This is a genomic window from Erythrobacter sp. RANMB8 (assembly GCF_056848235.1).
On sequence record NZ_JBREHG010000002.1, the window covers coordinates 613,062 to 659,690 of the forward strand.

General features: G+C 65.5%; 47 protein-coding genes and 1 pseudogene (1 of these 48 cut by a window edge). 14 read left to right on the plus strand and 34 right to left on the minus strand.

From position 1 onward, the window contains the following. From ACU0AG_RS06005 to ACU0AG_RS06055, 11 genes and pseudogenes are all read right to left on the minus strand, one after another. Nucleotides 1-380, minus strand: a pseudogene (locus ACU0AG_RS06005) (acetyl-CoA carboxylase biotin carboxylase subunit) (its annotated part extends 561 nt beyond the left edge of the window); the annotation flags it as partial. A 59-nt stretch (nucleotides 381-439) separates the two neighbouring features. Continuing rightward, nucleotides 440-856 carry a lysozyme inhibitor LprI family protein gene (locus ACU0AG_RS06010; RefSeq protein WP_482781342.1) on the minus strand — a complete coding sequence of 139 codons (417 nt, stop codon included), beginning with the start codon at nucleotides 854-856 and terminating at the stop codon, nucleotides 440-442. Beyond that, complete coding sequence (locus ACU0AG_RS06015; RefSeq protein WP_482781343.1) at nucleotides 853-1,644, minus strand: heme-dependent oxidative N-demethylase family protein; 792 nt, start codon at nucleotides 1,642-1,644, stop codon at nucleotides 853-855. The genes ACU0AG_RS06010 and ACU0AG_RS06015 overlap by 4 nt, the downstream gene beginning before the upstream one ends. A 1-nt stretch (nucleotide 1,645) precedes the next feature. Beyond that, nucleotides 1,646-2,476: an alpha/beta hydrolase gene (locus ACU0AG_RS06020; protein ID WP_482781344.1), complete on the minus strand. Its 831-nt coding sequence runs from the start codon at nucleotides 2,474-2,476 to the stop codon at nucleotides 1,646-1,648. Then, on the minus strand, nucleotides 2,473-3,477 hold the full coding sequence (gene bioB, locus ACU0AG_RS06025) for a biotin synthase BioB (RefSeq protein ID WP_482781345.1): 1,005 nt from the start codon (nucleotides 3,475-3,477) through the stop codon (nucleotides 2,473-2,475). The genes ACU0AG_RS06020 and bioB overlap by 4 nt, the downstream gene beginning before the upstream one ends. After that, nucleotides 3,474-3,710, minus strand: coding sequence for a hypothetical protein (locus ACU0AG_RS06030; RefSeq protein WP_482781346.1), 237 nt, complete (start codon nucleotides 3,708-3,710; stop codon nucleotides 3,474-3,476). Before ACU0AG_RS06030 ends, bioB begins: the two co-directional genes overlap by 4 nt. 168 nt (nucleotides 3,711-3,878) lie before the next feature. After that, nucleotides 3,879-6,032 carry a methylmalonyl-CoA mutase gene (gene scpA, locus ACU0AG_RS06035; RefSeq protein ID WP_482781347.1) on the minus strand — a complete coding sequence of 718 codons (2,154 nt, stop codon included), beginning with the start codon at nucleotides 6,030-6,032 and terminating at the stop codon, nucleotides 3,879-3,881. A gap of 91 nt (nucleotides 6,033-6,123) precedes the next feature. After that, nucleotides 6,124-6,909 (minus strand): enoyl-CoA hydratase-related protein, encoded by a 786-nt coding sequence (locus ACU0AG_RS06040; protein WP_482781348.1) that lies wholly within the window; start codon nucleotides 6,907-6,909, stop codon nucleotides 6,124-6,126. Between the two features lie 86 nt (nucleotides 6,910-6,995). Next, complete coding sequence (gene mce / locus ACU0AG_RS06045) at nucleotides 6,996-7,448, minus strand: methylmalonyl-CoA epimerase (protein ID WP_482781349.1); 453 nt, start codon at nucleotides 7,446-7,448, stop codon at nucleotides 6,996-6,998. After that, nucleotides 7,445-7,837 carry a Rap1a/Tai family immunity protein gene (locus ACU0AG_RS06050; RefSeq protein ID WP_482781350.1) on the minus strand — a complete coding sequence of 131 codons (393 nt, stop codon included), beginning with the start codon at nucleotides 7,835-7,837 and terminating at the stop codon, nucleotides 7,445-7,447. Before ACU0AG_RS06050 ends, mce begins: the two co-directional genes overlap by 4 nt. Next, complete coding sequence (locus tag ACU0AG_RS06055) at nucleotides 7,818-9,350, minus strand: acyl-CoA carboxylase subunit beta (RefSeq protein WP_482781351.1); 1,533 nt, start codon at nucleotides 9,348-9,350, stop codon at nucleotides 7,818-7,820. Before ACU0AG_RS06055 ends, ACU0AG_RS06050 begins: the two co-directional genes overlap by 20 nt. Before the next feature lie 104 nt (nucleotides 9,351-9,454). Between ACU0AG_RS06055 and ACU0AG_RS06060 the strand changes: the two genes are divergently transcribed. Then, the gene (locus ACU0AG_RS06060) at nucleotides 9,455-10,558 is read left to right on the plus strand and encodes an NAD(P)/FAD-dependent oxidoreductase (RefSeq protein ID WP_482781352.1); all 1,104 of its coding nucleotides are present in this window, start codon (nucleotides 9,455-9,457) and stop codon (nucleotides 10,556-10,558) included. A 3-nt stretch (nucleotides 10,559-10,561) separates the two neighbouring features. Here ACU0AG_RS06060 and gorA read toward each other — a convergent pair whose 3' ends face one another. The 4 genes from gorA to pgi all read right to left on the minus strand — a co-directional run bounded on the left by gorA (nucleotide 10,562) and on the right by pgi (nucleotide 16,009). Then, complete coding sequence (gene gorA, locus ACU0AG_RS06065) at nucleotides 10,562-11,914, minus strand: glutathione-disulfide reductase (RefSeq protein WP_482781353.1); 1,353 nt, start codon at nucleotides 11,912-11,914, stop codon at nucleotides 10,562-10,564. Nucleotides 11,915-12,028: 114 nt separating this feature from the next. Next, a complete protein-coding gene (locus ACU0AG_RS06070) occupies nucleotides 12,029-13,555 on the minus strand; it encodes a DEAD/DEAH box helicase (RefSeq protein WP_482781354.1) in 1,527 nt (508 codons plus the stop codon). Between the two features lie 245 nt (nucleotides 13,556-13,800). After that, nucleotides 13,801-14,205 carry a hypothetical protein gene (locus ACU0AG_RS06075; protein ID WP_482781355.1) on the minus strand — a complete coding sequence of 135 codons (405 nt, stop codon included), beginning with the start codon at nucleotides 14,203-14,205 and terminating at the stop codon, nucleotides 13,801-13,803. A gap of 247 nt (nucleotides 14,206-14,452) precedes the next feature. Continuing rightward, nucleotides 14,453-16,009, minus strand: coding sequence for a glucose-6-phosphate isomerase (gene pgi / locus ACU0AG_RS06080; protein ID WP_482781356.1), 1,557 nt, complete (start codon nucleotides 16,007-16,009; stop codon nucleotides 14,453-14,455). Between the two features lie 49 nt (nucleotides 16,010-16,058). Between pgi and lepB the strand changes: the two genes are divergently transcribed. The 3 genes from lepB to era all read left to right on the plus strand — a co-directional run bounded on the left by lepB (nucleotide 16,059) and on the right by era (nucleotide 18,654). Further along, the gene (lepB, locus tag ACU0AG_RS06085) at nucleotides 16,059-16,901 is read left to right on the plus strand and encodes a signal peptidase I (RefSeq protein WP_482781357.1); all 843 of its coding nucleotides are present in this window, start codon (nucleotides 16,059-16,061) and stop codon (nucleotides 16,899-16,901) included. A gap of 2 nt (nucleotides 16,902-16,903) precedes the next feature. Then, the gene (gene rnc / locus ACU0AG_RS06090; protein WP_482781405.1) at nucleotides 16,904-17,584 is read left to right on the plus strand and encodes a ribonuclease III; all 681 of its coding nucleotides are present in this window, start codon (nucleotides 16,904-16,906) and stop codon (nucleotides 17,582-17,584) included. Nucleotides 17,585-17,736: 152 nt separating this feature from the next. Further along, nucleotides 17,737-18,654 carry a GTPase Era gene (era, locus tag ACU0AG_RS06095; RefSeq protein ID WP_482781358.1) on the plus strand — a complete coding sequence of 306 codons (918 nt, stop codon included), beginning with the start codon at nucleotides 17,737-17,739 and terminating at the stop codon, nucleotides 18,652-18,654. A gap of 256 nt (nucleotides 18,655-18,910) precedes the next feature. Here era and ACU0AG_RS06100 read toward each other — a convergent pair whose 3' ends face one another. The 7 genes from ACU0AG_RS06100 to plsY form a co-directional block, all read right to left on the minus strand. Then, complete coding sequence (locus ACU0AG_RS06100) at nucleotides 18,911-19,558, minus strand: response regulator (RefSeq protein WP_482781359.1); 648 nt, start codon at nucleotides 19,556-19,558, stop codon at nucleotides 18,911-18,913. 2 nt (nucleotides 19,559-19,560) lie between these two features. Beyond that, nucleotides 19,561-19,860 (minus strand): hypothetical protein, encoded by a 300-nt coding sequence (locus tag ACU0AG_RS06105; RefSeq protein ID WP_482781360.1) that lies wholly within the window; start codon nucleotides 19,858-19,860, stop codon nucleotides 19,561-19,563. 102 nt (nucleotides 19,861-19,962) lie between these two features. Further along, complete coding sequence (gene topA / locus ACU0AG_RS06110) at nucleotides 19,963-22,539, minus strand: type I DNA topoisomerase (RefSeq protein ID WP_482781361.1); 2,577 nt, start codon at nucleotides 22,537-22,539, stop codon at nucleotides 19,963-19,965. 117 nt (nucleotides 22,540-22,656) lie between these two features. Further along, nucleotides 22,657-23,319, minus strand: coding sequence for a hypothetical protein (locus ACU0AG_RS06115; protein ID WP_482781362.1), 663 nt, complete (start codon nucleotides 23,317-23,319; stop codon nucleotides 22,657-22,659). After that, nucleotides 23,316-23,957, minus strand: coding sequence for a hypothetical protein (locus tag ACU0AG_RS06120; protein WP_482781363.1), 642 nt, complete (start codon nucleotides 23,955-23,957; stop codon nucleotides 23,316-23,318). Before ACU0AG_RS06120 ends, ACU0AG_RS06115 begins: the two co-directional genes overlap by 4 nt. A gap of 14 nt (nucleotides 23,958-23,971) precedes the next feature. After that, nucleotides 23,972-25,114 carry a DNA-processing protein DprA gene (gene dprA, locus ACU0AG_RS06125; RefSeq protein ID WP_482781364.1) on the minus strand — a complete coding sequence of 381 codons (1,143 nt, stop codon included), beginning with the start codon at nucleotides 25,112-25,114 and terminating at the stop codon, nucleotides 23,972-23,974. Nucleotides 25,115-25,130: 16 nt separating this feature from the next. After that, nucleotides 25,131-25,733: a glycerol-3-phosphate 1-O-acyltransferase PlsY gene (gene plsY, locus ACU0AG_RS06130; RefSeq protein WP_482781365.1), complete on the minus strand. Its 603-nt coding sequence runs from the start codon at nucleotides 25,731-25,733 to the stop codon at nucleotides 25,131-25,133. 139 nt (nucleotides 25,734-25,872) lie between these two features. On the opposite strand from plsY, the gene murI reads away from it, so the two are divergent. From murI to ACU0AG_RS06145, 3 genes are all read left to right on the plus strand, one after another. Beyond that, nucleotides 25,873-26,643, plus strand: a complete 771-nt coding sequence (gene murI, locus ACU0AG_RS06135; RefSeq protein WP_482781406.1) for a glutamate racemase — start codon at nucleotides 25,873-25,875, stop codon at nucleotides 26,641-26,643. A gap of 432 nt (nucleotides 26,644-27,075) precedes the next feature. Continuing rightward, entirely contained in the window at nucleotides 27,076-28,296 is a 1,221-nt protein-coding gene (hemA, locus tag ACU0AG_RS06140; protein ID WP_482781366.1) for a 5-aminolevulinate synthase, read from the plus strand. Nucleotides 28,297-28,380: 84 nt separating this feature from the next. Next, the gene (locus tag ACU0AG_RS06145) at nucleotides 28,381-29,073 is read left to right on the plus strand and encodes a nitroreductase (RefSeq protein WP_482781367.1); all 693 of its coding nucleotides are present in this window, start codon (nucleotides 28,381-28,383) and stop codon (nucleotides 29,071-29,073) included. 3 nt (nucleotides 29,074-29,076) lie between these two features. On the opposite strand, the gene ACU0AG_RS06150 is transcribed toward ACU0AG_RS06145, so the two are convergent. From ACU0AG_RS06150 to ACU0AG_RS06160, 3 genes are read right to left on the minus strand one after another with little or no spacing between them, the layout of a single operon-like run. After that, a complete protein-coding gene (locus ACU0AG_RS06150; RefSeq protein ID WP_482781368.1) occupies nucleotides 29,077-30,090 on the minus strand; it encodes a formylglycine-generating enzyme family protein in 1,014 nt (337 codons plus the stop codon). A gap of 2 nt (nucleotides 30,091-30,092) precedes the next feature. Further along, on the minus strand, nucleotides 30,093-31,127 hold the full coding sequence (locus tag ACU0AG_RS06155) for a sugar kinase (protein WP_482781369.1): 1,035 nt from the start codon (nucleotides 31,125-31,127) through the stop codon (nucleotides 30,093-30,095). A gap of 26 nt (nucleotides 31,128-31,153) precedes the next feature. After that, nucleotides 31,154-32,053: an SMP-30/gluconolactonase/LRE family protein gene (locus ACU0AG_RS06160; protein ID WP_482781370.1), complete on the minus strand. Its 900-nt coding sequence runs from the start codon at nucleotides 32,051-32,053 to the stop codon at nucleotides 31,154-31,156. A 130-nt stretch (nucleotides 32,054-32,183) separates the two neighbouring features. Between ACU0AG_RS06160 and ACU0AG_RS06165 the strand changes: the two genes are divergently transcribed. Then, nucleotides 32,184-32,810: a 2-dehydro-3-deoxy-6-phosphogalactonate aldolase gene (locus ACU0AG_RS06165; RefSeq protein ID WP_482781371.1), complete on the plus strand. Its 627-nt coding sequence runs from the start codon at nucleotides 32,184-32,186 to the stop codon at nucleotides 32,808-32,810. Here ACU0AG_RS06165 and ACU0AG_RS06170 read toward each other — a convergent pair. The 5 genes from ACU0AG_RS06170 to ACU0AG_RS06190 form a co-directional block, all read right to left on the minus strand. Next, nucleotides 32,807-33,517 (minus strand): FadR/GntR family transcriptional regulator, encoded by a 711-nt coding sequence (locus ACU0AG_RS06170; RefSeq protein ID WP_482781372.1) that lies wholly within the window; start codon nucleotides 33,515-33,517, stop codon nucleotides 32,807-32,809. The two genes, ACU0AG_RS06165 and ACU0AG_RS06170, sit on opposite strands and share 4 nt — an antisense overlap. Continuing rightward, nucleotides 33,517-34,287 carry an SDR family NAD(P)-dependent oxidoreductase gene (locus ACU0AG_RS06175; RefSeq protein WP_482781373.1) on the minus strand — a complete coding sequence of 257 codons (771 nt, stop codon included), beginning with the start codon at nucleotides 34,285-34,287 and terminating at the stop codon, nucleotides 33,517-33,519. Before ACU0AG_RS06175 ends, ACU0AG_RS06170 begins: the two co-directional genes overlap by 1 nt. Next, nucleotides 34,287-36,011 carry an IlvD/Edd family dehydratase gene (locus ACU0AG_RS06180; protein ID WP_482781374.1) on the minus strand — a complete coding sequence of 575 codons (1,725 nt, stop codon included), beginning with the start codon at nucleotides 36,009-36,011 and terminating at the stop codon, nucleotides 34,287-34,289. The genes ACU0AG_RS06175 and ACU0AG_RS06180 overlap by 1 nt, the downstream gene beginning before the upstream one ends. Nucleotides 36,012-36,235: 224 nt before the next feature. Beyond that, the gene (locus ACU0AG_RS06185) at nucleotides 36,236-37,441 is read right to left on the minus strand and encodes a type III PLP-dependent enzyme (RefSeq protein WP_482781375.1); all 1,206 of its coding nucleotides are present in this window, start codon (nucleotides 37,439-37,441) and stop codon (nucleotides 36,236-36,238) included. 222 nt (nucleotides 37,442-37,663) lie between these two features. Further along, on the minus strand, nucleotides 37,664-38,212 hold the full coding sequence (locus ACU0AG_RS06190; protein WP_482781376.1) for a LemA family protein: 549 nt from the start codon (nucleotides 38,210-38,212) through the stop codon (nucleotides 37,664-37,666). Nucleotides 38,213-38,287: 75 nt separating this feature from the next. On the opposite strand from ACU0AG_RS06190, the gene ACU0AG_RS06195 reads away from it, so the two are divergent. Beyond that, nucleotides 38,288-39,271 (plus strand): DUF3137 domain-containing protein, encoded by a 984-nt coding sequence (locus tag ACU0AG_RS06195; protein ID WP_482781377.1) that lies wholly within the window; start codon nucleotides 38,288-38,290, stop codon nucleotides 39,269-39,271. 16 nt (nucleotides 39,272-39,287) lie between these two features. Here the strand turns inward: ACU0AG_RS06195 and ACU0AG_RS06200 are convergent, their stop codons facing one another. Genes ACU0AG_RS06200 through ACU0AG_RS06215 form a run of 4 tightly spaced genes read right to left on the minus strand, consistent with a single transcriptional unit; the run spans nucleotide 39,288 to nucleotide 42,629 of the window. Continuing rightward, a complete protein-coding gene (locus ACU0AG_RS06200) occupies nucleotides 39,288-39,818 on the minus strand; it encodes a type III secretion system chaperone family protein (protein WP_482781378.1) in 531 nt (176 codons plus the stop codon). A 38-nt stretch (nucleotides 39,819-39,856) separates the two neighbouring features. Then, nucleotides 39,857-41,050, minus strand: coding sequence for a carboxynorspermidine decarboxylase (locus tag ACU0AG_RS06205; RefSeq protein ID WP_482781379.1), 1,194 nt, complete (start codon nucleotides 41,048-41,050; stop codon nucleotides 39,857-39,859). Beyond that, complete coding sequence (locus ACU0AG_RS06210; protein ID WP_482781380.1) at nucleotides 41,050-41,370, minus strand: DMT family protein; 321 nt, start codon at nucleotides 41,368-41,370, stop codon at nucleotides 41,050-41,052. The genes ACU0AG_RS06205 and ACU0AG_RS06210 overlap by 1 nt, the downstream gene beginning before the upstream one ends. Before the next feature lie 32 nt (nucleotides 41,371-41,402). Beyond that, the gene (locus ACU0AG_RS06215) at nucleotides 41,403-42,629 is read right to left on the minus strand and encodes a saccharopine dehydrogenase family protein (RefSeq protein WP_482781381.1); all 1,227 of its coding nucleotides are present in this window, start codon (nucleotides 42,627-42,629) and stop codon (nucleotides 41,403-41,405) included. Nucleotides 42,630-42,692: 63 nt separating this feature from the next. Here ACU0AG_RS06215 and ACU0AG_RS06220 point away from each other — a divergent pair, with 63 nt between their 5' ends. The 5 genes from ACU0AG_RS06220 to ACU0AG_RS06240 all read left to right on the plus strand — a co-directional run bounded on the left by ACU0AG_RS06220 (nucleotide 42,693) and on the right by ACU0AG_RS06240 (nucleotide 46,567). After that, nucleotides 42,693-43,655: a threonine ammonia-lyase gene (locus ACU0AG_RS06220; protein ID WP_482781382.1), complete on the plus strand. Its 963-nt coding sequence runs from the start codon at nucleotides 42,693-42,695 to the stop codon at nucleotides 43,653-43,655. A 74-nt stretch (nucleotides 43,656-43,729) separates the two neighbouring features. Further along, on the plus strand, nucleotides 43,730-44,944 hold the full coding sequence (locus ACU0AG_RS06225) for a BtaA family protein (protein ID WP_482781383.1): 1,215 nt from the start codon (nucleotides 43,730-43,732) through the stop codon (nucleotides 44,942-44,944). Continuing rightward, nucleotides 44,944-45,579 (plus strand): class I SAM-dependent methyltransferase, encoded by a 636-nt coding sequence (locus tag ACU0AG_RS06230; RefSeq protein ID WP_482781384.1) that lies wholly within the window; start codon nucleotides 44,944-44,946, stop codon nucleotides 45,577-45,579. Before ACU0AG_RS06225 ends, ACU0AG_RS06230 begins: the two co-directional genes overlap by 1 nt. Nucleotides 45,580-45,672: 93 nt before the next feature. Then, complete coding sequence (locus tag ACU0AG_RS06235) at nucleotides 45,673-46,128, plus strand: MAPEG family protein (RefSeq protein WP_482781385.1); 456 nt, start codon at nucleotides 45,673-45,675, stop codon at nucleotides 46,126-46,128. A gap of 10 nt (nucleotides 46,129-46,138) precedes the next feature. Then, on the plus strand, nucleotides 46,139-46,567 hold the full coding sequence (locus ACU0AG_RS06240; RefSeq protein ID WP_482781386.1) for an MAPEG family protein: 429 nt from the start codon (nucleotides 46,139-46,141) through the stop codon (nucleotides 46,565-46,567). Nucleotides 46,568-46,629 lie beyond the last annotated feature (62 nt).

Genomic DNA, 46,629 nt, shown 5'->3' on the forward strand with positions numbered 1-46,629 from the left:
GACTCGATCTTGTCCCCCATTGCGGCAATCGCGCCCACGGGAGGCCCGATGAAGGCGATGCCTTCCTTCGCCAGCGCTTCGGCGAAGGAGGTGCGTTCGGAGAGGAAACCGTAGCCGGGGTGAACAGCCTCCGCCCCGGTCTGCTTGCAGGCGGCGATAATCTTGTCGGCGATCAGATAGGATTCCGCCGCGGGCGAAGGCCCGATATGCACCGCCTCGTCAGCCATCGCGACAAAGGGCGCGCGCGCGTCGGCATCGGAATAGACCGCGACGGTCTTGATCCCCATCTTGCGCGCGGTGGTAATAACCCGGCAGGCGATCTCGCCGCGATTGGCAATCAGGATTTTCGAGAACAAGCGCGTAACCTCTCTCAGGTGCAATATTCGCGGCTGGCTATGCCGAGGGAAAGGCCGCCAAGCAAGCTAGCGGATTTGGTGCTTCAGTAAGGAACCTCGGCAAGGTCTTTCAATTGCTGCGTGCGCTGGCGGGTCAAGTGCGCCTTGCAGAAGGATGCCAGCATCGGCTCCATGCTCCCGCCGCGGGCAATGTAGCCATCGACCCGACAGTGGGCATCGCGGTAGACAAGCCATGCGCGCTGGGCTTCCAACAGGCTGTCGAAAAAGCCGGGGCGGCTGTCCATCGCGACACCATAGGTCGCCCATTCGGCATCCTGCTGCTTCATCGCGGCCGCAGTGATTTTCCATTGCGCGTTGAGTTCGGCGTCGGCGACCGCGAAATCTCTGCCGGCGCATTGGTTCATCGCCTGCTGGATGCCAATGTCGGCTTCCTTCTGGTCGCATTCCGGCAAAGGCTCGGCGGCTTGTGCAAGCAGCGGGAGGATGAGCGTGGCGATCATGCGGCGTTCCTTTCCGCAAAGGCGATCAGACTGTCGGCATAGGCTGGAGCTCCGCGCCGGTCCCCCTCTCCGCTGACGAGGGTTTGCACGGCCTTGCCCAGCATCGCGATATTCGCGGGGGAGAGCTTGCCCAGCGGTTCAACGTAAATGCCGATGGTGAACAGGATCGCGCCTGTTTGCGGGAGCCGCCGGAGCGTCTGGCGTTCGGAGCGCACGAACAAGGTCTCGCCTGCATTGTCCGGGGTGACATGGGCGAAGGCTTCCTGCGGGGGCCGGTCAGGGAGCCAGCGACGGTTCCCGGTCGCGGCAATGAACCAGTTGCAACGGGCGTAGATGGGGCCGGGACGCAGGGTCTCCATGAAGCGGTCGACCCCGGTGGCGAGTTGTTCTTCATAGCCTGCAATCGGCGCGTGGAGAGCACGGAGGGGGAGACCGATTTTCTCGGCGGGGTGCCAATCGGAGGGCCATGCCACCGCTGCACCGATCAGGCGATAGACCTCCTCGCCCTCGGCTTTCGTGAGGAGGCAAAGGTCTTCATGCACCGCCAGCGCCGCTTCCGGGAGCGCGCCTCTGGTGCCCAGCATCGCCGCCAGTTCACGCCCCGGCACGTCGACCTCAGGCGTCAGTTGCACCCCCTCGGGCCACTCGGCAAACCCCGCGGCCCGCGCCGCCAGATCGGGCGCAGGCTGGAGCCACTGATGCTCCTCCAGCTTGACCAGCCCCATGCGCAATTGCCCGCCCCCGCGGGCTTTGGGGAGCAGCGTATCGACGGAGAAACCGAGGCCCACCCTAGCCCCCGCCCCGCTTTTCGCACCGCAGAACCATGCCATATTCCTCCAGCCAATCGGCCTTGGTGGGCATCAGATATTGCAGCGCTTCGGGCAAGAGGCCGTGGAGCGCGGTGGCATGGCGCAGTTGCTTGCGGCGGTCGGAGAAGCAATAAGGTTGGCTTGGCGGGAGGCTTTCCAGAAGCCGCGCCATGCCGCTTTCGGTTGCCCCGCCCTCGTCGGCGAGGCTGAGGTAGAGCGGCGGGCGCAGGCCCTCGCCCAAGGGTTTGCGGCTCAGAGCCTCGAAATCCCATTGCAGGCTGGGCGAGATCGCCGCGTAGCCGCTGAAAAGTCCGGGCGCTTCGGCCCACGTCTCGACCACAAAATGCCCTGCCGCGCTTTCGCCGACAAGGAAGGCGCGGCCATCGGTGCGGTAGCGGGCCTCGACGATAGGTTTGACGATATCGGCCAGCCAAGCCCGGAAGGCGGCACTTTCGCCTGCGGTGGGGTATTTCGCGCGCTCGGCGGCGTCACCGGTCGGTGGGAGCAATTCGCGCTGGCGGTCCTTCGTTTCGGTACCGACAATGATCGCATCCCCGCTGCGCCCCCACAGCGCGCCCCAGCGCATCAGGCCTGCTCCCATCATCAGGTCTTGGCCCATACCGCCGTCGATCTGGTAGATCACTGGCCAGCGCTTTTCGGGGTCCTCGGCGTAATCGGGCGGGAAGACGATGTTGACCTCCCGCACTGCGCCGAGCACTTCGAGGGTGAACGTCTCGCCGATGGTCAGCGGCCGGGGTTCGGGCGCGGGTTGCGCCGTCGCCAGAGCCGCTGCGGCGAGAAAGGCGATCACGCCGCCGCAGCCTTGCAGGCCCGCGCCGGCTCCTCGCCCTTCAATGCGGTGAGGCCGAGCTTGGCAAACAGCGCGCCGTCCTTGTCGTCACCAGCATTGGGCGCGGTCAGCAGCTTGTCGCCGGTAAAGATCGAATTGGCGCCCGCGAGGAAGCACAGCGCCTGCGTGGCTTCGGACATGGACTCGCGCCCCGCCGACAGCCGCACCATCGAGCGCGGCATGGTGATGCGCGCGACCGCGACCGTGCGGACGAACTCGATATCGTCGATCTTGGCCAGCGGCGTGTCGGCCAGCATGTTGCCCAGCACCGTGCCCTTGACCGGCACCAGCGCGTTGACCGGCACGCTCTCAGGGTGCTGCGGCAAGGTGGCAAGGGTGTGGACGAAGCCCACCCGATCCTCGCGCGTCTCACCCATGCCGACAATCCCGCCGGAGCACACGTTGATCCCCGCCTTGCGCACGTGATCGAGCGTATCGAGCCGGCACTGGAAATCGCGGGTGGAGATGACGCGCTCGTAATACTCGGGCGAGCTGTCGATATTGTGGTTGTAATAGTCGAGCCCCGCCTCGGCGAGCATGGCCGCCTGATGCGGCTCAAGCATGCCCAGCGTCATGCAGGTTTCGAGGCCCATGGCGGAGACGCCCTTCACGATCTCCACGATCGCGGGCATATCGCGGTCCTTGGGGTTGCGCCACGCCGCGCCCATGCAGAACCGCTGGCTGCCCGCATCCTTGGCCTGCGCCGCGCGCTGGAGCACAGCCTGCACGTCCATCAGCTTGGTCGCTTCCACGCCCGAGTCCGCGTGCACCGACTGCGAGCAATAGCCGCAATCCTCGGGGCACCCGCCGGTCTTGATGCTGAGCAGGGTGCACAGCTGCACCTGCGTGGGCGGGTGATATTCGCGGTGGACGCTGGCGGCCTGGAACAGCAGCTCGGTGAAGGGGAGGTCGAAGAGGGCCGCGATTTCGGTGCGGGTCCAGTCGTTGCGGGGGTGGGTCAATCTTTGTCTCGCATGAAAAACTTGGTGAGCAGAAGTCCGCCGATGAAAAAGCCGATAGGTATTCCGTAAAACATCAGCGCGCGGTCAAACTCCGTGGGGCAGTCGTTGCCGATTGGGCAATCGCCCATCGCGCCGCTAATTGCGAAGCCCGCCGAAAAATACCCGGCTATCAGCGCATAGAGGCCGCAGCCCAACTTCTGAGCAGGCGATAGCCCTCGCTCGCTAAAGCTCACGATAGCATCTCCTTCGTCATTGCGAGGAGCCGAAGGCGACGCGGCAATCCACAGGATCACAATAACCGTTCGGGCTGAGCTTGTCGAAGCCCTGCACTTTCTTTTCTCGCGTGGTGGCAACGAAGGGCGGCCCTTCGACAAGCTCAGGGCGAACGGAGATGGAGCGACCTACTCCGCAGCCTCGTCCAGCCCCTCGCCCAAAGGCGGCATGTTGTGGCCGAGCAGCACGAGGATATCCGCCGCGCACTCGACAACATTGCTTCCCGGACCGTAGATCCCCTGCACCCCCGCTTCGCGCAGGAAGTCGTAGTCCTGCGGGGGGATCACGCCGCCTGCCGTCACCTTGATGTCGCCGCGGCCCGCTTCGCGCAGGAGGCGGATCAGTTCGGGGATCAGGGTCTTGTGGCCTGCCGCAAGGCTCGACGCGCCGACCACGTCGACATCGTGTTCGAGCGCCATTGCGGCCGATTCCTGCGGGGTCTGGAACAGCGGGCCGGAGACCACCTCGAAGCCCATGTCGCCGAAAGCGCTGGCGATCACGTTCGCACCGCGGTCATGGCCGTCCTGGCCCATCTTGGCGATCATGATCTTGGGCTTGCGGCCCAAGCGGCGACCCACGGCTTCCACGCCGTCCGTCACCTGCGCCCAGCGGCGGTCGAATTCGTAGGCGGTCTTGTAGACGCCCGTGACTGGCGCAGGGGTGGCGTCGTGGCGGCCGAAGACCTCCTCCATCGCCGAGGAGATTTCCCCGAGCGTCGCATCGTGGCGCGCGGCTTCCACCGCCAGCGCCAGCAGGTTCGCGCCGCTCTTGCAGCCCTCGGTCAGCGCCGCGAGCGCCGCACGGCAAGCAGCCTCGTTCCGGCCTTCGCGCACCTTGGCGAGACGGGCGATCTGGCCGGCGCGGACTTTCTGGTTGTCGACTTCCAGCGTCTCGAGCGCGTCTTCCTGTTCCTTGCGGTACTTGTTGACGCCGACGATCACCGTCTCGGCTTTATCAACCTTGGTCTGCTTTTCCGCCGCCGCGCGTTCAATCGCGGCCTTGGGCGCGCCGGTGGCGACGAAGGCGGTCATGCCGCCTGCCGCGTCGACCTGCTCGATCAGCTTCCACGCTTCGTCGACAAGGGTGGCGGTCAAAGCCTCGATATAATGCGAGCCGCCGAGCGGATCGACGACGCTCGTGATCCCGCTCTCCTCCTGTAACACCAGCTGGGTGTTGCGGGCGATGCGCGCCGAAAAGTCGGTGGGCAGCGCAATCGCCTCATCCAGCGCATTGGTGTGCAGCGACTGCGTGCCGCCGAGCACCGCCGCCATCGCCTCGATGGTGGTGCGGATGACGTTGTTGTAGGGGTCCTGCTCCTGCAAGCTGACGCCGCTCGTCTGGCAATGGGTGCGCAGCATCTTGGAGCGTTCGTCCTTCGCGCCCAGCCCGTCCATCACCCGCCACCACAGCGTGCGCGCGGCGCGCAGCTTGGCGATCTCCATGAAGAAGTTCATGCCGATGCCGAAGAAGAACGACAGACGACCCGCGAAGGCGTCGATGTCGAGGCCCGCAGCCATGGCGCGCTGCGCATATTCCTTGCCGTCGGCGATGGTGAAGGCGAGCTCCTGCACTGCGGTCGCCCCGGCCTCGTGCATGTGGTAGCCGCTGATCGAAATCGAGTTGAATTTCGGCATGTTGGCCGAGGTGTATGCGATGATGTCCGAGATGATCCGCATGCTCGGCTCGGGCGGGTAGATATAGGTGTTGCGGACCATGAACTCCTTGAGGATGTCGTTCTGGATGGTGCCGTCGAGCTTGTCCTGCGACACGCCCTGACGTTCCGCGGCGACGATGAAGAAGGCCAGCACCGGGATCACCGCGCCGTTCATCGTCATCGAGACGGACATGGAATCGAGCGGGATCTGGTCGAACAGAATCTCCATGTCCGCGACCGTGTCGATCGCCACACCGGCCTTGCCGACATCGCCGACGACGCGCGGGTGATCGGAATCGTAGCCGCGGTGGGTCGCAAGGTCGAAGGCCACCGACAGCCCCTTCTGCCCCATGGCGAGGTTGCGGCGGTAGAAGGCGTTCGATTCCTCGGCGGTGGAGAAGCCAGCATATTGCCGGATCGTCCACGGGCGCCCCGCGTACATGCTCGCCTTCACCCCGCGCGTGAAGGGCGCGAAGCCGGGCAAGCCGGGGTCGAACCCTGCGTGATCTTCCGCCGTGTAGAGCGGCTTGATCGCGAAGCCCTCGGGCGTGTGCCAAGTCAGGTCGCGGCCCTTCACTTCCTTGGCGGCAAGGGCGTTCCAGTCTTCGAGCGTGGGTTTGTCGGTCATGTCTTTTCCAAAGCAAATTCGTCATGCCAGCGGACGCTGGCATCTCTTGCCGCCATAGGCCCCAGCTTGCGCCGGGGTGACGAAAGGGGCGTTACTCCCCCTTGAATTCAGCCTTGCGCTTCTGGAGGAAGGCCATGCCGCCCTCCATCGCGTCCTTGGTCGCGCCGGCGATGCGCTGGCCCTCGGCCTCGGCGAGCAGCACCATCTGGAGGTTCTGGTCGAGCGCGGTGGCGATGTTGCGCTTCATCGTGGCGTAGGCGATGGTCGGGCCGTTCGCCAGCTTCTCGGCCAGAGCGCGGGCTTCGGTCATCAGGTCGGTATCCTCGACGCACTTGTAGACGAGGCCCCATTCCTCGGCTTGCTCGCCCGAAATCTTTTCGCCCAGCATCATCATCCGCGTGGCGCGCGCGCGGCCGATGGCGCGGGTGAGCAGCCAGGTGGAGCCGCCATCGGGTACGAGGCCGATATTGACGAAGGCTTGCAGGAAGTAGGCGCTTTTGGCGGCAATGGTGAAGTCCGCCGCCAGCGCAAGGCTGCAGCCTACGCCCGCCGCCGGGCCATTGACCGCGCAGATCACCGGCACGCTCGCGCGGATCAGCTGGCTGATTGCGGGGTTGTAGTGGTTGATCAGCGCCTCGTGGCTGCCGCCCTTCCCGCCCAGCGCCGAGCCGGAGCCGCGCGCCGCAAGGTCCGCGCCCGAGCAGAAGCCCTTGCCCTCGCCGGTGATCAGCACCGCGCGCGCATCGCCGAGGTCGTAGAACGCCTGCCCCAACTCGTCCGCCATCTGCGGCGGCATGGCGTTGAGGCGCTCGGGTCGGTTCAGGGTGATGGTGAGCAGCGGGCCGTCACGTTCGACGCGGATGGTTTCGTAGGACATTCTTCTCTCCATTTCGTCGTCCCGGACTTTATCCGGGACCGCTTGCCGCAAGCGACCCCGGCTCGAGGCCAGGGTGACGGATTAGACTAATTCGACCAGTGCGCGTCCTCGCGCGGGGTCTCCATGATCTCGGTAAGCATGCCGCCCATGTCCTTGGGATGGACGAAAAAGATAGGGGTGCCGTGCGCGCCGATGCGGGTGGGGCCGAGGATGCGCTTGCCGAGCGCCTCGAATTCCGAGCGCGCCTCGGCAATGTCGGGCACCTCGAAGCACAGGTGATGCTGCCCGCCCAAGGGGTTCTTGGCGAGGAAGCCTGCGAGCGTGGAGTTTGCCCCCAGTGGCTCGATCAGCTCGATCTGGGTGCCGTTCATCGCCCCGTCCGCGCCGGGAGTGTCGACGAAGCAGACCTTCACGCCCTGCTCCTCAAGGTCGAAGGGCGTGTGGATCTTGGTCGCGCCCATCACGTCGCGGTAGAAGGCGATGCTATCGGCGATAGAGGGCGTGGCGACCCCGATGTGGTTCAAGCGGCCGAGTTTCATGGTTTTCCTGCCTTACATGGGTAGCTCAACTGAAGGACGGCAATCACCACTGTTGCTGCCGGCAAGTCCATCGCGTCCGGACGTTGCTCAACAAACTGAAGAAACTGAAGTCTCATCGCATCAGAACTGACCTGTTCAGATAGACAAATTGTTTGTTTGCCTGTGAGGACAGCGTTGAGGGTCATGGCCGCATCGGCAATCCCGGTGATTGCTCCAAGACAATAGCCGATCATAAGCCGCCCGTCTTCGGTTGCCTCGGATGCTGCGCACCGTTCATGCAAAGTAGCTGTCGACAGAATCCTGTCAGCCCGCACATCCTCTTGTGCTTGGACGGGTGCGACGAGCAGTAACGCGGCGCTTAGCAGCGCACTACAGCGGAATATTGTCATGCTTCTTCCAAGGGTTCTCCAACTGCTTCGTCCGCAGCTTCCTTAGCCCCAGCGCGATCCGGCGGCGGGTCGAGTGCGGATGGATCACCTCGTCGATATAGCCGCGTTGGGCCGCGACGAAGGGATTGGCGAAGCGGTCTTCGTATTCCTTGGTCCGCTCGGCGATCTTGGCGGGGTCGTCCTTTTCCTGCCGGAAGATGATCTCCACCGCGCCCTTGGCGCCCATCACCGCGATCTCGGCGGTGGGCCAGGCGTAGTTGAGGTCGCCGCGCAGGTGCTTGGAGGCCATCACGTCATAGGCCCCGCCGTATGCCTTGCGGGTGATGACGGTGATCTTGGGCACGGTCGCCTCGGCATAGGCGAAGAGCAGCTTCGCGCCGTGCTTGATGATCCCGCCCAGCTCCTGCGCGGTGCCGGGGAGGAAGCCGGGCACGTCGACGAAGGTGATGATCGGGATCTCGAAGGCATCGCAGAAGCGCACGAAGCGCGCGGCCTTCTTCGAGGAATTGATGTCGAGCACGCCTGCCAGCACCATCGGCTGGTTCGCCACCACGCCCACGGTGCGGCCCTCGACGCGGCCGAAACCGCAGATGATGTTGCCTGCGTGGGCCGGCTGGATCTCGAAGAAATCGCCCTCGTCCAGCACCTTGGTGATGACCTCGTGCATGTCGTAGGGCTGGTTGGCGTTGTCGGGGATCAGCGTGTCGAGGCTGTTGTCGAGCCGGTCCCACGCATCGCCGGTGGGGAGGACGGGGGCCTCGTCGCGGTTCGACAGCGGCAGGAAGTCGAAGAAGCGGCGGGTCGCCAGCAGCGCCTCGACATCGTTCTCGTAGGCGAGATCGGCCACGGAGGTCTTGGTGGTGTGGGTGATCGCCCCGCCCAGTTCCTCCTGCGTCACCACCTCGTTGGTGACGGTCTTCACCACATCGGGGCCGGTGACGAACATGTAGCTCGAGTCCTTCACCATGAAGATGAAGTCGGTCATCGCCGGGCTGTAGACCGCCCCGCCCGCGCACGGCCCCATGATGAGGCTGATCTGCGGCACCACGCCGCTCGCCAGCACGTTGCGCTGGAACACCTCGGCATAGCCGCCAAGGCTCGCCACGCCCTCCTGGATGCGCGCGCCGCCCGAATCGTTGAGGCCGATGACAGGCGCGCCGACCTTCATGGCGGTGTCCATCACCTTGCAGATCTTTTCCGCATGGCGTTTGGAGAGGCTTCCGCCGAACACGGTGAAATCCTGCGAGAAGACATAGACCAGCCGGCCATTGATCGTGCCGGAACCCGTCACCACCCCGTCACCGGGAATGCGCTGGGTCTCCATGCCGAAGTCCATGCAGTCATGTTCAACGTAGGTGTCGATCTCTTCGAAGCTGCCTTCGTCGAGCAGCACGTCGAGCCGCTCGCGCGCGGTCAGCTTGCCCTTGGCGTGCTGGGCTTCGATGCGCTTGGCCCCGCCGCCCATGCGGGCAGCTTCGCGGCGACGTTCCATTTCGGCGATGTTGGCGGACAAGGGTCTTCCTCTCTCGTCAGGTCTCTTGCGCCAACGCGTTGCCTTAGGCACGCCCAAGCGTCAACGTGGCAAAAGTGGCGGGACGGACGCGGAGGCTCGGACGGATGCACCAATTCGATATGCTGGTGATCGGCGGCGGGATTGCCGGATTGTCGCTGGCAGCGCGGCTGGCGGCGCATGGCAGCGTTGCGGTGCTGGAGGGGGAGAGCGCGCCCGGCTATCACGCCTCGGGCCGTTCGGTCGCCTTTGCGCATTATGGCCTCGGCAATGTGCCGGTGCGCGATCTGACCGCGCTGAGCATGGCGGAACTGGCAGAACACGGCATGCTCCATCCGGCGCTGCATATCGCCAGCGCGGGCGAGATCGCGGCGCTCGATGCGCTTGAGGCGGTGCACCGGCATTATGGCTGCAACTATGCGCGGGTCGGAGCCGAACAGGCGCAGGTGCTGGTTCCGGCGCTGAAGCCCGAAGCCTGTGCAGCCGCGCTGGTCGATCACGGGTCGCTCAAGCTTGATACCCACGCGATGCTGCAAGCCCATGCCGCGAGCCTCAAGGCTGCGGGCGGCGTGCTGGTAACAGGCGCGAGGGTCAGCGCGATTGCGCGGGATAGCGGATGCTGGCGGGTCGAAACCGCAGGTGAGGTTTACGCAGCCCCGATCCTCGTGAACGCGGCAGGCGCTTGGGCGGATGAGGTGGCTCGCATGGCAGGCGCCCGCCCCATCGGGACCGAGCCGCGCCGCCGCACGGTGATCAGCTTTGCCGCTCCGCAGGGGACCGATGTCAGCCGCTGGCCCTTCACCAAGACTGTCGGCGAAGGTTTCTACCTGCTGCCGGAAGGGCGCGGGCAATTGCTGGCTTCGTCGATGGACCAGACCCCGTCAGCTCCCTGCGATGCCGCGCCCGAGGAACTGGACATCGCCATCGCCGCTGACCGGGTGGAGCAAGCCACCACCCTGTCGATCAGCCGCATTGCCCACAGCTGGGCAGGCCTGAGAAGCTTTGCCGGTGACGAACTGCCGGTGATCGGCGAGGCAGAGGGCGCGCGAGGCTTTTTCTGGTGTGCAGGGCAAGGCGGCGCGGGCTTCCAGACCGCACCTGCCCTTTCGCGCATCGCCGCCAGCATGGTGCTGGGCCTGCCTTTTCCCGATGATTGCGCGGCGGCTGGGCTGTCGGCCGCGATCTTCAGCCCCGCGCGGTTCGGCGCCTGACGCCTATTTGAACAGCACCAGCTCTTCGGCCATGGTCGGGTGGATCGCGACCGTTGCGTCGAAATCGGCCTTGGTCAGCCCTGCCTTCACCGCGATGGCGGCGGCCTGCATGATCTCGGGCGCTTCCGGCCCGATCATGTGGATGCCGACAATCCGGTCGTTCGCCGCATCGACGATCATCTTGTAAAGGCAGCGTTCGTTCCGGCCCGCGACGACATGCTTCATCGGGCGGAAATCGGCCTGATAGACCTTGATATTGCCGAGCATGTTGCGCGCCTCGCCCTCGGTCATGCCGACAGCGGCGATGGGCGGATGGCTGAACACCGCGCTGGGCACGCAGGAATGATCGACCGCATAGGGCTGCCCCTTGCCGAACACGGAATCGGCAAAGGCCTGCCCTTCGCGGATCGCCACCGGCGTCAGCTGGACGCGATCGGTTACATCGCCCACGGCATAGACGTAAGGCACATTGGTGCGGCTGAAGCCATCGACCACGATCTCGCCGCGCTTGCCGGTCTCGACCCCGATGGTCTCCAGCCCCAGCCCTTCGATGTTCGGCACGCGCCCCGTGGCGACCATCACCGCGTCATATTCGCACGGCTCCTGCCCGGTCAGCTTGACCAGCAGCGTGCCATCGGCCTGCTTTTCGATGCTTTCGAACTCGGCGTGGAACAGAAAGGTGATGCCCTTGACCATCGAGATCTGCAGCAAACGGTCGCGCACTGCCTCATCATAGCCGCGCAGGATCGTGTCGGAGCGGTTGGCAATCGTAACCTTGCTGCCGAATTCGTTGAAGATGCCCGCGAATTCATTGGCAATGTAACCGCCGCCGGCAATCAGCACCCGGCGCGGGATCGCATCGAGGTGGAACGCCTCGTTCGAGGTGATGACATGTTCGTTGCCGGGAAACTCGGGAATGAAGGGGCGCGCGCCGGTGGCGATCAGGATGTGTCTGGCGGTGATCACCTTGCCGCTGGCCAGCGCGATGGTGTTATCGCCGGTGATCGTCGCGCGTTCCTTGAAGATGGTGACGTTGTGATTGCTCAGCGTCTGGCCATACAACCCTTCAAGCCGGGTCACATCGTTCAGGACATGATCGCGCAGCCGCAGCCAGTCGAAGCTCTTACCTTCGATGTTCCAGCCGAACTGCTTTGCATCTTCAAGGTCTTCGGCGAACTGCGCGCCGTAGACCAGCATCTTCTTGGGCACGCAGCCGCGAATCACGCAGGTGCCGCCGACGCGGTACTCCTCGGCCACCGCAACGCGGGCACCATGGGCGGCGGCGACGCGGGAAGCACGCACGCCGCCCGATCCGGCACCGATGGTAAACAGATCAAAGTCGAATTCTTCGGCCATGGCGCTGCTCCTCGTGTGGGTGGAAGCGCGCTATGGCTGAAGCCGGAGCGGATTCCAACCGCAATCCCTATCCGAAACGGGAAATTGTTTGTTGTTTAACCGGAGGTTACGGCCTCAGGCGCTGGCAGAACGCGGACGCCCGCCGCCACCGGAACGACCGCGACCACGACCACCGCCGCCGCCGCCATTTCCGGCGGGACGACCGCCACCGGCATGACGCTGGCCGCCGCCGGGACGGCCCTGCCCCCCGCCGGGGCGGCCCTGACCATTGCCGCCCTGCGGCTTGCGGTCACCGCCCTGCGGACGACGATCGCCCTCCCCGCGTCCCCCCTCGGCACGGCGCTGTTCGCCCTGCTGCGGGCGGCGTTCGCCACGGCTTTCGCCCTGCGGTTTGCGATCGCCTTGCGGACGCTGGCCAAGCGGGCGCGGGCTGACCCGCTTCATCGGCTGGCGCGGCGCGGGCTTGGTCGGGCCTTCACCTTCCACCACGGCACGGAAATTGTCGGGCAGCGGCAGACGGTCAAGCTCTGCGCCGGTGACCTTGCGGATATCCTTGAGATAGGCGCGTTCGTCCTCGGCGCAGAAGGCAATCGCCACCCCGTCGCGCCCCGCACGCGCGGTGCGGCCGATGCGGTGGACATATTGTTCGGGCACGTTGGGCAGTTCGTAGTTGATGACGTGGCTCACACCCGGAATGTCGATCCCGCGCGCGGCAACATCGGTCGCGATCAGGATCGGCACGCGCGCCTTGCGGAATTCGTCGAGCGCGCGCTGGCGCTGCGGCTGCGACTTGTTGCCGTGGATCGCGTTGGCTTCGATCCCGGCGTGCGCCAGCTTCTTCACCACACGGTCCGCGCCATGCTTGGTGCGGGTGAAGATCAGGATGCGCTCGAAATCGCCCGGCACCGGATGGCGGCGCTGGAGGATCATCTGGAGCAGCGAGAGCTTTTCGTCCTGCTGCACCATGAATAGATACTGGTCGATGCGCTCCGCCGTGGTGCTTTCCGGCGTTACCGAAACCTGCACCGGATTGTGGCAATACCCGCTCACCAGCTCCTTGATCGCCTTGGGCATGGTCGCGCTGAAGAACAGCGTCTGGCGATCCTTGGGTGCCAGTTCGCGGATCTTGCGCAGCGCGTGGATGAAGCCGAGGTCGAGCATCTGGTCAGCCTCGTCGAGCACCAGAATTTCGATACCATTGAGGTTGAACGCCTTCTGGTCGACCAGATCGAGCAGGCGGCCGGGCGTGGCCACCAGAATGTCGGTGCCGCGGTGGAGCTTGTTGCGATCCTTGCCGACGCTGGTGCCGCCGACGATGCACTGCACCTTGAGGCCCGCCAGCGCGCCGTAATCCTTGGCGCTGTCGGCAATCTGCACCGCGAGTTCGCGGGTCGGGGCCAGCACCAGCATGCGGCAGGACTTGAACGGGATCGGCTTGTCGGCCTCGCGCAGGCGGTCGATGCTGGGGAGCATGAAAGCGGCGGTCTTGCCGGTGCCGGTCTGCGCAATGCCGAGCAGGTCGCGGCCCTTCAGCACCGGCGGGATCGCCTGTTCCTGGATCGGCGTGGGGGTGTTGTAGCCCTTCATATCAAGGGCCTGGAGCACGGGCTGCGACAGCCCGAGGTCAGCAAAAGTCGTCATGGTAAAAGCACTCGCAAATAATCTGCGACGCGCAGGCCCGAAAGGGGCGCGCGGCGCGGGGGTTCAAACCGCCCGCGTGAAAAGGGAAGTCCTTGGGAAAAACCGAGGCGCGGCCGGGGCGGATATTTTCGAGTGTTCCGCCGCTTCACGCATGGCTAGCGCGCTTCGATGCGGCGCAGATGGGGCCTCGGCGCCCGAATGTCAAAGGATTATCGCGCAGCGCCGCTATGCGGGCGGCTGCCCGATCAATCTTTCGCGCGGATTTCCAGGAAGTTGAGCCGCCCGGCATAGCTGCCTTCGACCGCTGCGCCGCTGGCATCCTGCGCCGGTTCGAAGCTGTGGTGCTTCATCAGCACCTCGCACAGCTTGTCGTTGACGTAGTTCATGCGGAACTTTTCGGTCAGTTCGCAATCGGTCGGCGTGCCGGCTGCATCGACTTCGAGCGTGAAGCCCACTTCGCCCCGCCACACCCGCAGGCGCGAGGATTCCTTGAGGAACTCGCGGTCTCCGGTGAATTCGATCAGGCGGGCGGGTTTGACCTTGGAGCGCGCCGTCCCGTCGTTCTGCGCCTGACCCTGCACCTGCGCCGCGAGCGGTGTCGGGATGGCGACACAGGCAGCGAGAAGGGCGGGAAGCAGCACAGATTTCATGGGAGGGGCCTTGAGCTACGGTTGTTACGACAGGCAGGCGCGCTTCACGCCCCCGCCGCCTGCAACATTACGCCATTGTTGCAGGTGTGCAAATCGAACGCGGGTGAAAGCGCATTTCGATTGCTTGTGTCCTGCGCCCGCCCCGGCACTTCGCATTTGTTTCGCGCCCGCGAAAAATTGCTACGCCGGCGCGGAATAACCGCAAGGCCGGGCCCGCCCTCGCCTTACCGCCTGTGGCGATTCTGCATCAGGCGAGGCCTGCCGCCGCCATCAGGGCCGCGGTCGAGGCGTCGAAATCCCCCTCCCCGCTCTCGATCTGCTTGGCGATGGCCTTGCCCAGCTCCACGCCGAACTGGTCGAAGGGGTTGATCCCCATCAGCACCGCATTGGCGAAGGTGCGCTGTTCGTGGAAGGCGATCAGTGCGCCAAGCGCCGCCGCGTCGCAATCGTCGAGCAGGAAGGTGGTCGAGGGCCGGTCCCCGGCATAGGCGCGCGCCGGGTCGTCCGAGGTCTTGCCCGCCATCAGCGCCGCGCCTTGCGCCAAGCAGTTCATCAGCAGGATGCGGTGGTGCGCCGGATCGAGATCGTCGCCCGGCGCGATGCTGGCGATGAAGTCGACCGGAATCAGATGCGTGCCCTGATGCAGCAGCTGGAACACCGCGTGCTGCGCGTCGGTCCCCACCCCGCCCCAGGTGATCGCCGCCGTCGGCCCGTCCACCGGCGCGCCCTCCACCGTCACGCTCTTGCCGTTCGATTCCATTTCGAGCTGCTGGAGATAATCGGGCAGCAGCGCCAGCCGCTCGTCATAGGCGAAGACCGCGCGGGTCTGGCAGCCGCGCAGGCGGGTGTAATACTGGTCGCAGAAGGCGGCGAGCAGCGGGGCGTTGGCGCGGCCTTCCGTCTCGCGGAAGTGATCGTCCACCGCCTTGGCCCCTGCCAGCATCTGGCGGAATTCGTCCATGCCCACCGCCAGCGCGACCGGAAAGCCGATGCTGGAGAACAGCGAATAGCGCCCGCCGACGCTTTCGACGAAGGGCAGCACACGGGTTTCATCGACGCCCCATTCCACCGCCTTGTCGGGCGCGGCGGTAAGCGCGACCACCCGCCCGCCGGGGTCTTCGACGCCGTTATCGGCCAGCCACTTCAGCGCGCTGGCCGCATTGGTCATGGTCTCGATGGTGGTGAAAGTCTTGGAGGCGACCGCAATCAGCGTCGTCGCCGGATCGCAGGCGCGGAAAGCCTGCTCCAGCGCCAGCCCGTCGATGTTCGAGACGACGTGCACATCGACCAGCGCCAGGTCGCGGGTCAGCGCGTCAATCGCGAGCGCCGGGCCGAGCGCCGATCCGCCGATGCCGATGGCGATGCAGTGGCGCACTTCGCCCAGCGCGCCTTCATGGATCGCTTCGACCAGCATGCCCATGCGGGCGAGCAGCGCTTCGGCCTCCTCGACCTGAGCGGGCGTGCCGCTGCCGCGCAGCGCCCCGTGGGTGGCGGCGCGGCCCTCGGTCGGGTTGACGATCCCGCCGCCGAACAGCGCCTCGCGCGCAGGCCCGAAGCCCTGCGCATCGGCGAGCGCCTCGAAGGCGGTCAGGGCTTCATCGGAGAGGTGGGTCTTGGAGAAATCGACCAGCATCCCGGCCTGCGCCTCGCTGCCGGGCTCGACCGGCCATGCGATCCGCCGGGTCATGGCCGCAGGGCGCGCCGGATCGGCGGCGAACAATGCGGAAAGCGTCGGCGCTTCCATCGCGCGCAGCTGCGCCCACACCGCTGCCACCTTCGCCTGTGCTTCGCCCGTAACGCCCATTACCGTTCCCCTTTGCGCATGTGTGCGGCTGCGAGTAAGGGCACAGGGGATGGATGTTAAGACCCAATCAACCGCCGACCTCGCGCTCGCCGCCGCTGCGGAAGGGCCGGATTCCGGCGAAAAACGGGGCAGTTTCCTGTGGTTTGTGGTCAAACTGCTGGTGGTGGTGCTGGCCTTCAGGGTATTCGTATTCTCGCCGTTCTCGATCCCCTCGGAAAGCATGCTGCCCCGGCTGATGAACGGGGATTACCTGCTCGCTGCCAAATGGCCTTACGGATTCTCCCGCCATTCCCTGCCTTTCGATCTGCCACTGCCCGCCGGCCGCCTGCTGCCGGGGACTCCGCAGCGCGGGGACATCGTGATCTTCCGCCATCCGGTGGACGGGCGCGAATACATCAAGCGGGTGATCGGCCTGCCGGGTGACAGTGTGGGGGTGATCGGCGGGCAGCTGGTGCTCAATGGCGAGCTTGTCCCGCGCACGCGGATCGCCGATGCGATGATCGCGCAGTCGCCCAATACGGGGTGCGCATGGGGCGGTGATCGGGAGCGGCAAGCCGACGGGGAAGACACCTGCCGCTATGCCCGCTTCCGCGAGACCCTGCCCGGCGGCAAGACTTACGAGGTGCTCGATTTCGGCCAGACGCCGGGCGATGGCGTCGCGCCGCAGACGGTGCCTGCCGGACGGATGTTCGTGATGGGCGACAACCGCGACAATTCCCGCGATAGCCGCTATCCCGCCGCTGCCGGCGATGCTGTCGGCCTTGTCCCGCAAGACCTGCTGGTCGGCCGCGCCGCAATTATCGTGTGGTCCACCGATGGCAGCGCCGAATGGATCAAGCCCTGGACATGGTTCTCCGCCGCGCGCTGGGACCGGATCGGAGACCTGCTGTGACGATGACGCTCGAACCGGCAACCCGCGAATGGCTGACCGCGCAGGGGTTTGCTGTCGCCAACGACCTGCCTTGGCTGGAGGCGCTGACCCATGGCAGCTTCAACGGATCGGGCGAGATCGCGGCCGATTACCAGCGGCTCGAATTCCTTGGCGACCGGGTGCTGGGCCTGTCCGTCGCGGCATGGCTGTTCCGCGCAGGCGACGCGCCGGAAGGCAAGCTGTCGCAGCGTTTGAACGCCCTCGTCAGCGGGGCGACCTGTGCGCGGATTGCGCGGGTGATCGGCCTGCCATCGCACATTCGCCTCGGCAAGCAGGCCCGCGACGATGGCGGGGCCGATAGCGACAAGATCCTTGGCGATGTGATGGAGGCGCTGATCGGTGCCTGCTTCATCGAACACGGCTTCGATACCGCCCGCGACATCATCTACCGCCTGTGGGCGCAGGAGCTGGAAGGCGATGTCGGCAAGGCCAAGCATCCCAAAAGCGCGCTTCAGGAATGGGCCGCAGGCAACCGCCGCGCCGGGCCGGTTTACGAGGTGGTGGACCGCAGCGGTCCCGATCATGCGGCGCGCTTCACTGTGCGGGTCAGCGTGCGCAATGTCGGCGAGGCCGAAGCCACCGCCACCAGCAAGAGCGAGGCCGAAAAACTCGCCGCCAAGGCCTTCATCGAACGGTTTGGATAGGCTGCGTTCGCACAATGTTTCACGTGAAACATTGGCAAAAGTGCACGGAAAAGGGGCCTAGAAGGGGTCTAGAGGGGGTCTAGACGGACCTAGACGGGGTCTGGCCTGCGCAACCTTCGACAATTGCGGCGTGAAAGGATATGGCGCGCTGCATGACAGAAATTTCCAACACCCGCTGCGGCGTCATCGCCGTGCTCGGCGCGCCGAATGCCGGCAAATCGACCCTTGTGAATGCCCTCGTCGGCCAGAAGGTCGCGATCACATCCGCCAAGGCGCAGACCACCCGCGCACGGATGCTCGGCATCGCGCTGCACGAAGTTGGCGGCACGCCGACCCAGATGATTCTGGTCGACACCCCCGGCATCTTCGCCCCCCGCCGCCGTCTCGACCGCGCCATGGTCAACGCCGCGTGGGAAGGCGCGGAGGCGGCTGACGCGGTGCTGCTGATGGTCGATCCGATCAAGCAGCGCCGCCATGAACTGGAGCCGCTGCTGGAGACGCTCGCCGGCCGCCCCGAACGCAAGATCCTCGTCCTCAACAAGGTCGATCGCGCCAAGAAGGAACCGCTGCTGGCGCTGGCGCAGGAATTGTCGGCCAAGGTCGATTTTGCCGAAATCTTCTTCGTCTCGGCGCTGACCGGTGACGGGGTGCCGGAACTGAAGGACGCGCTCGCCGCGATGATGCCCGACGGCGACTGGATGTATCCCGAAGATCAGGTGTCCGACGCCTCGGAACGCCTGCTCGCCGCCGAGATCACCCGCGAGCAATTGTATCAGCAGCTCCACGAGGAACTGCCCTACGACAGCGCGGTGCGCCCCGAGAAATACGAAGTGCGCCCCGATGGCAGCGTGGAAATCCACCAGCAGATCGTCGTCACCCGCGACAACCAGCGCGCCATCGTGCTCGGCAAGGGCGGATCGAAGATCAAGGCAATCGGCGCTGCTGCGCGGGCGGAGCTGGCGGAGGTGCTGGGGGTGAAGGTGCACCTCTACCTGCACGTCAAGGTGCTGGAGAACTGGGCCGAGGACAAGGAACTGTTCGAGGAAATCGGGCTGGACTGGGTGCGTTAAGGGTGGCTTACCCCTGGTCAAGCCTCCTGGTCTCGTCATCGCGAGGCCCGTGGGGCCGTGGCGATCCATCGACCGGCGATTTCCTTATCGGGCGGCAGGCCGTGGATTGCTTCGTCGCTGCGCTTCTCGCAATGACGAAACTCCGTCATCCCGGGCTTGATCCGGGATCTCCGGTGTCGGGGTGCTGCGCTGGCCAGGATAGTGCCAATCCGCCCTGGGCCCCAGCTTTCGCTGGGGTGACGGTCAGGCAGAAAAATCACCCCCGCCCCAGCTGCTCCAGCTTGGCGCGCAAAGCGGCTTCGTCGAAGGGCTTGACGATATAATCATCCGCGCCCGCCGCGATGCCATCGTGGATGTCCTTGGCCCCGCCGTTCGAGGTGCAGAACACCACGGTCGGCTCCTTGGGGGTGGGGATGCTCCGCAGGCGGCGCACGAATTCGATGCCGTCCATTTCCGGCATGTTCCAGTCGGTCAGCACCAGATCGGGCATGGATTTCTTGCAGCGGGCGAGCGCTTCCTCGCCGTTTTCCGCCTCGATCGGCACATAGCCGAGGCTGAGCGCGATCTTGCTCGAAACCTTGCGGATCACGCGGCTGTCATCGACGATCAGGCAGGTGCGGGCCACCGGCGCGGCGGCGGCACGCGGGGTGTAGCGATCGCGCATCGCCTTGGCGGCAGCGACGATCGAATCGGTTTCCGAGGTATCGGCGGCGGCAGGCGTGAAGCTTGCGGCGGCGGCGGCAGGGCGCGGCGGCGCTTCGGCCTGCGCGGCAGCTTCGGCCTCGGCCTGCTCGGCAGCGGCAGCCAGCAGCGCCTCGTTCTGGGCGAGCTTTTCGGCGAGCGTCTTGCCTTCCATGCCGGTGCGGCGGTTCGGGCCGGAATTGCGCTTGATCAGATTGTGCATTCTCAGCGCCCCCCGGCCGCTGCGGCAAAGCCGGTCTGGTATTCCTGTGCGGCGTAATCATCGGAATAGGGATCGGCCTCGACCATGCCGACGACCTCGCCCGGCGTTACGCGGACATGGAGATAGGGCATCCAGACATCGCCGAATTCGGCCTTCTGGTACCACACATCGATCACGTCGTAACTTGCCCACATCCCGTCGGGCTCGCGCAGGCGCAGCCCTTCGCCGATGCGCGGAACGGCGGCGAAGCGGACGCGGGTCTGGGTCTGGTGCGTCTCGTTCTGGACTTCGATTTCTATCACGGTGCAGCCTCTGGTCTGGCCGCACAGTGATAGGGGGCAAATGCTTTATGATTTACCAACGCCCGCCCGACAACGTGGGGGAGAGCGTGGCGGCGGCGGAGCCTACTTTGCCGCCGCCTTCTTTTTGGTCGGAGCCTTCTTGGGTGCCGCCTTCTTGGCAGCGGCCTTTTTCGGCGCGGCTTTCTTCTTGGCCCCACCCTTCTTGGCACCCTTGGCCGGGCCCTTCGCCGCGCGGGCGTCGATCAGCTCGACCGCCGCTTCGAGCGTCATGTCCTCCGGCTTCACATCGCGCGGGATGGTGGCGTTGGTGGTGCCATCGGTGACGTAGGGACCATAGCGGCCCGGCATCACCTTGATCTCCCCGCCGCTGACAGGGTGCGCGCCCAGCACCGCCATCGGCTCGGACGAGCCCCGCGACGCGCCGCCACGATTGGCGGCCTGCGCGAGGATATCGACAGCGCGGTTCATGCCGACTTCGAACACCTCGCGGGTATTGGTCAGCTTGCCGTATTTGCCATCGTGCCGCAGGTATGGCCCGTAACGCCCGATATTGGCTTCGATCTCCTTGCCCGTGTCCGGGTGCGCGCCGATGATGCGCGGCAGGTCGAGCAGCTTCACCGCCCAATCCAAATCGAAATCGTCGAGGTCCTTGGGGATGCTGGCGCGTTTGGCGTCCTTGCCATCGCCCATCTGCACATAGGGGCCGAAGCGGCCCGACTTGCGGAGGATGTCCTCGCCGGTTTCGGGGTGCTGGCCGAGGATGCCGTCCTCGGCCCCGCCCTCACCCTCGCCGCCGGGTTGGGCAAAGCGGCGGGTGTATTTGCACTCGGGATAGTTGGCGCAGGCGACGAAAGCCCCGAAACGCCCGCCGCGCAGGGACAGGCGGCCATTGGCGCGGCCTTCGGCGGCACACATCGGACAGGCGCGCGGATCGCTGCCGTCCTCACGCGGGGGGAACAGGAAGTCCGACAGGTAATCGTCGAGCGCCTCGGTCACTTCCGAGGGGAGCTTTTCCATCACCTCGTCCGCCTTGGGCTTGAAGTCCTTCCAGAAGCGGGCGAGCAGCAGCTTGTAATCCTCGCGCCCGTCGGAAACGATGTCGAGTTCATCCTCCATGCCGGCGGTGAAATCATAGGCGACATAGGTGGGGAAGAAGCGTTCGAGGAAGGCGGTCAGCAGGCGGCCCGATTCCTCGGCGAAGAAGCGGTTCTTCTCCATGCGGACATAGGCACGGTCGCGCAGGGTCTGGATGGTCGAGGCATAGGTCGAAGGGCGCCCGATGCCGAGTTCCTCCAGCCGCTTGACGAGGCTGGCTTCGGAAAAGCGCGGCGGCGGCTGGGTGAAGTGCTGGGTGGCATCGACGCTGCGCTTGGCTGGCAGGTCGCCCGATTTCATCACCGGAAGCAGGCTGCCATCTTCGTCATCGGCATCGTCGAAGCCTTCCTGATAGACCGCGAGAAAGCCGGGGAACTTCACCACCTGCCCGGTGGCGCGCAGCTCATGCTGGCCGGTGGGATCGCGCAGGGTCACCGTGGTGCGTTCCAGCTGCGCAGTCGCCATCTGGCTCGCCATGGCGCGCTTGAAGATCAAGTCGTAAAGCTTCGCCTCGTCGCCGCTGCCCACCCGTTCGCGGGTGAAATCGGTCGGGCGGATCGCCTCGTGGGCTTCCTGCGCGTTCTTGGCCTTGGTGCTGTAGAAGCGCGGCTTTTCAGGGCGGTATTCCGCGCTGAAGCGGGCGGTGATGGCATCGCGCGCGGCCATGATCGCGCCCATGTCCATCTGCACGCCATCGGTCCGCATGTAGGTGATCGCGCCCGCTTCATAGAGGCTCTGGGCGAGGCGCATGGTGTGCTGCGCGGAATAGCCGAGCTTGCGCGCAGCTTCCTGTTGCAGGGTCGAGGTGGTGAACGGCGGCGCGGGGTTGCGCTTGACCGGCTTGGTCTCCACGCCTTCGACGGTGAAGCGCCCGGCCTCGACCGCGGCCCTGGCCTCCATGGCTTGTGCCTGCGTGCCGAGGCTCAGCTTGTCCAGCTTCTCGCCCCTGAACTTCACGAGGCGGGCATCGAACTCGGTCCCGTCGTGCATCATGCGCGCCACGACGCTCCAGTATTCCTCCGCCCGGAACGCCTCGATCTCGCGCTCGCGCTCGACAATCAGGCGCAGCGCCACCGATTGCACGCGCCCGGCGCTCTTGGCACCGGGGAGCTTCCTCCACAGCACCGGCGACAGGGTAAAGCCGAACAGGTAATCGAGCGCACGCCGCGCCAGATAGGCATCGATCAGCGGCTGATCCAGTTCGCGGGGCTTGGCCATCGCCTCGGTCACGGCGGTCTTGGTGATCGCGTTGAAGGTGACGCGGTCGACGCTGGCGGGCAGGCTCTTGCGCTTCTTCAGCAGCTCCAGCACGTGCCAGCTGATTGCTTCGCCCTCGCGGTCAGGGTCGGTCGCCAGCACAAGGCGGCTTGCCCCCTTGGCGGCATCGGCAATCTCTTTGAAGCGGCTCTGCTTGTCGCGGTAGAGTTCCCAGTCCATCGCAAAGTCTTCGTCCGGCTTCACGCTGCCATCCTTGGGCGGCAGATCGCGGACATGGCCGTAGGAGGCGAGGACCTTGAAGTCCTTGCCGAGGTATTTCTCGATAGTCTTGGCCTTGGCCGGCGATTCAACGATGACAAGCTGCATGGGTTTTCCGCGAAAGAGGCCCTTACGTGTGTGTACACGCGCGAGGGTGGAACGCGGCGGCTTACAGCGTCAAGCGGCTTGTGCAAGCGAAAGGGCTGCGCACAAGGCCGGGGTGCGTCAGGCGAAGACCTCGGCCAGTTCCTCGCTGCGGTCGCGCAGCAGGCTGTAGGCGGCGATGCCGACCACGGTGATCCCTGCCCCTGCGACCGACATGACCGCATTGGCCAGCACCGATACCGGCAGGCCGATCATGCCATTGTCATCGCTCGCCAGAATATACACCGCGCCTGCCCCCACATTGAGCGCCAGCGGCACCAGCAGCGCCAGCGCCAGCGGCCAGAAATGCGCAGCCGTTTCGCGCCACGCCTTGCCCAGCGCATCGGTTACGCCCAGTCCGTCTGCCAGTGCATAGCCATAGGCAGGCGACCAGCGCACGAACAGCACGACGCCGGGGATCACCAGCATGAGCACGCCGAGCATCATTCCCAGCCCGCCCAGCAGGGCGAGGCCGAAATAGGCGCCGAACCCCGCCTGCAAGCCTGACGGCGCCAGCCCGCCGCCGCGCAGCAGGTTCACCGTCAGCAGAAATCCGAGCGCGAGAGAGATCACCGCAAACACCAGATTTCCCGCGCCGATATCGCTCATCTGGTCGACGCCGGTGCCGACGATGGTCAGCCCCGCGACATAGGCTGCCGCAGTCCCCCACGCCGCCCGCGCCAGCCGCACGCCTTCATCCATGATCTGCCCCATCCGGGTGCCGATGCTGTCATGGGTGTTCATCCGAAGATTTCCTCGATTGTGGTGTCTGGCGATGCCAGCAAATCATAGGTGGCGACCGACAGGCCGAGCAGCAGCAGAGGCAGGAAATGACCCGACACGCGGTTCATCAATTCGATGTCGGCGGGGCTGCCCAGCGCACGGTCGACGCCGACCATTACCGTCATGATCGCGATCAGGATCAGGCCGAGCACGATCAGCGCGGCCATCACCGCCCCGGTCTGGCCGCGCACCGCCGCCGAGCTGGCACTGGCAGCAGCAAAGGCGTGATCCCCCCGTGCGACGATATAGGCAGGCGCAGCAATCCAGCGGGCAACAAGAAACAGGCCGGGCAGCAACAGCGCCGCAAGGCCGAAGAAGATCGGCAGGATCAACAGCAGCGCAAGGCCGAAGAAGCTCAGGAAATGGATCCGCTGCGTCCGCAGCAACCCGCGCTTTTGCAGCAGGCTGCGGAACAGCCAGTATTGCCCGGCAAAGTAGAACAGCAGGTCAAAGAAGCCTGCCGACTTGTCGCCGAACAGCGGCGATCCCAGACCCAGCACTATGGCCAGCACCAGATAGGCCAGCAGTTCACGCCAGATCAGGCGGAGATTGGCAAAGGTCAACGGCATCAGCCTCCCGTAGCCAACTTCGCGGATCATGCCGTAGCGCCCGTTCACCCCTGCTCCCCCGCGCCGGAGCGGCGCACCATTCCGTCGGCCTCGCGCACCAGATCGCCCGCCAGTTCCAGTTCGAGCAGTGCCATGTGCACGCCGGCCGCGCTCGCGCCTGACTGGCGGATCAGCTCGTCCACCGCAACCGGCGCGTTGGAAAGCAGCGCGGCGATGGCTTGGGTGCCCTCACCATCCCATTCGGCGCTGGCCAGTTCGGCATAGTCGAAATCGGCGGCGCCTTCGGAGACGCGGTAGGTCGATCGCGGCGCGCCGGTGAAGCTTTGCAGCAGTTCGGCCACCTCCTCCGGCGTCTGCACCAGCACCGCGCCTTCGCGGATCAGCTGGTTGCAGCCCAGGGCGCGGGCATCCAGCGGGGAGCCGGGGATCGCCATCACCTCGCGCCCCGCCTCGCCCGCCAGCCTCGCGGTGATCAGGCTGCCCGATTGGGGCGCGGCCTCGACCACCACCGTGCCGCTGGCGAGGCCTGCGATAATGCGGTTGCGCGAAGGGAAATGCCGTCCGCGCGGCTCGGTGCCGGGGGGCTGTTCGGCGATCAGCAGGCCCTCGGCAGCGATCCGTTCCTGAAGCTCGCGGTGCTGCGGGGGGTAGGTGATGTCGATCCCGCTGGCGATCACCCCGATGGTGCGGGGAAAGGCGCCCTCGTGCGCGGCGCCGTCGATCCCGCGGGCAAGGCCCGAGACGACGGTGAAGCCCGCCCCGGCCAGCCCTGCGCCGAAATCCCGCGCCAGCTTGACCGCCGCCGCGCTGGCGTTTCGCGCCCCCACCAGCGCGACGCAGGGCGCATTGGCCAGCGCCAGATTGCCGCGACAGGTGACAATCGGCGGGGCGGTGTCGAGTTCGGCCAGCAGCGCGGGGTAATCGGGCTGGTCGTGGAACAGGTATCGCGCGCCGGCGCGGCGCACGGCGGCAACCTCGCGCTCGATGCTGTCGGGGCTGGCGGGGCGGTATGGCCCCCTCCCCCGGCTGGCGAGATCGGGCAAGGCATCAAGCGCCGCCGCCGCCGTGCCGAAACGGGCGATCAGCTGACGATAGCTTACGGGTCCGATATTGGGCGAACGCAGCAGGCGGATGCGTGCGAAGGCTTCCGGCTGGCTGAGCACTGGCTGCGACCCCGTGCTCTCCATCAGATGCGGCTCTGCATCACGGCTTGGCCGAAGACGAGCCCACTTTCGGCTCCTCCCCCCGCATCAGCCGCCCGATATTGGCGCGGTGCTGGACGATGACGATGGCGGCAATGGCGAGCAGGGGCGCAACCACCTGCGGATAACCCAGCGCCCATGCCACGCCGGGCGCGGCGATCACGGTGACGAGCGACGAGACGCTCGAAATCCGGCTGAGGAACAGCGTGACCCCCCAGATGGCTGCACAGGCCAGCATCGCGGGCCACGCCAGCGCCAGCAGCGCTCCGGCTGCACTCGCAAAGCCCTTGCCGCCCTTGAAGGCCAGCCAGGGGGTGAAGCAATGCCCCGCCACCGCTGCCACGGCGGCGATCCCTTCGGTGAGTCCGTCGGCATGGGGCCAGACATGCCCCGCTACCAGCACCGGCACCGCGGCCTTGGCCGCATCGAGCAGCACCGTCGCCGCTGCCAGCCCCTTGTTGCCGGTGCGCAGCACATTGGTCGCGCCGATAGAGCCGCTGCCGATATTGCGCACATCGCCCAGCCCGGCGGCGCGGGTGAGGATCAGTCCGAAGGGGATCGAGCCAAGGGCAAAGCCCAAAAGCGCAGGCAAAACAGCGTCCAAAGTCACTCTCCGTTCGGGGTGATCTTGTCGAACCCCCGAAGTTCTTCTAGCGCGCAGAAAGCCAAAGGAAAGACCACCCTTCGACAAGCTCGGGGTGAACGGAGGTTTTTTGCCGGACAATCCTGCCTCCCCCATTTTGCTGTTCGATTCCGGCGTTGGCGGGCTGACCGTCTATGACGCCCTGCGCGAAGTGCTGCCGCAAGCGCCGGTGATCTACGCCGCCGATCTGGCGGGCCTGCCCTATGGCACCAAGACCGAGGCGCAGATTGCCGCGCGGGTCGCGGGGCTCTTGGGGCGCATGGCCGAACGCTTCCGCCCGCGGCTGGTCTGCATCGCCTGCAACACAGCCTCCACCATTGCGCTGGGCATGGTGCGCGATGTGCTGGAGATCCCGGTGGTCGGCACCGTGCCCGCGATCAAGCCTGCCGCCGCGCTCACCAGGACCGGCACGATCGGGCTTGTCGGGACCGAGGCGACCATCCGGCAGGCCTATGTCGATGACCTTGAGGCGCGGTTCGCGGGCGGCAAGCGCCTGCTGCGCATCGCCGCGCCGGGGCTGGTGGCGGCGGCCGAGGCCAAGCTGCGCGGGCAGCCGGTCGATCCGGCGCTGATCGCCGATGTCCACGCAAGGCTTTGCGCGATGGAAGGCGCCGGGGATCTCGACACGCTGGTGCTCGCCTGCACCCACTTCCCGCTTCTGGCGGATGAACTCGGCGCCGCTTTCGGCGCCGGTGTCACGCAGGTTGACGGCGCCAGGGGCATTGCCCGGCGCATCGCCCACCTGCTTGAAGGGCAGGAATTTGCGCAAACCGGCCCCAACCGCTTTGTCGTCACCGGGCCGCTGGCGGGTGCCGAAGGGCTGGAGGCCGCCCTCGCGCTGCGCGGTTTCGGGCCTGCCGAAGCCTTCTAGAGCACTTTCCGACCAATCCGGGTCATCCTGACGGAGCCGATTTTGGCCCAGCGCGAGGAGTGAGGAGGGAGCCATGCCGCAGCATAGTGACCGACGAAGGACGTGGCGCTGGGCCAAAATCGGCCCGCCCCTTCGGGGTTGCGTCAGGAAGTCCGCTGGCTACGTTGCGGCACTTGCAGGGGCAACCAGCCCCTGCTGCGCGCCACGCCTTTCCAGCGGACTTCCTGACGCAATCAGGGTGATCCGGATTGGTCGGAAAGCGCTCTAAATTCCTTGCGAGACACTCGCAAACATCGCGGTGGCAAAAGCGATTACCCTGACCTAAAACTTGCGCGAAACATTTCCCCGCTTTGTGGGTTATGGCCCAGACGTTCGTGAACAGGAGCAGGCGAACCGCAAGACCGGCGCCGCCAACAGCACAAAGAGCCGCGAGTGAACTACGACCAGATTTTCGACCAGGCGATCGACCGGCTGCACGAGGAAGGCCGTTACCGCGTCTTCATCGACATCATGCGCAACAAGGGCGCCTATCCCAATGCGCGGTGCTTCCACGGCCACAACGGGCCCAAGCCGATCACCGTGTGGTGTTCGAACGATTACCTGTGCATGGGCCAGCACGAAAAGGTGATCGGCGCGATGGAGGCCGCGCTCCACGATGTCGGCGCAGGCAGCGGCGGCACGCGCAATATCGGCGGGAACACCCACCTGCATGTCGAACTGGAGCGCGAACTGGCTGACCTCCACGGCAAGGATGCCGCGCTGCTGTTCACCAGCGGTTACGTCTCGAACGACGCGACGCTCTCGACGCTGGCCAAGCTGCTGCCGGGCTGCGTGATCTTCTCGGACGAATTGAACCATGCCAGCATGATCGCCGGCATCCGCAATTCGGGCTGCGACAAGAAGGTGTTCCGCCACAATGATGTCGCGCACCTCGAAGAACTGCTCGCCAGCGTTGACCGCGACACGCCCAAGCTGATCGCCTTCGAAAGCGTCTATTCGATGGATGGCGATGTCGCCCCGATCCACGCGATCTGCGACCTGGCCGAGAAGTACAACGCGCTGACCTATATCGACGAGGTGCACGCGGTCGGCATGTACGGCGCGCATGGCGGCGGCATTTCGGAGCGCGACGGCGCGGCGCACCGGATCGACATTATCGAAGGCACGCTGGGCAAGGCGTTCGGGGTGATGGGCGGCTATATCGCCGCTTCGGCCAAGGTGGTGGACTGCATCCGCTCCTATGCGCCGGGGTTCATCTTCACCACCTCATTGTCGCCGGTGCTGGTCGCGGGCGTGCTCGCCTCGGTGCGGCACCTGAAAGAGTCTTCGGTCGAGCGCAACGCGCAGCAGCGCGCCGCTGCGGTGCTGAAGCTGAAGTTTGCCGAAGCGGGCCTGCCGGTGATGGATTCGGTCACCCACATCGTGCCGCTGATGGTCGGCGATCCGGTGCGCGCCAAGAAGATCAGCGACATCCTGCTCGCCGAATACGGCGTCTATGTGCAGCCGATCAACTTCCCCACCGTCCCCCGCGGCACCGAGCGCCTGCGCTTCACGCCCGGCCCGCACCACACCGATGCGATGATGGACGAGCTGACAGCCGCGCTGGTCGAAATCTGGGACCGTCTGGAACTTGGGCTGGCGGAAGCGGCCTGAGCCCCTCCCCATGCCGTAGCGTCCTTTGAACGGCGCTCCGGCTGGGCTAGCACCTCCCCCGAAACAGATTCGGGAGAGAGCATCATGGGCGGCACGCCTGACCAGACTTACGCCGAGGTCGTCCTCGGGCGGCGCAGCATCCGCGGCTATCTCGACAAGCCGGTGCCGCGCGCGCTGATCGAGGAAGTGCTGGCGATGGCGATGCGTTCGCCCTCGTCGATGAACACCCAGCCCTATCACTTCCACGTCATCACCGGCGCGCCGCTCGACCGCATTCGCAAGGGCAACACCGAGCGCATTCTGGCGGGCGAGCCGGACAGCCGGGAATTCCGCAAGGGCCACCCGTTCCAGGGCGTCCACCGCGACCGGCAGGTGGCCTGCGCGGTGCAGCTGTTCGAAGCGATGGGCATCGCCCGCGACGACAAGGAAGCCCGGCAGGACTGGGTGCTGCGCGGTTTCCGCCAGTTCGATGCGCCGGTGTGCGTGATCATCACCTATGACAAGGAACTCTCCGACGCCGATGACACGGTGTTCGATTGCGGCGCGGTGACGACCGCGCTGGTCAATGCGGCATGGAGCAAGGGGCTGGGCTGCGTGATCAATTCGCAGGGCATCATGCAAAGCCCCGTGGTGCGCGAACACGCGGGCATTCCTGACGATGAGGTGATCATGAAGGCCGTCGCACTCGGCTGGCCCGATCCCGACTTTCCGGCCAATCCGGTCAGGATCACCCGCCGCAGCGTGGACGAGGCGGCGCGGTTTGTCGGCTTCGACTAGGCGTCAGCTGTCCGGCGCTTTGTCATAGGCCAGCCGGAAACCGACATTCGATGTCCCCAGCCCCGGATCGCGTCCCTGCCGCGATTGCGGGCGATAGCGCTGGCAGTAATTGGGGGCGCACAGGTATGATCCGCCCTTGACCACGCGGCTCGGCCCGACGGGGTTGAGCGGGTCATAGGCGTCATTCTCGCTTGGGCCCCTGGGATTGTCGCGGGTGGCGGGATCGTGGCCGGGGCGGAAATAGTCTGCGGTCACTTCCCAGACATTGCCGACCATGTCGTACAGCCCCGCCGCATTGGGCGCATAGCAGCCGACCGGCGCGACGCCGCTGAACCCGTCACTCGCCTCGTTCACCACCGGAAACACGCCCTGCCAGCTATTGGCAGCTGTGCCTTCGGGTTGATCTGTCCCGCGATCCTTGCCTGCACCAGAGGCGGCATATTCCCACTCCGCCTCGGTCGGCAGGCGCCCGCCCTTCCACGCGGCATAGGCGAGCATATCGTCCCAGGCGAGATGCACCACCGGCTGGTCGCCGCGCGCATCGGGGCCTTGCGGGCCATAGGGTTTCTTCCAGCTGGCGCCCGGCACATATTCCCACCAGTCCCAGTAATTCCTCGAAGGCTTGGCAGGCGGCGTGAACACCGCAGAGCCGGGCTGGAGCATGTAATCGGGGATCTGTTCACGCGGCACGCCGAAAGCCGCCGGATCGACCGGCTTTTCGGCCACTGTGACATGGCCTGTCGCCTTAACGAAGGCGGCGAACTGCGCATTGGTGACCTCGTGCGGGTCGATCCAGAAGGAACCCACCGTGGTTTCACGCGGGGGGCCTTCTTCGGCATAGACCGCATCCTGCCCCATCAGGAAGGTGCCGCCCGCGATCCTGACCGGCGCGCTGGGCGGCGGGGTGCAGGTGGCGGTGGTGGCGAAATCGCTGGCGCTGGTTGGCGCGGGCGGCGCTTCGGCTGCGGGCTGGTTGCACGCGGCGAGCGCGACGATCGCCGCTGCCGGAAGGATCATTCTCATCGCCGCACATCTCCGTTGCCCGCGCCGAGCGCCGTAATGTCCGCCTCGGAGGCTCGCAAGAAATCGCCCGGCACCGAATGCGCCCACTGCGCGCAGCCCGCCGCAAAGGCAATCGCCCCGTCGCGCCCCATGCCGGTGACCAGACCATGCACCACGCCCGCCGCAAAGGCATCGCCGGTGCCGACGCGGTCGACGATATTCTCCAACGCGATGGTGCGGCTTTCGGAAATGCCTTCGCGGTCGGCTAGCAGGCCGGTGAGGTTCTGCCGGTCGCTCGAAAACACCTCGCGGCGGGTGGCGGCCATGTGCTGCACCTGCGGGGAGAGCGCGAACAGCGCCTGCGCGGCGGCTTGGAACCCCTCTGCCGGATCGCCGCCGCTGTAATCCCCGCCCGCCATCATCGCCACGGCGCGGCGACCGGCGAAGACCAGATCGGCCCCGCACGACAATTCGCGCAAGGTCGCCGCCGCCTCGGCCTCGCGCCCCTGCCACAGGGTCGGGCGGAAATTGGTGTCGAAGGCGATTTTCACCCCCGCTCCGCGCGCCGCCGCCATCGCATCGCGCAGCGCGGCGAGCGCCCTGTCGCCCAGCGCGGCGGTGATCCCGCCCGCGAACAGCCAGTCCGCTCCATCGAGCAGCGCGGCCCAGTCGTAACGCACCGGATCAAGCGCGGCGAAGGCCGAATGGGCGCGGTCATAGGTGACGCTGGCAGGGCGCGTCATCGCGCCCGGTTGCAGGAAGAACAGGCCAAGCCGGCCACCCGCCACGGCCTCTGCCGCAACATCGACCCCGAACCCGCGCAGCGTGCGGCGCGCTGCCTCTCCCACCGGATTGGCAGGCAGGGCGGTGACCATCCGCGCATCATGCCCGAACCCCGCCAGCGCCACCGCGACATTGGCCTCGGCCCCGCAGATGCTCGGCTCCAGCGCCATGTTCTGGAACAGCAATTCGCGGTCCGGCGCGGCAAGGCGCAGCAGCACCTCGCCAAAGCAGACGATGCGGCCCCGCGATGGTGCGGCACTGGCGGTCATGGCTGTGTTTCCTCTGTTTGCCGCGTTCAGCCGCGCCATAGCGGCGCGGGCAGCCCGGTCACGCCGGGACGATAGACGAACACATCGCCCGCCTGCGGTTCGCGGGCAAGCGCTTCATCGCCCAATCCTTCACGCGCCGAGGTGACGAACAGCAGATCGAGGTCCGCCCCGCCAAAGGCAACGCAGGTGACCTGCGATACCGGCAGGTCGATCTGCGCATGGCGACTGCCATCGGGGTTGTATGCGGTCACCCGCCCGCTGCCCCATTCGGCGTTCCACAGGCGGCCCGCCGCATCGACATCCGCGCCATCGGGAAAGGCATCGCCGGTCAGCTGCGCGAAGACCGCTGGCTCGCCCACCCCGCCGCTCTCGGCATCGAGCGGATAGCGCAGGATCTGCTGTGTCGGCGTATCGGTGAAATAGAGCGCGCTGCCATCCGGCGCGAAAGAGATTGCATTGCTGATCGCAATCCCGCTGCGCACCGCCTGCACCGCGCCGCCAGCGTCGAGGCAGTAGAGCGATCCCTTCTCGGGCGGGGCGAGCTTGCGGTCTTCGACCATGCTGCCCGCCCAGAAACGGCCCTGCCGGTCGATCCGCCCGTCATTCATCCGCATACCGCGATAATAGGCTTCGGTCTTGCAGAGCCACTGGCAGATGCCGGTTGCCGGCGCATAGAGCGCAAAGCCGCTGGCAAAGGCGCACACCAGCAGCGCGGGATCATCCGTGAGACCGAGCGAGCCCAGCCGTTCGGGCAGAGCAAAGCGCGTCAATTCGCCCGAAGGCCAGTCGAGCCGCAGCAATTGCGCCGACTGGATATCGGTGAACCACACGCACGCCAGCCGGTGATCCCACACAGGCCCCTCGCCCAGCACGCACCCTGCCGGAATGGTGGCGATCAGCTCCATCGCGTCAGCACCGCTTCGCATCGCGTCCGGTCAGGTTGATTTCTATGTCGGCCAATCCCACCGGCGTCTCTCCCGTCTTCCCGCTTTTGTTGCAATAATAGTATAATTCGGCAATAGCCGTTTCGCAAAGCTGCGCAGACGGGACAGGGCGATGGCGGGGACAATCGAAGGCAGGCTGCCGCTGGTGGCAATCCTGCGCGGGCTGGAGCCGGAACGCGCCGTGGCCGTGGGCGAGGTGCTGGTCGATTGCGGGTTCGACATCATCGAAGTGCCGCTCAATTCTCCCGAACCTTTCGTCAGCATCAGGGCGCTGGTCGAAGCGCTGGGTGATCGTGCGCTGATCGGGGCGGGGACGGTGCTGGATGAGGCGCAGGTCGATCAGCTGGCGGCAATCGGCGCGCAGCTGGTCGTCTCGCCCAATTGCAACCCCGCCGTAATCCGCCGCACCGCGGCGCATGGCATGGTCAGCCTGCCGGGCGTGCTGACCCCGACCGAAATGTTCGCCGCAATCGCAGCCGGAGCGACCGGGCTGAAGATTTTCCCCGCCGAGATGGTCAGCCCCGCCATCGTCAAGGCGGTGCGCGCCGTGCTGCCACCGCAGGTGCCGGTCTATGCGGTGGGCGGGATCAATGCGGGCAATATGGGCGGTTTTCTGGCAGCGGGCGCAGCCGGGTTCGGCATCGGCGGATCGCTCTTCACCCCGGGCAAGCCGCTGGAGGACATTGCCGCCGATGCCCGCGCCATCGTCGCCGCTTTCAGGTCTGCCAGCGCCGGTTAGAGCGCTTCGGCATCGCTCAGCTTGCGGGCATCGAGCAGCCGGATCGCCTCGGTCAGCAATTCCTGCGCAGCCTGTTCCGCCCCCGCTGCATCGCCGCGTTCGATGGCGCTATAGATCCGCTCGTGATCCGCGACACTGGCCATGCGCACGCCCTTGACCGAGTTGGTCAGCCGGATCGAGAACCGCAGCGCGGTGTCGATCACGTGGCTGAACTGGATGAAAAAGCGGTTCCCGCTGGCGTGCAGGATGGCGATGTGAAAGGCGATGTCGCTTTCGAGCGAGTCCATCCGCCCTTCGTCAGCCTCGCGCATGTCGTCGAGCCGGGCTGCGATCCGAGCGATGGCTGCGCGGTCTTGCAGGGTGGCGGCAGCGGCAGCCGCCTTGGGCTCGATCCCTTCGCGCACCACCAGAAAATCGCGCATCAGCTCGAAGGAAAAGCGGCGTTGCAGCGTCCAGCGCAGCACATCGGGATCGAGGATGTTCCACTTGGCTTCCGGCTCGACATAGGTGCCGCGGCGCGGACGCGATCCGACCAGGCCCTTGGCGGTCAGCATCTTCACCGCCTCGCGGATGACAGTGCGCGAGGTATCGTGCTGCTTGGCGAGCTCGGCCTCGATCGGCAGGCTTCCACCCGGCGCGACATCGCCGCGTACGATCTGGCCGCCGATGCGTTCCACCACTTCGCCGGTGAGATACCGGCTCGCCATTACACCCTCCCGCCGTCGATCACGAAATGCTGGTTGGTGATCATCCGGCTATCGTCGGCGGCAAGGAACAGCGCCAGATTGGCCGCATCGCGCGGTTCGATCCGCTGCTTGAGGCAGGCCTGCTCCATCCACTCGGCCTCGGCCGCGGGCGTGAGCCACAGATCGAGCTGGCGCTGCGTGACGACCCAGCCCGGCAGGATGGCGTTCACACGGATGCCGTCCACCCCGTATTGCCGGGCGAGCGCCTTGGTCATGCCCAGCAGCCCCGCCTTGGCGGTGACATAGCCGGGCATGTCGCCGGGGCCGAGCAAGGCGGTGATCGACGAGAAATTGACGATCGCCCCGCCCTGCCCCGCGCTGCGCATCAGGGCGATGGCTGCCTGCGAGGCGAAGAACGCGCAATCAAGGTTCACCGCCATGCATTGGCGCCAGCTGTCCTCGGTGGTCTCCAGCGTATCGTGGCGGGTATCATTGGCGACATTGTTGACCAGCACATCCAGCCCGCCCGCAGCAGCAGCGAAGCCGGCAATGGCCGCTTTCAGCGCAGGCGCATCGGTCACATCGACACGGGCAAACCACGGGCGGGCATGGCCTTCCGCCTCAAGCCGTCCTGCCAGCGCCTCCGCCGCATCCCCTGCCAGATCGCAGTGACCGACGATGGCCCCCTGTTCGCTGAACGCCTCGACCATCGCCGCGCCGATGCCGGTCGCCCCGCCGGTGATGAACACGCGGCGTCCGGCGAGGCTGGGATAGGTGGCAAAAGCTCGCATCAGTGGCTCTCCCGTTTGACCTCGTCACCGCTGCACCCGACCAGAAAATCGAGATCGGCCCCGACATGGGCCTGCAACACATGGCGGCGATGCATCGCGACATAACCGCGGGTGGTGTCATACTCCTCGGCCGGACGCAGCGCGGCGCGGCGGGCGAGTTCCGCGTCCGGCACCATCAGGTTGAGCGTGCGGGCTTCGGCATCGAGCACGATTTCGTCGCCCGTCTCCACCAGCCCCAGCGGCCCGCCAACCGATGTTTCTGGCGAGACATGCAGCACCACGGTGCCAAACGCCGTGCCGCTCATGCGCGCATCGGAAATGCGCACCATATCGGTCACGCCCTGCTCCAGCAGCTTGCGCGGCAGCGGCATGTTGCCGACTTCGGGCATCCCCGGATAGCCCTTCGGCCCGCAGCCCTTGAGCACCATGACCGAGCTGGCATCGATATCGAGAGCGGGGTCATCCACCCGCGCCTTGAAGTCCTCGATTGTCTCGAACACCACCGCACGCCCGCGATGGCTGAGCAGTTGCGGCGAGGCGGCACTCGGCTTCATGATCGCGCCATCGGGGGCGATATTGCCGCGCAGCACCCAGATGCCCGAAGCCTGCTTGAACGGCGCATCGGGGGTGGCGATCACCGCCGGATTGAAGATTTCCGCGCCCGCGATCTGCTGCCCGATGGTCTCGCCCGACACGGTCTCGACATCGAGGTTGAGATGCTCCGCCATGGCCGCCATCAGCGCGGGCATCCCGCCGGCATAGTGCAGGTCTTCCATCAGATATTCGCCCGAAGGCATGATGTTGGCTAGCAGCGGCATCGCTCCGCCGAGCCGGTCGAAATCGTCGAGCGTCAGCGGCACGCCCACCCGGCCCGCCAGCGCCAGCAGGTGAATCACCGAATTGGTCGATCCGCCAATCGCCGCGTGAACGCGGATCGCATTCTCGAAGGCTTCGCGGGTGAGGAAGTGCGACAGGCGCTTGTCCTCGCGCACCAGTTCCACGATCCGCCGCCCGGTCGCGTGGGCCATCGCCTGCCGGTTGGCATCGACCGCAGGGATCGTGGCGTTGTATTTCAGCGCGACGCCCAGCGCCTCGGAAATCGCGGCGAAGCTGGAGGCGGAACCCATGGTGTTGCACGTGCCGCGCGATCGCGACATGCCGCTTTCGGCCGCGAAGAATTCCTGCGGGCTCATGTCGCCTGCGCGCACCGCTTCGGAGAGCTTCCATACATCGGTGCCCGAACCGATATCCCGGCCCTTGAACTTGCCGTTGAGCATCGGGCCGGAGGAGATCACCATGGTCGGCAGGTTGACGCTGGCCGCGCCCATGATCTGGCCCGGCGTGGTCTTGTCGCACCCGCCCAGCAGCACCACCCCGTCGATGGGATTGCCGCGGATCGATTCCTCGACCTCCATCGCCAGCAGGTTGCGGAACAGCATCGCAGTGGGGCGCATCTGGGTTTCGCCCAGCGACATGGCCGGAAATTCGAGCGGCAGCCCGCCCGCTTCCCACACCCCGCGTTTCACGTAATCGGCGAGCTCGCGCATGTGCGAATTGCACGGCGTGAGTTCCGACCAGGTGTTGCAGATGCCGATCACCGGCCGCCCGTCGAAGGCGTCGGCGGGATAGCCCTGCGCCTTCATCCACGAACGGTGGATGAACCCGTCCCGATCCAGCTTGCCATAAGAATGCGCACTGCGCCGCTTGCCAGAATTGCCCCCCATCTCTCTTGCCGGACCTTTCATCAAACAGGCGTTGGGTGTTCAATAATCACACTAATAGGCAATGTTGAATAATACTATCATTTAGAGCGGGCTCAGGCCCCGTCGGTGCGTGCTGGGAGCGGTTGGCGCTGAACCGTGGGATTCCCGACGCCACACACGAAAACGGCCCGACACATTGTGCCGGGCCGCCTATGCGTTTCAGTTGATCGCAAGCGCTGCGTGGATCAGCGCAGGCTCACCACATTGTCGCTCGCCTCGCGCACGCGGGTGCCGTTGAACAGGCTCATCATCGGCTCGTCGGCCACGGTGACGACCGCCGCCGCGCCGTAGCCGTTGAAACCGGTCTTCATCGCCGCCCCATAGGCGCCGATCATGCCGATCTCGATATAGTCGCCTGCCTGAATGTCAGCCGGAAGGGCAAACGGGCCCTTCATGTAATCGGCATCGTCGCAGGTCGGCCCGTAGAAGGCGAAATCGGCGTTTTCCTCGATCAGATCGTCTTCCAGCGCCCGCACGGGGAAACGCCACGCGACGTGAGCCGCATCATAAAGCGCGCCGTAAGCGCCATCATTGATGTAAAGCTCCTCGCCGCGGCGCTTGTTCACCTGCACGATCATCGAGGAATACTCGGCCGACAGCGCACGGCCGGGTTCGCACCACAGTTCGGCGTTGTAGGCGATCGGCAGGGCTTCGAAGTGGCGGGCGATGATCGCGAAGTAATCTTCCATCGGCGGCGGTTCGAGGCCGGGATAGGCGCTCGGGAAGCCCCCGCCCACGTCGATCATGTCGATCACCACCGAAGCCTCTGCGATTGCCGCACGGGTGCGGTCCAGCGCCTGCACGAAGGCAAACGGGGTCATCGCCTGGCTGCCGACATGGAAGCACACGCCCAGCCAGTCGCAATGCTGGCGGGCTTCCTGAAGCAGCGCGGGCGCTTCGATCAGGTCGCAGCCGAACTTGCTGGCAAGCGACAGCTCCGAATACTCGCTCGACACGCGCAGCCGCACGCACAGGCGCAGGTCACGCGGCGCTTCGCCGGTTTCGGGGTTGCGGCAGGCGTCGATGATCTTGGCCAGCTCCTCGACCGAATCGAGGCTGAAGGTGCGCACGCCATGTTCGAAATAGGCTTCGGTGATCGCCGCCGGTGTCTTCACCGGATGCATGAAGCACAGCACGGCATCGGGCAGAATGCCGCGCACCAGCCGCACCTCGGCAATCGAGGCGACATCGTAATGGGTGACGCCCGCGCTCCACAGCACCTCGATCAGATCGGGGGCCGGGTTCGCCTTGACGGCATAGAGCACCTTGCCCGGAAACTTCTCGACAAAGAAGCGGGCGGCGCGCCGCGCTGCGTGCGGGCGATTGAGAATGACGGGTTCGTCCGGACGGAGGTCGCGAACTACAGCCAGTGCGTCGGGATAGATGTGCAACTCAAGGGACCCCCAAAACGGCTCTGTTGAACCATAAAACGACAAGCTGCCTTGCGGTTTGGAAGTCCCCTTGGGGCAGCGGAAGGGCGCAAATAGGGCTTGGGGGGGGAATTGCAAACGAAAAATGGGCTTCGCCGAAGCGAAATGTTACTTTTCCGAGACACCCAGCCAAACACGACCGGAATGTGACTGAAAACCGCGGATTTTCGCGGTTTCCAAGCCTCAGAAGCCGATCCGCGGAACCTGATCGACACTGCCCTTTTCGCTGTCGTCGAGCCGGTGGAAGTCTGCCTCGGCGAATCCGAGCATTCCGGCAAACAGCACCGCGGGGAAGGATTCGCGCGCCGCGTTGAACCGCGCCACCGCCGCATTCAGCGCCCGCCGCGCCGCCGCCAGCTTGTCCTCGACATCGGCGAGTTCGTTCTGGAGCGCCTGGAAATTGGCGCTCGCCTTGAGATCGGGATAGGCCTCGCCCAGCGCCAGCAGATTGTCGAGCGCGCCGCGCAGCTGCTGTTCCGTGCCCGACGAAGGCCCGCCGCTCGCCGCGGCATTGCGCGCCGCGATCACCGCTTCGAGCGTCTGCGATTCGTGCCCGGCATAGCCCTTTACCGTCTCGACCAGATTGGGAATAAGATCGTGGCGCTGGCGCAGCTGCGCGTCGATATCGGCGACGCCCTGCCTGACACCCTGCCGCAGGCCGACCAGCCGGTTGTAGATGCCGATCACCAGCACCACCAGCGCCAGCACAGCCACAATGATCCCGATCGTCATATTCAACGCCCCCCTCTTTACCAGACACCTGCACTTATGCTGCACAATGGTTTAAAGAATCGCGCGGGAGAGGCAATGCGCACGAATATTGATACCCTGATGCAGGGTCAGCTGGGCGAATGGCTCGCCGGGCAGGCCGAAATGCGAACTGTCGCCAAGGAAAAGGCGGCATCGCGCTGGACCTGGGGTGCTGCGCTTGCCTTGCCGGTGCTGGCGTTCCTGTGGTTCGGCCCTGCCCTGCCCCCGATGTTCAAGGGCATCATCTCGTTCGGCGTGATCGTGGGTGTGGGCGTGTGGGGCTATCAGCCGATCGCCGATGCGACGAGGGCAATCAAGATCGGCATCAATTCCGCCATCGCCGCGAGTTTCGGCGTTTCCTATGAACACGATGTCGAACCCGGCGCCGAATTCGAAGCCTGCCGGCGTTTCGGACTGGTGCCATCCTATCACCGGTCCGCGTTCGAGGATCACTGGTTCGGCACGCTCGAAAGCCACAGTTTCAGCCTTTACGAGGCCCATCTCGAGGAACGGCGCGGATCGGGCAAGAACCGCCGCTGGGTGACGGTTTTCCGCGGAGTGATCATCACCATGGGCTTTGGCCGCAAGTTCCATTCGACCACGCTGCTGCAACGCGCAGGGGCCCACCGCAAGTGGCTGGGTCTTGGCGGCGCGCGCGACAGTGTCAATTTCGACGGCCACCGGCTCGACCGGGTCGATCAGGTGCACCCCGATTTCGGCGATGTCTTCGCGCTCTATAGCGACGATCAGGTCGAGGCCCGCGTGCTGGTGCACCCGGCCTATGTCGAGCATCTGCTGAAGCTGGAGCGCGTTTTCGGCGGGAAGGAAATGCGCGCGCTGTTCTCGCACGGCGAAGTGATCATCGCTGTCGAGGCGCGCGACATGTTCGAAAGCGGATCGATGGACGCGGCCAACGACCGCGACCGCGCCGCCGAGGCGGCGGAGCACTTCTCGGCGCTGGCAGGTCTGGCGCTGGCGATCAACCAGAACGAGCGCGGGCGGGTGATCGATCCGGCGGCTTCTTCATCGCCGCAGGAATAGTTCCGCTCCGCTTGCGTTAAAGATCCGCTGCCGGCTCCTCGGCCGCCGGCTCCCCCGCAGCGACAGGCAGGGCTTCCGCCACCAGCGCCAGCAGCACGTTCACATTGGCGCGGATATTGTCCATCGTCACCCCGTGATCGAGCACCTGATAGCGGGTAAAGCCAAGCGTCCGGCCTTCGAAATCGGCCCAGGTGTTGAGCGCGGCCTGTTCCATATTGGCGCGGGCCAGCGTCTCGAACGAGGTGGTGGCGGGCAGATCGTAACGCACCTGCATCATGATCCCCTGACAGCCGGGCACACCGTTCACATCGCAGGCGGTGCCGAACAGGAAATAGGTCGTGCCTGCCTCGTCCTCGGCGACAACATAGATATTGTCGGGGGTGCCCTCTTCCCTCACCTGATGACCGAGCGAGCCGACCACCGCGAGCAGATCGCCCTGCGTCACCGACACCTTCAGCTGCGATCCGACATAATCCTGCGCCAGCGCCGGTGCAGCGCTGCACGCCAGCACCATCGCAGCAGCCAATGTCCGAGAAAATGTCCCCATACCTTCCCCCTCCTGCACCCTCGCAAGAAGGGCGGCTGTCAGCTCAAACGATCCCGGAAATCTTCGTAGGTGAAGCGCTTGATGCAGTCGAGAGCATCGGTCTCGCTGTCCCACATCCAGATGCTGGGCAGCGCGACGCCGTTGAAGGTGTTGGTCTTGACCATCGAATAATGCGCCTGATCCAGAAAGGCGAAGCGCGCGCCGGGTTCGGCCGCGACGGGCAGGCGATAGTCGCCGATCACGTCACCCGCGAGGCACGAAGGCCCGCCGAGGCGGATCGGGATCATCTCCGGATCGGTCAACTCGCCGAGCATCGCCGGGCGATAGGGCGCCTCCAGCACATCGGGCATGTGGCAGGTGGCGCTGATATCGGTGATCCCGACCGGCATTTCGTTGAAGTGCGTATCAAGCAAGGTGCCGACGAGGATGCCGGCATCGAGCGCGACTGCCTCTCCCGGTTCGAGGATGATCTGGCAGCCGGTGTCGCTGGCCGCATCCTTGAGGAATTCGACCAGTTCCTCGCGCTGGTAATCGGCGCGGGTGATATGGTGGCCGCCGCCCATGTTGATCCACTTGAGCTGGCCGAAATAGGGCTCGATCACGTCGAAAACGCGGTCCCATGTGGCCTTCAATGGCTCGAAATCCTGTTCGCACAGGTTGTGGAAGTGGATGCCCTCCACGCCCTCCATGTGCTCCTCGGTCAACTGGTCGAGCGGGAAGCCGAGGCGCGATCCGGGGGCGGACGGATCATACTTGGCGACCTCGCCGGTCGGCACCTGCGGGTTGATCCTGAGGCCCACGCTGACAGGCGCGCCGTTGGCTGCTGCCTGATCGAGGATCAGCCGCGCGCGCTGAAGCTGGTAGGGCGAATTGAAGATCACGTGATCCGAAAGCCGGCAGATTTCCTCCAGCTCTTCCGGCTTGAAGGCCGCGGAATAGGTGGCGATCTCGCCATCGTAGAATTCGGATGCGAGCCGCGCCTCCCACAGGCCGGAGGTCGAGACGCCGTCGAGATACTCCCCGATGATCGGCGCGGCCGACCACATCGAGAACGCCTTGAGTGCAGCGAACACCTTGATGTCCGCCCCGTCCGCCGCCGCCGCATCGCGTAACGTGGCCAGCACACGGCAATTGGCGCGCAGCTTCGCAGCGTCCACGACAAAGGCAGGGCTGTCGACACGCGACAGATCGAAATGGGCAAAGGCGCCCGGATCACCGGCTTTGGTTTGCATCAGCCGAGCGGGCTCTTGAAGATCATGAAAGCGCCTCCTGCAATGAGCGCGAAACCGAGAAGCTGGCTGGGTCCGGGGATCTGTCCGAACAGCACCCACGCCACAGCCACGAATGTGCCGAGAGATAGGACCTCCTGAATGGTCTTCAACTCGGCGAGCGAATAGGTAGCAATGCCGATCCGGTTGGCCGGCACCGCAAGGCAGTATTCGATCAGCGCAATTCCCCACGCAAGCCCGATCGCGGCCAGCATCCCGAGAGAGGGCTGCTTGAGATGGTAATACCACGCCACATTCATCACCACCGCCGAGGCAGCGAGCATGACGATCGGAAGGAGCGCGGGAAAGGCGCCCATCAGAACCCGACCGGCCCGTCCATTTCCTCGACCGTCCACGGCAACCCGTGCTGGTTCAGCATGTCCATGAAGGGATCGGGGTCCATCTGTTCGATGTTGAACACGCCATCACCGGTCCACTTGCCCTGCACCATCATCGCCGCGCCAATCATGGCGGGGACGCCGGTGGTGTAGCTGACAGCCTGATTGCCGGTTTCCTCGTAGGCGGCTTCGTGCGAGCAGATGTTCTTGATGTAGAATGTCCTCTCGCCGCTGCCATCGAGCGCCTCGCCGGTCGCGATCACGCCGATATTGGTGTTGCCCTTGGTGGTCTCGCCCAGCGTTTCGGGCTTGGGGAGGACGGCGGCGAGGAATTGCAGCGGGATGATGTCGCGGCCCTGATACTTGACCGGCTCGATCGAGGTCATGCCGACATTCTGCAGCACGGTGAGGTGCGTGATGTACTGATCGCCAAAGGTCATCCAGAAGCGCGCGCGTTCCAGTTCGGGGACGAACTTCGCGAGGCTTTCCAGCTCCTCGTGATACATCAGATACATGTTCTTGGGGCCGACCGCCTCGAAGTCGAAGGCGACCTTGTTCGACATGGCGGGCGTTTCCACCCACTCGCCGTTTTCCCAGTGGCGCGCGGGCGCGGTGACTTCGCGGATGTTGATTTCCGGGTTGAAGTTGGTCGCGAAATGCTGGCCGTGATCGCCGCCGTTGCAATCGAGAATGTCGAGCTGGCGGATGGTCTTCAGCTTGTGCTTCTTGAGCCACATGGTGAACACGCTGGTGACGCCCGGATCGAAGCCCGAACCCAGCAGCGCCATCAGCCCGGCATCCTTGTAGCGGTCGTGATAGGCCCACTGCCACTTGTATTCGAACTTGGCCTCGTCCTTCGGCTCGTAATTGGCGGTGTCGAGGTAATCCACGCCCGCTTCAAGGCAGGCGTCCATGATCGGCAGATCCTGATAGGGCAGCGCGAGGTTGACCACGAGGCCTGCACCGGTCTTGCGGATCAGGTTGACCATGGCGGGGACTTCCTCGGCGTCGATCTCGTATGTCGCGATATCGCGCCCGCAGCGCTCCTTGACCGAAGCGGCGATGGCATCGCACTTCGACTTGGTGCGGCTGGCGAGGTGGATTTCGGGGAAGATGTCCGGATTGAACGCCATCTTGTGGACGCACACCGAACTGACCCCGCCGGCACCGATGACGAGGACCGTGGTGGACTTTGCTGCCGACATGATAGGAACCTTTCGTTATGCGAATCTTGCGCGTGCCCTACTCCAATGCGCCAAAGGGGACAAATGATCCAAGCTGATGTCAGAATACCGACCACGGCAGGCGTAGAGGCCGCCGCCGAGGCTGTCGCGGCGATCCTGCCCCCTACCCCGCTGCTGCCGCTCACGATCAACGGCGTCGAGGCATGGGTAAAGGCCGAGGTGCTGCAACCTGTCGGCGCCTTCAAGATCAGGGGCGCGTGGTGGCGGCTGGTCAGCCTTTCGGATGAAGAGCGCAAGGGCGGCGTGGTTGCGGTGTCATCGGGCAATCACGCACAGGGCGTGGCATGGGCGGCGAGGCGCCTCGGCATCCGCGCCGCGATTGTCATGCCGCATGATGCGCCGCAGGTGAAACTCGCCAACACCCGCGCTCTGGGGGCCGAGGTGGTGCTCTACCGGCGACCGCAGGAGGATCGCGATGCGGTGGCGGCCAGCCTGATCGCCGAACGCGGCGGCACGCTGGTCCATGCTTTCGGCGATCCCTGGGTGATCGAGGGGCAAGGCTCGGCAGCGATCGAGGCAGCGGCGCAACTGGGCCGCGCCCCGTCGCGCTTCATCGCCTGCTGCGGCGGTGGCGGGCTGGCAGCGGGGCTGGCGCTGGGCGCTCCGTCAAGCGCGGTTCATCCGGTCGAGCCGGTCGGATGGGATATGGTCGGGCAAGCGATGGCGGCGGGCGACATCGTCCACGCCGCGCCGGACGCGCCAAGGACAATCTGCGATGCGCTCCAGCCAAACGCGACCAAACCGCTCAACCTCGGTCTGCTGAAGGGCCGCGCCGAACCGGGCGTGACCGTGACCGATGCCGAAGTGCGCCATGCGCAGCGCTTCGCGTTCAACACCCTGCGGCTGGTGGTCGAACCCGGCGGCGCGGCGGCGCTGGCAGCCGCGCTGGCAGGCAAGGTGCCGGTGGACGAGGACACCGTCATCATGCTCACCGGCGGCAACGCCGATCCGGCAGCCTATGCGGCGACGATTGCGGGCACGGACTGACCTGTGGAAACCGTCACACGCCCGACACGCTAGGACCATAATGCGCAGCTGACCTTACGAAAGGGCAGGCTCACATGGCGACACAGGCAAAGCGGATCATCGAGGATGCGGTGGTCCGCAAGGATGCGGGGATCGGCGACAAGCTGCTCGACAAGGCCTTTGCCATTGCCTTCAAGGGGCTGGTCTATGCCCAGATCTGGGAAGATCCGGTGGTCGATATGGAAGGCCTCGCCATCCAGCCCGACAGCCGCCTGATGTGCATCGCCAGCGGCAGCTGCAACGCGCTGTCCTATCTCACCGCCAACCCTGAAAGCGTGACCGCGGTCGATCTCAACCACGCCCATGTGGCATTGGGGCGGCTCAAGATCGCCGCGATCCGCCACTTGCCCGGTTACGAGCGGTTCCACCGCTTCTTCGCCCATGCCGATCACAAGGAGAATGCGGAAGTCTACCGCACCATGATCGCCCCCCATCTCGACCCGGTCAGCCGCGCCTACTGGGAAAAGCGCGACATTCGCGGGCGGCGTCGGATTTCCTATTTCACGCAAGGCATCTACCGGAAGGGGCTGCTCGGCAATTTCATCGGTCTGGCGCACCTTTTTGCCCGCCTCTACAAGATCGATCTGTCGAAGGTGCTGGCAGCGCAGACGCTGGAGGAACAGCGCGAGGTGTTCGAGCGCGAGCTGGCTCCGGTGTTCGAGAAGAAGTTCATCCGCTGGCTGACCGATCAGCCCGCCTCGCTGTTCGGTCTCGGCATTCCGCCCGCGCAGTTCGAGCACCTCGCGGGTGACGAACGCATGGCCGAGGTGCTGCGGCGGCGGCTGGAAAAGCTTGCCTGCGATTTCGCGGTGAAGGACAATTACTTCGCGTGGCAGGCCTTCGGGCGTGGTTATGACCGGTCTGCCGATGCCCCTCTGCCGCCCTATCTCCAGCGCGAAAACTGGGAGGCGATGAAGGCGCGGATCGACCGGCTGGACGTGACCCGCGCCGACATGGTGGACTGGATCGGCGCGCGGCCCGAGGCGAGCATGGACCGCTTCGTGCTGCTCGATGCGCAGGACTGGATGAACAACGCCCAGCTGGACGATCTGTGGAGCCGGATCACCCGCGCCAGCCGCCCCGGCGCCCGCGTATTGTTCCGCACCGCCGCCGAGCCGAGCCTGTTGCCCGGCCGCCTCGACGACGCGATCCTGTCGAAATGGCGCTATCTCGACGAACTCTCCGCCGATCTCACCCGCCGCGACCGCTCGTCGATCTATGGCGGCGTCCATGTTTACGAGCTGGCGTGATGGCTGCTGCAACGGGCCATGCCGCACTGATGGACGAGGTCTATCGCGGGCAGCGGCATATCTATGATCTGACGCGCAAATATTACCTGTTCGGGCGCGACACGCTGATTGCAGGGCTTGATGCGCAGCCCGCCATGCGGGTGCTCGAAGTCGCCTGCGGGACAGGGCGCAACCTTGCCCGGATCGGAAAGGCATGGCCGGGGGTGCGTTTGTTCGGCCTCGATATCTCCGCCGAAATGCTCAAGAGCGCGCGCGCGGCGCTGGGCGAAGGCGCAAGGCTGGGGCAAGGCGATGCCTGCACCTTCGATCCGCACAGCCTGCTGGCCGAGGCACGGTTCGATCGCATCGTGCTGTCCTATTCGCTGTCGATGATCCCCGAATGGGAAGCCGCGCTCGACCATGCGGCCAGTCTGCTGGCGGAAGGCGGCGCGCTGCACATCGTCGATTTCGGCGATCTTGAAGGCCTGCCCGGCCCCTTGCGCCGCCTGCTGCGGGCGTGGCTGGCGAAGTTCCATGTGGCGCCGCGCACCGCCATGCCGCAGGCTGCGGCCCGCATCGCCGCGGCACGCGGACTGCTGCTGGCGAGCAGGCGCGGACCGCTCGGCTATTACCAGTTGCACGTGCTGCGCGCCTAGACCGGTTTCCGGCCTGATGGGTTGCATTTGACAATCCTTTGCGTCTCTCGCAGTCTGCAGGCCGAGTGAGAGGCTCACCAAGGGGATCAATCGATGCAAGCGCAAATACTCGCGCCCGCCGCCGTGCTGGTGGTGTGGACGCTGATCGTGTTGTTGTGGATCATTCCGGCGCGGTTCGGCGCCGTTGCGAAAATCGCCGACAAGTCAGTGCTGCCGAACAAGGCGGGGGTGCGCGGCAATGATCTGGAAGGCGTGCTGCCCGACAAGGCGAACTGGCCGGCGCACAACCACACCCACCTGCACGAACAGCCGACGCTGTTCTATGCGACCGTGCTGATCCTGGCCCTGACCGGGCCGGGCGCGCTCGATGTGACGCTGGCCTGGGCCTATGTCGCCCTGCGCATCATCCATTCGCTGTGGCAGAACCTCGTCAACACCGTGCCGGTGCGCTTCGCCCTGTTCCTGCTGAGCACCATTGCGCTGATCGTGCTGGCGGTGCGCGCCGTGATGGCAACCCTGCTGGCCGATCCTTCGGCCCTTCCCGCATGAGGATATCGCGATGATCGGAATGGCAATTCTTCAACCCGTCGTGGCGCTGCTGGCGTGGACGATGGTGATGTGGCTGTGGATGTATGCCACCCGCATCCCGGCGATGAACAAGGCCGGGATCGACGGCACCAAACTTGTCGGCAGCGACGGGGCGAGCCTGCGCGCCAAGCTGCCCGAAACCGTGAGCTGGAAGGCCGACAATTACAACCACCTGCACGAAGCCCCGACGGTGTTCTACGCTGTCGCCATCGTGCTGGCGATCATCGGCGAAGGCGACGGTCTGAACGCCACCCTCGCCTGGGCCTATACGGGCCTGCGGGTGGCGCATTCGATCGTGCAGGCAACCGTCAACCGCGTGCTGGTGCGCTTTGCCCTGTTCGCGCTGTCATCGCTGGTGCTGATGGCGCTGATCCTGCACGCCGCGATTACTGTTTTCTAGATCGCGCTAGCGCGCGATGCAGACCGCCCTCCCCGTCTTCCCACCCCTTCACCAATTGTTCC

Coding starts and splice junctions, on each gene's coding strand:
- ACU0AG_RS06010 (WP_482781342.1), bottom strand. CDS start 856: ATGATCGCCACGCTCATCCTCCCGCTGCTTGCACAAGCCGCCGAGCCT.
- scpA (WP_482781347.1), bottom strand. CDS start 6,032: ATGACCGACAAACCCACGCTCGAAGACTGGAACGCCCTTGCCGCCAAG.
- ACU0AG_RS06040 (WP_482781348.1), bottom strand. CDS start 6,909: ATGTCCTACGAAACCATCCGCGTCGAACGTGACGGCCCGCTGCTCACC.
- mce (WP_482781349.1), bottom strand. CDS start 7,448: ATGAAACTCGGCCGCTTGAACCACATCGGGGTCGCCACGCCCTCTATC.
- ACU0AG_RS06050 (WP_482781350.1), bottom strand. CDS start 7,837: ATGACAATATTCCGCTGTAGTGCGCTGCTAAGCGCCGCGTTACTGCTC.
- ACU0AG_RS06060 (WP_482781352.1), top strand. CDS start 9,455: ATGCACCAATTCGATATGCTGGTGATCGGCGGCGGGATTGCCGGATTG.
- gorA (WP_482781353.1), bottom strand. CDS start 11,914: ATGGCCGAAGAATTCGACTTTGATCTGTTTACCATCGGTGCCGGATCG.
- ACU0AG_RS06070 (WP_482781354.1), bottom strand. CDS start 13,555: ATGACGACTTTTGCTGACCTCGGGCTGTCGCAGCCCGTGCTCCAGGCC.
- ACU0AG_RS06075 (WP_482781355.1), bottom strand. CDS start 14,205: ATGAAATCTGTGCTGCTTCCCGCCCTTCTCGCTGCCTGTGTCGCCATC.
- pgi (WP_482781356.1), bottom strand. CDS start 16,009: ATGGGCGTTACGGGCGAAGCACAGGCGAAGGTGGCAGCGGTGTGGGCG.
- lepB (WP_482781357.1), top strand. CDS start 16,059: ATGGATGTTAAGACCCAATCAACCGCCGACCTCGCGCTCGCCGCCGCT.
- rnc (WP_482781405.1), top strand. CDS start 16,904: ATGACGCTCGAACCGGCAACCCGCGAATGGCTGACCGCGCAGGGGTTT.
- era (WP_482781358.1), top strand. CDS start 17,737: ATGACAGAAATTTCCAACACCCGCTGCGGCGTCATCGCCGTGCTCGGC.
- ACU0AG_RS06100 (WP_482781359.1), bottom strand. CDS start 19,558: ATGCACAATCTGATCAAGCGCAATTCCGGCCCGAACCGCCGCACCGGC.
- topA (WP_482781361.1), bottom strand. CDS start 22,539: ATGCAGCTTGTCATCGTTGAATCGCCGGCCAAGGCCAAGACTATCGAG.
- ACU0AG_RS06115 (WP_482781362.1), bottom strand. CDS start 23,319: ATGAACACCCATGACAGCATCGGCACCCGGATGGGGCAGATCATGGAT.
- ACU0AG_RS06120 (WP_482781363.1), bottom strand. CDS start 23,957: ATGATCCGCGAAGTTGGCTACGGGAGGCTGATGCCGTTGACCTTTGCC.
- dprA (WP_482781364.1), bottom strand. CDS start 25,114: ATGGAGAGCACGGGGTCGCAGCCAGTGCTCAGCCAGCCGGAAGCCTTC.
- ACU0AG_RS06145 (WP_482781367.1), top strand. CDS start 28,381: ATGGGCGGCACGCCTGACCAGACTTACGCCGAGGTCGTCCTCGGGCGG.
- ACU0AG_RS06150 (WP_482781368.1), bottom strand. CDS start 30,090: ATGATCCTTCCGGCAGCGGCGATCGTCGCGCTCGCCGCGTGCAACCAG.
- ACU0AG_RS06155 (WP_482781369.1), bottom strand. CDS start 31,127: ATGACCGCCAGTGCCGCACCATCGCGGGGCCGCATCGTCTGCTTTGGC.
- ACU0AG_RS06160 (WP_482781370.1), bottom strand. CDS start 32,053: ATGCGAAGCGGTGCTGACGCGATGGAGCTGATCGCCACCATTCCGGCA.
- ACU0AG_RS06165 (WP_482781371.1), top strand. CDS start 32,184: ATGGCGGGGACAATCGAAGGCAGGCTGCCGCTGGTGGCAATCCTGCGC.
- ACU0AG_RS06170 (WP_482781372.1), bottom strand. CDS start 33,517: ATGGCGAGCCGGTATCTCACCGGCGAAGTGGTGGAACGCATCGGCGGC.
- ACU0AG_RS06175 (WP_482781373.1), bottom strand. CDS start 34,287: ATGCGAGCTTTTGCCACCTATCCCAGCCTCGCCGGACGCCGCGTGTTC.
- ACU0AG_RS06180 (WP_482781374.1), bottom strand. CDS start 36,011: ATGGGGGGCAATTCTGGCAAGCGGCGCAGTGCGCATTCTTATGGCAAG.
- ACU0AG_RS06190 (WP_482781376.1), bottom strand. CDS start 38,212: ATGACGATCGGGATCATTGTGGCTGTGCTGGCGCTGGTGGTGCTGGTG.
- ACU0AG_RS06195 (WP_482781377.1), top strand. CDS start 38,288: ATGCGCACGAATATTGATACCCTGATGCAGGGTCAGCTGGGCGAATGG.
- ACU0AG_RS06200 (WP_482781378.1), bottom strand. CDS start 39,818: ATGGGGACATTTTCTCGGACATTGGCTGCTGCGATGGTGCTGGCGTGC.
- ACU0AG_RS06205 (WP_482781379.1), bottom strand. CDS start 41,050: ATGCAAACCAAAGCCGGTGATCCGGGCGCCTTTGCCCATTTCGATCTG.
- ACU0AG_RS06210 (WP_482781380.1), bottom strand. CDS start 41,370: ATGCTCGCTGCCTCGGCGGTGGTGATGAATGTGGCGTGGTATTACCAT.
- ACU0AG_RS06215 (WP_482781381.1), bottom strand. CDS start 42,629: ATGTCGGCAGCAAAGTCCACCACGGTCCTCGTCATCGGTGCCGGCGGG.
- ACU0AG_RS06220 (WP_482781382.1), top strand. CDS start 42,693: ATGATCCAAGCTGATGTCAGAATACCGACCACGGCAGGCGTAGAGGCC.
- ACU0AG_RS06225 (WP_482781383.1), top strand. CDS start 43,730: ATGGCGACACAGGCAAAGCGGATCATCGAGGATGCGGTGGTCCGCAAG.
- ACU0AG_RS06230 (WP_482781384.1), top strand. CDS start 44,944: ATGGCTGCTGCAACGGGCCATGCCGCACTGATGGACGAGGTCTATCGC.
- ACU0AG_RS06235 (WP_482781385.1), top strand. CDS start 45,673: ATGCAAGCGCAAATACTCGCGCCCGCCGCCGTGCTGGTGGTGTGGACG.
- ACU0AG_RS06240 (WP_482781386.1), top strand. CDS start 46,139: ATGATCGGAATGGCAATTCTTCAACCCGTCGTGGCGCTGCTGGCGTGG.